Origin of the sequence: Chitinibacter tainanensis DSM 15459 (assembly GCF_000429785.1) — a bacterium.
Classification (GTDB): Bacteria; Pseudomonadota; Gammaproteobacteria; order Burkholderiales; family Chitinibacteraceae; genus Chitinibacter; species Chitinibacter tainanensis.
On sequence record NZ_KE386953.1, the window covers coordinates 239,466 to 297,136 of the forward strand.

47 protein-coding genes and 3 tRNA genes (1 of these 50 only partly in view) are annotated in these 57,671 nt (G+C 56.9%); 16 read left to right on the plus strand and 34 right to left on the minus strand.

The window, feature by feature from the left end; genetic code table 11:
• Positions 1–13 precede the first annotated feature (13 nt).
• From G482_RS0115910 to G482_RS0115935, 5 genes are all read left to right on the plus strand, one after another.
• Positions 14–90 (plus strand) — tRNA-Asp (locus G482_RS0115910).
• Positions 91–285: 195 nt separating this feature from the next.
• Positions 286–1,539: a PAS domain-containing protein gene (locus G482_RS0115915; RefSeq protein WP_028450860.1), complete on the plus strand. Its 1,254-nt coding sequence runs from the start codon at positions 286–288 to the stop codon at positions 1,537–1,539.
• 56 nt (positions 1,540–1,595) lie between these two features.
• Positions 1,596–5,495 carry an ATP-dependent RNA helicase HrpA gene (gene hrpA, locus G482_RS0115920; RefSeq protein WP_051259110.1) on the plus strand — a complete coding sequence of 1,300 codons (3,900 nt, stop codon included), beginning with the start codon at positions 1,596–1,598 and terminating at the stop codon, positions 5,493–5,495.
• A gap of 288 nt (positions 5,496–5,783) precedes the next feature.
• Positions 5,784–6,524, plus strand: a complete 741-nt coding sequence (locus tag G482_RS0115925; RefSeq protein WP_034619885.1) for a PEP-CTERM sorting domain-containing protein — start codon at positions 5,784–5,786, stop codon at positions 6,522–6,524.
• Between the two features lie 872 nt (positions 6,525–7,396).
• On the plus strand, positions 7,397–7,816 hold the full coding sequence (locus G482_RS0115935; protein ID WP_028450863.1) for a VOC family protein: 420 nt from the start codon (positions 7,397–7,399) through the stop codon (positions 7,814–7,816).
• Positions 7,817–7,819: 3 nt separating this feature from the next.
• Here G482_RS0115935 and recD read toward each other — a convergent pair whose 3' ends face one another.
• From recD to recC, 3 genes are read right to left on the minus strand one after another with little or no spacing between them, the layout of a single operon-like run.
• On the minus strand, positions 7,820–9,751 hold the full coding sequence (recD, locus tag G482_RS19155; protein ID WP_051259111.1) for an exodeoxyribonuclease V subunit alpha: 1,932 nt from the start codon (positions 9,749–9,751) through the stop codon (positions 7,820–7,822).
• Complete coding sequence (gene recB, locus G482_RS0115945; RefSeq protein WP_028450864.1) at positions 9,744–13,700, minus strand: exodeoxyribonuclease V subunit beta; 3,957 nt, start codon at positions 13,698–13,700, stop codon at positions 9,744–9,746. The genes recD and recB overlap by 8 nt, the downstream gene beginning before the upstream one ends.
• A complete protein-coding gene (recC, locus tag G482_RS19160; protein WP_051259112.1) occupies positions 13,697–17,104 on the minus strand; it encodes an exodeoxyribonuclease V subunit gamma in 3,408 nt (1,135 codons plus the stop codon). The genes recB and recC overlap by 4 nt, the downstream gene beginning before the upstream one ends.
• A 147-nt stretch (positions 17,105–17,251) precedes the next feature.
• Here recC and G482_RS0115955 point away from each other — a divergent pair, with 147 nt between their 5' ends.
• Together G482_RS0115955 and G482_RS0115960 are read left to right on the plus strand one after the other, a co-directional pair.
• On the plus strand, positions 17,252–18,982 hold the full coding sequence (locus G482_RS0115955; protein ID WP_028450865.1) for a DUF2813 domain-containing protein: 1,731 nt from the start codon (positions 17,252–17,254) through the stop codon (positions 18,980–18,982).
• Positions 18,979–19,365 (plus strand): hypothetical protein, encoded by a 387-nt coding sequence (locus G482_RS0115960; protein WP_028450866.1) that lies wholly within the window; start codon positions 18,979–18,981, stop codon positions 19,363–19,365. Before G482_RS0115955 ends, G482_RS0115960 begins: the two co-directional genes overlap by 4 nt.
• A 42-nt stretch (positions 19,366–19,407) precedes the next feature.
• Here the strand turns inward: G482_RS0115960 and G482_RS0115965 are convergent, their stop codons facing one another.
• The 5 genes from G482_RS0115965 to rnr all read right to left on the minus strand — a co-directional run bounded on the left by G482_RS0115965 (position 19,408) and on the right by rnr (position 25,202).
• The gene (locus G482_RS0115965) at positions 19,408–20,625 is read right to left on the minus strand and encodes a hypothetical protein (RefSeq protein ID WP_156905428.1); all 1,218 of its coding nucleotides are present in this window, start codon (positions 20,623–20,625) and stop codon (positions 19,408–19,410) included.
• Between the two features lie 131 nt (positions 20,626–20,756).
• The gene (locus tag G482_RS0115970; protein ID WP_028450868.1) at positions 20,757–21,221 is read right to left on the minus strand and encodes a hypothetical protein; all 465 of its coding nucleotides are present in this window, start codon (positions 21,219–21,221) and stop codon (positions 20,757–20,759) included.
• Positions 21,222–21,223: 2 nt separating this feature from the next.
• Complete coding sequence (locus tag G482_RS0115975) at positions 21,224–21,946, minus strand: SIMPL domain-containing protein (RefSeq protein WP_028450869.1); 723 nt, start codon at positions 21,944–21,946, stop codon at positions 21,224–21,226.
• Positions 21,947–21,959: 13 nt separating this feature from the next.
• Positions 21,960–22,319, minus strand: coding sequence for a hypothetical protein (locus G482_RS0115980; protein WP_028450870.1), 360 nt, complete (start codon positions 22,317–22,319; stop codon positions 21,960–21,962).
• Between the two features lie 201 nt (positions 22,320–22,520).
• The gene (gene rnr / locus G482_RS19165; RefSeq protein WP_211227664.1) at positions 22,521–25,202 is read right to left on the minus strand and encodes a ribonuclease R; all 2,682 of its coding nucleotides are present in this window, start codon (positions 25,200–25,202) and stop codon (positions 22,521–22,523) included.
• 155 nt (positions 25,203–25,357) lie between these two features.
• On the opposite strand from rnr, the gene G482_RS0115990 reads away from it, so the two are divergent.
• Both G482_RS0115990 and G482_RS0115995 read left to right on the plus strand, forming a co-directional pair.
• Positions 25,358–25,444 (plus strand) — tRNA-Leu (locus G482_RS0115990).
• Between the two features lie 46 nt (positions 25,445–25,490).
• Positions 25,491–25,577: transfer RNA gene (locus G482_RS0115995), tRNA-Leu, on the plus strand.
• A gap of 82 nt (positions 25,578–25,659) precedes the next feature.
• Here G482_RS0115995 and G482_RS0116000 read toward each other — a convergent pair.
• Complete coding sequence (locus G482_RS0116000; RefSeq protein ID WP_156905429.1) at positions 25,660–26,034, minus strand: hypothetical protein; 375 nt, start codon at positions 26,032–26,034, stop codon at positions 25,660–25,662.
• Positions 26,035–26,106: 72 nt separating this feature from the next.
• On the opposite strand from G482_RS0116000, the gene G482_RS19875 reads away from it, so the two are divergent.
• On the plus strand, positions 26,107–27,735 hold the full coding sequence (locus G482_RS19875) for a response regulator (protein ID WP_051259113.1): 1,629 nt from the start codon (positions 26,107–26,109) through the stop codon (positions 27,733–27,735).
• A 79-nt stretch (positions 27,736–27,814) separates the two neighbouring features.
• On the opposite strand, the gene ybaK is transcribed toward G482_RS19875, so the two are convergent.
• Entirely contained in the window at positions 27,815–28,294 is a 480-nt protein-coding gene (gene ybaK / locus G482_RS0116010; RefSeq protein WP_028450872.1) for a Cys-tRNA(Pro) deacylase, read from the minus strand.
• A gap of 75 nt (positions 28,295–28,369) precedes the next feature.
• Between ybaK and G482_RS0116015 the strand changes: the two genes are divergently transcribed.
• A complete protein-coding gene (locus tag G482_RS0116015) occupies positions 28,370–29,824 on the plus strand; it encodes a protein adenylyltransferase SelO (protein WP_028450873.1) in 1,455 nt (484 codons plus the stop codon).
• A gap of 230 nt (positions 29,825–30,054) precedes the next feature.
• Positions 30,055–30,804: a substrate-binding periplasmic protein gene (locus tag G482_RS19880; RefSeq protein WP_051259114.1), complete on the plus strand. Its 750-nt coding sequence runs from the start codon at positions 30,055–30,057 to the stop codon at positions 30,802–30,804.
• On the opposite strand, the gene G482_RS19885 is transcribed toward G482_RS19880, so the two are convergent.
• The 4 genes from G482_RS19885 to G482_RS0116035 form a co-directional block, all read right to left on the minus strand.
• The gene (locus tag G482_RS19885; protein WP_051259115.1) at positions 30,773–31,105 is read right to left on the minus strand and encodes a 3'-5' exonuclease family protein; all 333 of its coding nucleotides are present in this window, start codon (positions 31,103–31,105) and stop codon (positions 30,773–30,775) included. The genes G482_RS19880 and G482_RS19885 overlap by 32 nt on opposite strands.
• Positions 31,106–31,117: 12 nt before the next feature.
• A complete protein-coding gene (locus G482_RS20405; protein ID WP_156905430.1) occupies positions 31,118–31,279 on the minus strand; it encodes a hypothetical protein in 162 nt (53 codons plus the stop codon).
• Between the two features lie 77 nt (positions 31,280–31,356).
• Complete coding sequence (locus G482_RS0116030) at positions 31,357–31,749, minus strand: hypothetical protein (RefSeq protein WP_028450874.1); 393 nt, start codon at positions 31,747–31,749, stop codon at positions 31,357–31,359.
• 29 nt (positions 31,750–31,778) lie between these two features.
• Positions 31,779–34,070, minus strand: coding sequence for a Tex family protein (locus tag G482_RS0116035; protein ID WP_028450875.1), 2,292 nt, complete (start codon positions 34,068–34,070; stop codon positions 31,779–31,781).
• Between the two features lie 136 nt (positions 34,071–34,206).
• On the opposite strand from G482_RS0116035, the gene G482_RS0116040 reads away from it, so the two are divergent.
• Both G482_RS0116040 and G482_RS0116045 read left to right on the plus strand, forming a co-directional pair.
• Positions 34,207–34,977 (plus strand): ParA family protein, encoded by a 771-nt coding sequence (locus G482_RS0116040; RefSeq protein WP_028450876.1) that lies wholly within the window; start codon positions 34,207–34,209, stop codon positions 34,975–34,977.
• 66 nt (positions 34,978–35,043) lie between these two features.
• Positions 35,044–35,958 (plus strand): hypothetical protein, encoded by a 915-nt coding sequence (locus tag G482_RS0116045; RefSeq protein WP_028450877.1) that lies wholly within the window; start codon positions 35,044–35,046, stop codon positions 35,956–35,958.
• A 516-nt stretch (positions 35,959–36,474) separates the two neighbouring features.
• Here the strand turns inward: G482_RS0116045 and G482_RS0116050 are convergent.
• The 3 genes from G482_RS0116050 to G482_RS19890 all read right to left on the minus strand — a co-directional run bounded on the left by G482_RS0116050 (position 36,475) and on the right by G482_RS19890 (position 38,055).
• On the minus strand, positions 36,475–36,849 hold the full coding sequence (locus G482_RS0116050; protein WP_028450878.1) for a hypothetical protein: 375 nt from the start codon (positions 36,847–36,849) through the stop codon (positions 36,475–36,477).
• A 74-nt stretch (positions 36,850–36,923) separates the two neighbouring features.
• Positions 36,924–37,739 carry an Imm49 family immunity protein gene (locus G482_RS0116055; protein WP_028450879.1) on the minus strand — a complete coding sequence of 272 codons (816 nt, stop codon included), beginning with the start codon at positions 37,737–37,739 and terminating at the stop codon, positions 36,924–36,926.
• A 13-nt stretch (positions 37,740–37,752) separates the two neighbouring features.
• Entirely contained in the window at positions 37,753–38,055 is a 303-nt protein-coding gene (locus tag G482_RS19890; RefSeq protein ID WP_028450880.1) for a hypothetical protein, read from the minus strand.
• 256 nt (positions 38,056–38,311) lie between these two features.
• Here G482_RS19890 and G482_RS0116065 point away from each other — a divergent pair, with 256 nt between their 5' ends.
• Positions 38,312–38,608 (plus strand): hypothetical protein, encoded by a 297-nt coding sequence (locus G482_RS0116065; protein WP_028450881.1) that lies wholly within the window; start codon positions 38,312–38,314, stop codon positions 38,606–38,608.
• A 132-nt stretch (positions 38,609–38,740) separates the two neighbouring features.
• Here the strand turns inward: G482_RS0116065 and sucD are convergent, their stop codons facing one another.
• The 12 genes from sucD to G482_RS0116125 all read right to left on the minus strand — a co-directional run bounded on the left by sucD (position 38,741) and on the right by G482_RS0116125 (position 52,393).
• The gene (gene sucD / locus G482_RS0116070; protein WP_028450882.1) at positions 38,741–39,625 is read right to left on the minus strand and encodes a succinate--CoA ligase subunit alpha; all 885 of its coding nucleotides are present in this window, start codon (positions 39,623–39,625) and stop codon (positions 38,741–38,743) included.
• A gap of 22 nt (positions 39,626–39,647) precedes the next feature.
• The gene (gene sucC, locus G482_RS0116075) at positions 39,648–40,817 is read right to left on the minus strand and encodes an ADP-forming succinate--CoA ligase subunit beta (RefSeq protein ID WP_028450883.1); all 1,170 of its coding nucleotides are present in this window, start codon (positions 40,815–40,817) and stop codon (positions 39,648–39,650) included.
• Positions 40,818–40,951: 134 nt separating this feature from the next.
• A complete protein-coding gene (gene lpdA, locus G482_RS0116080) occupies positions 40,952–42,385 on the minus strand; it encodes a dihydrolipoyl dehydrogenase (RefSeq protein ID WP_028450884.1) in 1,434 nt (477 codons plus the stop codon).
• 96 nt (positions 42,386–42,481) lie between these two features.
• Entirely contained in the window at positions 42,482–43,675 is a 1,194-nt protein-coding gene (gene odhB / locus G482_RS0116085; RefSeq protein ID WP_028450885.1) for a 2-oxoglutarate dehydrogenase complex dihydrolipoyllysine-residue succinyltransferase, read from the minus strand.
• Between the two features lie 101 nt (positions 43,676–43,776).
• Complete coding sequence (locus tag G482_RS0116090) at positions 43,777–46,584, minus strand: 2-oxoglutarate dehydrogenase E1 component (protein ID WP_028450886.1); 2,808 nt, start codon at positions 46,582–46,584, stop codon at positions 43,777–43,779.
• A 107-nt stretch (positions 46,585–46,691) separates the two neighbouring features.
• Positions 46,692–47,978, minus strand: a complete 1,287-nt coding sequence (gene gltA / locus G482_RS0116095) for a citrate synthase (RefSeq protein WP_028450887.1) — start codon at positions 47,976–47,978, stop codon at positions 46,692–46,694.
• 41 nt (positions 47,979–48,019) lie between these two features.
• Positions 48,020–48,265, minus strand: a complete 246-nt coding sequence (locus tag G482_RS0116100; protein ID WP_028450888.1) for an FAD assembly factor SdhE — start codon at positions 48,263–48,265, stop codon at positions 48,020–48,022.
• Positions 48,266–48,334: 69 nt separating this feature from the next.
• The gene (locus G482_RS0116105; protein ID WP_028450889.1) at positions 48,335–49,048 is read right to left on the minus strand and encodes a succinate dehydrogenase iron-sulfur subunit; all 714 of its coding nucleotides are present in this window, start codon (positions 49,046–49,048) and stop codon (positions 48,335–48,337) included.
• Between the two features lie 13 nt (positions 49,049–49,061).
• Positions 49,062–50,837 carry a succinate dehydrogenase flavoprotein subunit gene (gene sdhA / locus G482_RS0116110; protein ID WP_211227668.1) on the minus strand — a complete coding sequence of 592 codons (1,776 nt, stop codon included), beginning with the start codon at positions 50,835–50,837 and terminating at the stop codon, positions 49,062–49,064.
• A gap of 2 nt (positions 50,838–50,839) precedes the next feature.
• Positions 50,840–51,187, minus strand: coding sequence for a succinate dehydrogenase, hydrophobic membrane anchor protein (gene sdhD / locus G482_RS0116115; RefSeq protein WP_028450891.1), 348 nt, complete (start codon positions 51,185–51,187; stop codon positions 50,840–50,842).
• On the minus strand, positions 51,181–51,555 hold the full coding sequence (gene sdhC / locus G482_RS0116120; RefSeq protein ID WP_028450892.1) for a succinate dehydrogenase, cytochrome b556 subunit: 375 nt from the start codon (positions 51,553–51,555) through the stop codon (positions 51,181–51,183). Before sdhC ends, sdhD begins: the two co-directional genes overlap by 7 nt.
• 118 nt (positions 51,556–51,673) lie before the next feature.
• Positions 51,674–52,393, minus strand: coding sequence for a GntR family transcriptional regulator (locus G482_RS0116125; protein WP_034619889.1), 720 nt, complete (start codon positions 52,391–52,393; stop codon positions 51,674–51,676).
• 249 nt (positions 52,394–52,642) lie between these two features.
• Here G482_RS0116125 and G482_RS0116130 point away from each other — a divergent pair, with 249 nt between their 5' ends.
• Positions 52,643–53,623 (plus strand): malate dehydrogenase, encoded by a 981-nt coding sequence (locus G482_RS0116130; protein ID WP_028450894.1) that lies wholly within the window; start codon positions 52,643–52,645, stop codon positions 53,621–53,623.
• A gap of 170 nt (positions 53,624–53,793) precedes the next feature.
• On the opposite strand, the gene G482_RS0116135 is transcribed toward G482_RS0116130, so the two are convergent.
• From G482_RS0116135 to G482_RS19190, 5 genes are all read right to left on the minus strand, one after another.
• Positions 53,794–54,507, minus strand: coding sequence for an ABC transporter ATP-binding protein (locus G482_RS0116135; protein WP_028450895.1), 714 nt, complete (start codon positions 54,505–54,507; stop codon positions 53,794–53,796).
• Positions 54,504–55,274: an ABC transporter ATP-binding protein gene (locus G482_RS0116140; protein ID WP_028450896.1), complete on the minus strand. Its 771-nt coding sequence runs from the start codon at positions 55,272–55,274 to the stop codon at positions 54,504–54,506. The genes G482_RS0116135 and G482_RS0116140 overlap by 4 nt, the downstream gene beginning before the upstream one ends.
• Positions 55,267–56,409, minus strand: a complete 1,143-nt coding sequence (locus G482_RS0116145; protein WP_156128965.1) for a branched-chain amino acid ABC transporter permease — start codon at positions 56,407–56,409, stop codon at positions 55,267–55,269. Before G482_RS0116145 ends, G482_RS0116140 begins: the two co-directional genes overlap by 8 nt.
• Before the next feature lie 10 nt (positions 56,410–56,419).
• Positions 56,420–57,349: a branched-chain amino acid ABC transporter permease gene (locus tag G482_RS0116150; protein WP_028450898.1), complete on the minus strand. Its 930-nt coding sequence runs from the start codon at positions 57,347–57,349 to the stop codon at positions 56,420–56,422.
• A gap of 203 nt (positions 57,350–57,552) precedes the next feature.
• Positions 57,553–57,671 carry the end of an SDR family NAD(P)-dependent oxidoreductase gene (locus G482_RS19190; protein ID WP_051259117.1) on the minus strand. It continues 589 nt past the right edge of the window, so the window shows 119 of its 708 coding nt (coding positions 590–708); the start codon falls outside the window, past its right edge; its stop codon occupies positions 57,553–57,555.

The window sequence follows — 57,671 nt, forward strand, 5'->3', positions numbered from 1 at the left end:
CCCATACCACTGCGGAGTGGTAGTTCAGTTGGTTAGAATACCGGCCTGTCACGCCGGGGGTCGCGGGTTCGAGCCCCGTCCACTCCGCCAAATCCTTGCACCTCCCCTTGCTTTCTCTTCGTCAGTACTGTCCACATTACGCCACCATTTGCTGCGTGTATTTCTACCATTCATCGCGCAGGTGTTGTAGCCATAACCCGCGAACCGAGCCGCTATCGCACCGCTCAGGGTTTGCCTGTACACTTAGCAGCCAGATAACACCACCTTGGGCTGGCCGATCCGACTATGGCACAAGACACAGAGCAAAAAATCGCCACCTTCACCTGCCTGGGCTATCAAGTCCCCCTCGCTCATGGCTATGCGATTACCCTGTGCCTATTGATTTTAGGGCTATTTAGCTTTAATGCCGCCCACGGCGAAGGTTGGATCAACACCCTGATTCTATTTATGCTTGGCGCCACGGTTGGCCTCGTGCTGTGGCCGGCAGTGGTATCAAAGCCAAAACAAACTAATACCTATACCGAAACTAACACCACCATCGTGCCGCCCGCCGAGGCCCATGATGTGCTGGCCGGAGTGCCCGATTTACTCTGGACGATCGATTACGCCAGCCGGCGGGTTAGCTCACACAATCAACATGATTTGCCCTTTCACCCCAGCGGCAGCCAGTTTGCCAAGCTCAGCAGCATTTTCCCGGCCCGGGTAGCCCGGCAATTTCTGGAAACTCTGATCGAGCTGCAAAACACCCAGCGTCAAGCCCGCTTTGAATACACCTTGGGCGCCGAACATGAGCAGCACACCTTCGAAGCGCGTCTAACCCCACTGAGCGAGCGCGATTGCGTGGTGATCATCCGTGACGTGTCACATATCAAGGCCACCGAAGCCGCGCTCTTCAAGCAGCAGCTATTCACCCAGCAGATTATCGACGCCAGCCCCAATCTGGTCTTTATTCGCGATCAGCATGGCCGCTTCCTCTTGGTGAACCAAACTACACAAACCCTCCTGGGGCATGACCAGATTGTGCACTCCCACCTTGGGCTGCACGACGATACCCCCATACTGAGCGCGGGTGACGAGCAAGTTTTAGCCAGCGGTGAAGTGATCCGCATCGAAGACAGCTGCGTGTTGGCTAGCGGGCGCCGGCATTGGTTTGATATGACCAAACTCGCCATTGCCCGCGAAGGCGCTACCTATATCCTTACCATCGCCATCGACATCACCGCCCAAAAAGAAAATGAGCTCGCGCAAACCGAAAGCGGCATTCTGATTCGGGCCATGGCCAATACCCTGCCGCACCCGATGCTGTTGGTGCAACAAGAGCAAATCCAATTTGCCAATCACGCCGCCTGCCAGGCGCTGGGCTTTAGCCCGGATGAGCTGATTGGCAAAACCTTGCCTGAGCTCGGCTGCACCACTTGTCTACATGAGACTTTGCCGGCGGATGGCCTCTTGCTCTGCGATGGTTTGGGCCAGAACACCCACTGGCGCATCGGCCAATTGCCGGCGCCACTCGGTCACTTACTCACCCGGCAGGACTAAGCCCCCAGCCGTGCTAAAATTGCCGCTTTGTTTGCTCTTAAAAAACGACTGCGGCAATGAGTTCTTCCCTTCGCGAACTGCGCACCCAACTGCTTGATACCCAAAGTAGCGATCGCTACGCCCTTGGCCGGCTGATTAGCCAGATTGCCGAGCGGGAAAAACGCCAGCAACCCACCGATCAGCTGCACCAGCAACTGCGCCAAGGCCTGGATAAATCGCTGGCCAAATCAGCGCTGCGCCGAGAAAAACTCCCCAGCCCTGACTACGACGATTTCCTACCGGTTAATCAGCGCCGCGACGAGCTCAAAGCTGCCATCGCGCAGCACCAGGTCGTCATCGTGTGTGGTGAAACCGGCTCGGGTAAAACCACTCAGCTGCCGAAAATCTGTCTCGAGCTGGGCCGTGGTGTTCATGGCCTGATCGGCCACACCCAGCCCCGCCGGCTGGCGGCGCGCTCGGTCGCAGCGCGAATTGCGCAAGAATTAAAATCCGAGCTCGGTCAGCATGTTGGCTACAAGGTGCGCTTTACCGATAAAAGCTCAAGCGCCAGCTACATCAAGCTGATGACCGACGGTATTTTGCTGGCCGAATCGCTGTCTGATCGTTTCTTGAGCCAATACGACACCATCATCATCGACGAGGCGCACGAGCGCAGCCTGAATATTGATTTCTTGCTGGGCTACCTCAAGCAAATCCTGCCCAAACGGCCCGATCTGAAAGTAATCGTCACCTCGGCCACGATTGATGCCGACCGCTTTAGCCGCCACTTTAATGGCGCACCGGTGCTGGAAGTCTCAGGCCGCACTTATCCAGTGGAAGTGCGCTATCAGCCGCTTGCCAGCACGGATGAAGACGATCAAGAGCTGGAAATGGAAGAAGCCGTGGTGCACGCGGTGGAAAACCTGTGGCGCCGCGATGGCAGCGGCGATGTACTGGTGTTTCTGCCCGGCGAGCGTGAAATTCGCGAAACCGCCGAAGAGCTGCGCAAAGCCAAACTGATGGGCGCCGAGATTTTGCCGCTGTTTGCCCGGCTTTCAAATGAAGAACAGCAACGCATCTTCCGCCCCGGCCAATCGGGCCGGCGGATTGTGCTGGCCACCAATGTGGCCGAAACCTCGCTCACCGTGCCGGGCATACGTTATGTCATCGACAGCGGTCAGGCGCGCATCAACCGCTACAGCCCGCGGGCGAAAGTCGAGCAACTCTTAATCGAAAAAATCTCGCAAGCCTCGGCCCGCCAGCGCGCCGGGCGTTGCGGCCGGGTGGCCAGCGGGATTTGTGTACGCCTGTATTCGGAAGACGATTTCAACGCCCGCCCGGCGTTTACCGACCCCGAAATCGTGCGCTCTAGCCTTGCCGGCGTGATTTTGCGCATGGCCGCCTTGCGCCTGGGCCGGGTGGATGAGTTTCCGTTTATCGAAGCGCCATCGGGCAAGCTGATTGCCGATGGCTATCAGCAGCTGCGCGAGCTCAATGCCGTGGATGAGCAAGATCGGCTCACCCCGATTGGCCAACAACTGGCGCGCCTACCGGTTGATCCGCGCGTGGGCCGCATGTTACTGGCCGGGCAAGAGGAAGGCTGTCTGCGCGAAATGCTGATCATCGCCTCAGGGCTATCGGTGCAAGACCCGCGCGAGCGCCCGTTCGATGCCCGCCAGGCTGCCGATCAGGCCCATGCCAAATTTGTAGAGGAAAAATCCGATTTCCTCTCCTATCTGCGACTGTGGGATTACTTCGAAAAGCTCTTAGCCGACAAAACCTCCAACCGCCAACTGGTGCAGGATTGCCATCGCAATTTCCTCTCCTACCTGCGCCTGCGCGAATGGCGCGAGCTGCACAAACAGCTGTCCGAGATGGCCAGCGAATTGCGCCTGAACGACAAGCCCGGCACTTTCGAGCAAATCCACAAGGCGCTGATCACCGGTCTCTTGGGCAATCTAGGCTTTAAGCAGCCGGAAAACGACGAATATCTGGGCGCGCGCGGGATTAAATTCACGGTCTTCCCCGGCTCGAATCTGAAAAAAGCCCGCCCGAAATGGATCGTGGCGGCCGAGCTTGTGGAGACCAGCAAGCTGTATGCGCGCTGCGTGGCCGCCATTGAGCCAGAATGGGTAGAAAAGCTCGCCCCGCATCTGGTGAAAAAGCAATATTTCGATCCGCACTGGAGCAAGGAACAAGCGCAGGTCAGCGCCTCCGAGCGGGTTACTTTGTATGGCCTGCCGATTGTGGCACGGCGCAAGGTGCATTACGGCCCGATCAATCCGGTGGAAGCGCGCGAGATTTTTATCCGCGAAGCACTGGTGAATTTCAATTTCCAAACCCGCGCCAAATTCTTCGAGCACAATCTGGCCCTATTGCTGGATGTGGAAGAGCTGGAACACAAAGCCCGCCGTCAGGATGTACTGGTGGATGAGCACGCGCTGTTTGCCTTCTTTGATGCCAAGCTACCGGCCGAGATTATCAATGGCGCCAGCTTTGAAGCCTGGCGCAAAGAAGCCGAAAAAGTCGCCCCGCAGCTCTTATTTCTCACCCGCGATGATCTGATGCAGCACAGCGCGGCCGCGGTCACCGAAGAGCAATATCCGGCCTTTTTCCGCCTGCACGATGCCAAGCTACCGCTGGGGTATCGGTTCGAGCCCGGCCATGCGCTTGATGGTGTGACCATTACCCTCCCCCTGCATCTGCTCAATCGGGTCAATCACGCCACCTTTGATTGGCTAGTGCCCGGCCTGATCCGCGAAAAAATCACCCTGCTGGTGAAATCGCTGCCCAAGCCGATTCGCCGCCTGTGTGTGCCGGTGCCCGAGTTTGCCACCCGCATGCTGGTTGAGCTGGAGCGTGCCGACCGTGAAGCGCCCTTGCTGCCTCAGCTGGCGCAAGCCATCACCCGTGGCTGCGGCCAGCCGGTGAGCGTCGACGACATCAGCAGCAAAGATTTGCCGCTGCATCTGCAAATGAATTTCCGCATTGTGGATGATGCCGGCCAGGAGCTGGCACAAGGCCGCGATCTGATCGCCATTCGTGCCCAGCTGGGCGAAGCCGCCCAGCTCACCTTCCGCGATACGGCCGATGAGAGCACCGGCATCGAAAAAACCGGCCTTAGCAAATGGGATTTTGGCGATCTGCCGGCCAAGCTCAATTTCAAACGCCACGGCAAAGGCATGATCGGCTATCCGGGCCTCATTCCCGATAGTGACGAAGCCGGCAAAGAATGCGTGGCGATTCGGCTGTTTGATACCGAACATGCCGCGCTTGAGGCGCACCGCGCCGGCGTAGTGAAGCTGCTGCAATTCGAGCTCAAAGAGCACGTTAAACAACTGCCCAAAGCCCTGCCTAATTTCAATCAGCTGGCGATTCAGTACCGTGCGCTGGGCAATAGCGATCAGCTCTTGGCCGATGTAGTCGAATGCATCTGCCAGCGCGCCTTTCTGGGCGAAGACGAAGCCCCGCGTAAAAAGAAAGACTTCGACGAGCAAAAGAGCCGCGCCAAAGTGCGCCTGCCCTCGGTGCGCGATGCCGTGCTGCGCACCCTTACCGAGCTTGCGCCCGAATACACCGCCATCAACGGCCTGCTACCCAAAGCCGGCGCCCTGCAAACCGAACTGAAAGCGCAGCTGGCTAGCCTCGTCTACCCCGGCTTTCTCGCCCACACCCCGTGGGAGCAGCTACCGCGCCTGCCGCTGTATCTGAAAGCCATGAAAATCCGCCTCGAAAAACGCGTACAAAACCCGAGCCGCGATGGCCAGCGCGGGGCGGAGATCAACGAGCTAATGCAGCGGTATACGACGGAGATCGAGAAGTGGCAACGCGAAGGGCGAGATACCCTCCCCTTACTGCCATTTCGCTGGATGATCGAAGAGCTGCGGATTAGTCTTTTCGCGCAAGAGCTGCGCACACCGTATCCGGTGTCGGTGAAGCGGCTGGATAAGGTTTGGGCGGAGATGACAAAGCGGTGATGGTTGATATTCTCTAGGATGTATTGCCGCGAGGCGGCAATACACTAAAAGCAGGTTTGCTGATGCGGCGTAGTGCCAATGGCAACTACGCCGCACGGTGTGGAATTTACAGCAGAGAAATCAAATCAACCATCTATTAGCAATTAATTATTTAATAAATAACGCTTATCGGCTTAAATAAATAATTCATGATCTATTCTATTCAATACTGCAAACCGACCATATAATTCATTCGCATAACACTTTGCATATACCAATATTCGGCATATTAACCGCAGGATGAAACATATGAACTCAGCTTTGAAAAGCATCGCTGCCCTACTTCTGGCGGCCGCGCTCTCACCTGCCCAAGCAGCGATTCAAACTTTTACCGGCACCGATGTGATCTATACCATCGATGACACATTTGCATGGTATGAAGGGCTAACAGCCAGCGTGAGCGGCAATACCCTGACGTTTAGCAACCGCGAAGGTGGTGCAATTTCGGCGCAAACCGGCTATGGAAAAAGTAGTCATGCCTCTGCCTATTTCGATGGCCATCATTGGATGAGCGACAATGGTGTTTACGTTCAGGCCAAATCTGGCAAGGCCATTACTGGCTTTGCTACCATGCTCGATGCCACCGTCGACGGTGCAGTCAAAGGTACAAGCTCTAGCATTAGCTCTACTAAGCTATCTGACGTTTGGGGTGTTGATTTGAACACTAACCAGCAAGCATTGGCTAGGCTCGGTACATCTTCTTATGCATCTGGCGAGAAGAATAAGCTCACGCCACTGCCAGTACTGCAAAACAATCCGTATCAAGGCAGCTTCTATCAAGCGACAACAGGCAAAGTTGAGCTTGGTTTTTATAGCTATGCCGGTGTAAGTACCAGCAATGCGCTTGGTAATAGCTTTGCATCAGCCAGCCTCAATAGCTTTGGCGTGACCACGCAGGTTGCGCCAGTGCCAGAGCCAGAAACCTACGCTTTGATGGGCATGGGTCTGATCGGTTTGCTGGCAGCGCGCCGTCGTAAATTGGCAAAATAATCTACTCCGTTTAAAAGCCACCAAATGCTGTGCAGCGTAATCACAGAAAGGATTTCGCTGCACAGATCAAACTCAAGACCGCCATCCATGGCGGTTTTTTTTGCCTGCTGCAATTAATCAATCACGGATTGACGGCTATGCGCCGCGGCACTTACTTCTTTTGCTTCGCCAAGAGAAGTAAGCAAGAGAAGGCGCCCCCGCAGCAGCGCGGGCTGCGCCCGTGCCCTCGCTGCGGACAGTCGAGGCGGTGGCTGCGCGACTTGGCCTACGGCCTTCGAACAGTGCTCGCCGAAACCCCGCCCCGCCTGTTCCTCGCTCGGCGCCGCTGAAGGGGAGAAACCACCCCAACTTCAGCTGCGCGGTAAATACTGGCAGTAGTATTGTGCTAAAGGCATTTTCGGGCTTTGGTTTGGTGAATATACCCCTGCCGTGGTTAGTACGAGTCGCCCGTGGAGCCGCGCCGTTCGGGAGGCGGTTGGCAAGGCATGGCGTAGCTTGGCGGCTTTGCCGCCTTAGCGGAGACTGTGGCCTTGGGCCATTTTAAGATGCGGCTGTTTGAGCGTTGCAACGCTAGCGCAACGCGAGTTCCCGCATCGCCTTGCCAAGCGCTGGACGGACGGGGTTTCGCGGCGATCGGGCACGCGAGGATTGCAAGGGACGGAGCAAGACCGACTGGCCTAAGGCCACGGCCTTCGCTAAGGCGCTAAAGCGCCAAGCTCCGTCACGCCTTGCTCGTTTGGCGGGCGAAACCGCCGGTTTACCGCCTGCGTAGCAGGCCATGCTCAACCTGCTCCTGCAGGGAATACAATCCACCTTGACGCGCCATCGCCCCCGCATCAACAATCGCTCTACTTTCAACCCACGGAACCATCATGCGCCCTCGCCTCAACCTGATTTTGCTCGGTGTAAATGATCTGGCGCGCGCCAGCGCATTTTACGCAGCGCTGGGCTGGCCCCAAGCGCCAACGAGCCATGCGGGCTTTGTAAAAATTGATCTGGGTGGCGTGGTGTTGGGTTTGCTCGATCGGGCAGAGCTGGCAAAAGATTGCCTAGCGCCGGTGCAAAGCCACAGCGGATTTGCCGGCTTTGCCCTCGTTTATATTGCGCATTCGGCCGCCGAAGTCAGCACCGTGCTCGCGGCGGCGGCCGCGTGCGGGGCCGAGATCGTGAAGCCTGCCACCACCACGGCTTGGGGAGTAGCGGGCTATTTTCGCGATCTGGATGGCCATCTCTTTGAGGTGTGCTACGAGGCGGGCTGGGTCTTTGATGCCGATGACCACCTCGTGGTGTAGCCCTTAGCGCAACAAGCGCTGCGCCAGCCCCGACTGGCGCTCCACCTTGCGCGCCACCGCCTGGCGCACGCTGCGCTCGTCGCCCCACAGCGTAACGCGGGTTTTGGCGCGGGTGATGGCGGTGTAGACCAACTCCCGGCTTAAGAGCTGCCCGGCGCCCGCTTCGCCGGCGGGCAGCAGCAAGAGCACATGGGCAAATTCCGAGCCCTGCGATTTGTGTACCGTCATGGCAAAGGCGGTTTCCACATTGGCCAGCCGCGCCGGTGACACGCAGCGGGTGCTGCCATCGGCCTGCAAAAAATGCACCCACAGCTTGCCGCTGGCATCGGGCAGTGTGAGGCCAATATCGCCATTAAATAAGCCCAGCTCGTACAGATTTTGCGGGATCAGCACGGGCCGGCCGGCATACCATTGCTGCTCAGGCAGCTTGTGGCCACGGCGGGCGAGCTGCTGCTCCAGCAAGGCATTCACCTGCTCGACGCTGGCCGCGCCACGGCGCAGCGGGCTTAAAACCCGAAAGGCGTCAAAGGCGGCAAATACCGGCGCCGCGCTGGGCAATTGCGCGCCGGCCAAGGCGGCGGTAGTCTGCACGCTGGCATAGTCGGCCACGGCGGCAAGATAGGGCTGATACGCCGCCCACAGCGGGGCCAGCAATTCGGGCAGGCCGCTGCTGGCCGGATCGGCCGCCAGCCAGGCGAGCTCAGGCGGCGGTGCCGCACTCAGGCTGGCTGGCAGCGCGGCCGGGCTCATGGCGTTGGGCTGTAATAATTCAAACACCGCGCGGATTTGTTCCTGATTAATCGCGCGAGCCAGCTGGCCAATCTGGCCGGAAAAGCGATAACTTTTCACCAAGGTAATCACATGATCGCCAAGCTGGCTGGGCGAAAACTCGGGCTGCACCGGCTGGCCGGTGAGTGCACTGAGCTGCGCGGCAAACGCGGGTGATAGCCCGACATCGCTGCACAAATCGCCCAGCACCGCGCCCGCCTCCACCGAGGCGAGCTGGTCTTTATCCCCCAACAGCACCAGCCGCGCATGGCTGGGCAAGGCGGCCAGGAGTTTACTCATCAGCGCCAGATCGACCATCGAGGCTTCATCCACCACCAGCACATCCAGCGCCAGCGGGTGGCCGGCATGATGCACAAAGCGCACCGAATCAGGCCGGCTACCCAACAGCCGATGCAGCGTGCTGGCCTCGGTGGGCAGCGCGGCCAGCACCTCGGGCGCGAGCTGATCAGTCAGCTGGCTGCGGGCATTGCGAATGGCTTCCTGCATGCGGTTGGCCGCCTTGCCGGTGGGCGCCGCCAGCCGGATATTCAGCGGCGTGCCCGCGGTTTGCAGCGCGCCGGCTTGAAACAGCGCCAGTAGTTTGACCAAGGTGGTGGTTTTGCCGGTACCCGGCCCACCACTGATCACCATCAGCGCCTTGCATTGCGCCGCCGTGGCGGCCACGCGCTGCCAATCCAGCTCTTTGCCAGCTGGGCCAAAGAGCTGGGTGAGTTGTACGGCCAGCCCTGCGGGCGGGGCGAGTTCGCGCGCGCACAGCGCGGTCAGCCGCGCCGCCAGCTCGGCTTCGTAGGCATGATAGCGCGCCAGATACAGCCGGCCCGCTTCGGCAATCAGCGGGCAAAATTCACCCGGCGCTCCCACCGCACCGCTGGCGCGCCAGGCGGCCAGATCACTGCCGGGCGGAATGTTGACGCAGACATCACCGCGCTCGCTGGCGCTGGCGGCCTGCAGCGCCAAGCCCAGTAAATCAGGCGGCGCGCTGGGGCAGGTTTTGCGCAACAGCGCCACCAGCGCCTGACCATAGGCACTGCCGCTGTCAGCATTGCCAGCGCCCACAGATGCGGGGCGGGCTGGCTCGGCCACGGCAAGCTCAGTTGGCGCTAACTCGGCCGGGGCAGTCAATTCGGTTTGCGGTGGCTTAATCATGTTGCGCTCCCAGTACGGCATCCAGCGCCTCAATTAAACCCACCGGGGGTTTATGCTGCCAGATTCCAGATTCTTTAGCTTCTGGGTGCATACCCCGAATAAATAAATACATCACGCCACCAAAATCACGCTGATAGTCATACGCCGCGCCCAAGCGTTGGCGCAAATAGCGATGCCAGGCCACCACATAGAGCAGGTATTGCAGATAGTAATGCGCATCGGCCATCGCCTCGGTCAGCCGTGCGGGCTGATAGTCATCCCAGCTAGCACCCAGATGGTTGGATTTGTAATCGACGATGTAATAGCGCCCCGCATGGACGGCCACCAAGTCGATCACGCCATTTAAATACGCCTCGATCTGCTCGGGCTTTAGCCGCTGGCTGGCGGCAATAAACGCCGCTGGCACGCCATATTGCGGCTCGGCCAGCACGGCGCAAAAGCGCCGCAGATCCAGCGTGGGGCAATGCAGCAAAAATGGCCATTCGTTCAGCCGCTGTCGCCGGCTCAGGCTGGCCAGCGTAAAGCGCGGCTCTTCGCCGACCCCTATTGGGGTGTCTAGTACTTCACCCAGCCAATCTGCGAGATCGGAGAGCATACCCTCCTCGGGTACATCTGCAGGGCTGCTGGCCTCTGCCGATGGTAGCAAGCCAGCCTGCTGCAATTGCTGCGCGATCACTGGCCACCATTGCTGCCGCTCAGGCTGGGTAAAATCCCAGTGTTCAAACATGCCGTGCAGCGCCGTGCCGGCATCAGCGCCACGGGTAAAGCGAAAGCGCAGCGGCCCGAGCCGCTCGCTGCTCAGCGTGGGCAAGACATCACGATCATGATCGGCGGCGTGTTCGGCCTGCTCGCTGCTGCCATGCCGCGCCACCCCGCGCGAGAGCGAAGAGAAACTCACCAGCCGCCACGGCGCGGCCCACGGGCGCGGCGGCAGCTGCGCCACCGCCAGCGTGGGCTGCTGCACCGCCGGCGGCTGATAGCGAGCCTGCAGCGGCAGTTCGCTCAGATCGCTGATACTCACCGGCCCCAAAGCCTGCAGCGCGCCGGCCAGCTCGCTGGCGCTCCACTCGCCGATTTTGCTGTGCAGCGTGGCGCCCTCTACCCGCAGCACCTGCGCCAACGCCGCGTTATTCAGCGCAGGCTTGGAGGCAGTGTGCAGTTTTTCGGTAAAGTTTGGGTAGGCCAGATACAGCCGATGCTTGGCGCGAGTCAGCGCCACATACAAGAGCCGCAACTGCTCGGCATAGCCTTCCAGCCGCGCTTGCTCGGCCGCGGCCTGCCGCGCTTCGGGGCTGCCGTGCAAGAGGGTGCGCGCTTCGCCGCTGCCGGTGTGATATTGCAACAGCTGGCCATCGCGGCTGAGCTCGGCCGGCCCGCGCCACAGCAAAGGGCAAAACACCACCGGGTATTCCAGCCCTTTGGAGGCATGAATGGTCACAATCTTCACCCGCTCGGCATCGCTTTCCAGCCGCATTTGCTGGTTTTCCGCCTGCCCATCCGGCTCGGCAATCTGCCGATCCAGCCAGGCCAGCAACAGGGCCGGGCTGGGGCGCGCGCGGGCTTCATGCTGAATCAGCTCGGCCACGTGCAGCAAATTAGTCAGCCGGCGCTCGCCATCGGCAAAACCAAGCAAGCGCGCCGGCGTGCCGCTGTGCACCAGCCAGCGGCGGAACATCGCCATAAACCCGGCTTTGCGCCATTCATCGCGCAGGGTTTGCAGCTGCTCGATCTGCGCCAGCCAGGCCGCTTCATCCGCTTGCAGCGCAATCAGCTGAGCCACACTCAGGCCCACCACCGGGCTGACCAGCGCGCGGCGTAGCAAGGCCGGATTGGCCGGCTCATTAATCGCCAGCAGCAAGGCCAGCAGCCCCTGCGCCTCGGGCGCGGCAAACACGCTCTCGCGCACCTGCGTCACCGAGGGCACACCGGCGCGCAACAAGGCACGACGCAGCTGCTCGGCATCGCGGTGGCTGCTGACCAAAATCGCAATATCCCCCGGCGCCAGCGGCCGCTCGCCCAGTGTGGCCTGCCCGGCCGCCGCGCGCTGCAAGAGCTGCACGATTTCCTGCGTTACCCCCTGCACAATCAGCTGGCGCGCAGCTTCGGCCTTGGGCGCCGGATACACAAAGGCATGCACCGCCTGCCGGTGATCGGCGATCTGTAATTTGGATGGCCCGCTGTGCTTGGCCTTGATCTCCGGGTGCTGAATTTGCGCTTCGACAAAGGCATCAGCCGGCGCAAAAAGCCGGTTGATAAAGGCGATAATCGCTGCATCCGAGCGAAAATTGGTATCGATCGAATAGCGCCCTGTCGCCGCTTGCCGCGCCTGCAGATAGGCATACACATCGGCGCCACGAAAGGCGTAAATCGCCTGCTTGGGATCGCCCACCATAAAGAATGGCGGCGCGCTACGCGCTGCTTCTACCTCATCTATCCCGGCCTGTTCGCCCGTATCCGCCGCCCGCGGCGCGCCAAACAGCGTATCTAAGATGCAAAACTGGGTCGGATCGGTATCTTGAAATTCATCCACCAGCGCAGCGCGGTATTTCTGCCGCACCTTGGCCACCAGATGCGCGCGGCGGCGCTCGTCCTGCAAGGCGCTGGCCAAGAGATTCAGACTGTCATCAAACGACATTTGCCCCGCTGCGGCTTTGCGCAACGCCAGCTCGCGGCGCACATAGCGGCCAAAGCCCAGCAACCAATGCGCCAGATACAGCGCCAGATCTTGCTCCAGCGTAGTGCGGGTATCAATCAGCGCCTCTACCGCAGCAAAAAACTCATCGTGCGGCACGCTGTCTTGGTGTTTTTTCAGCACCGCATCGTTTAAGGCCGTCTGGGCCAAAGCTTTCAGCTCAGCTGGCAGCGGCCCATTGGGCGCAGCAAAATAGGCCTCGATGCGCGCAGTCCAGCCAGCTTCGGCCAGAAAACCCAGTTTGTTTTTCTTGAGCAGCCCTTGCGTGTGCAAAATGGTTAGCGCCGGCACCAGCTGCTCTGGTGCCCACAGCCCCGCACAAGCCGCGACCGCCTGCTGCCAGCGCGCGGCCACTTGCCCCAGTTCGGGGCAAGCCGGCAATGGATCCAGCCGGGCTTCATCCAGCCCCGCCCAGCGGTGCGCCATGCGCGCCAGCGCATCCACCCCCAGGCCTTTTGTCCGCCCCACCGACACTTGCGCCAGATAATTCACCCAGATGGGATCAGCGGGGTATACCTCGCTACGCCAGAAATCTCGGGCGATCTGGGCCAATACCTCTGATTCATCGCTAATCATCTCGCGATCAAAATCAAAGCCGGCCTCAAACGCTTGCTCGGTCAGCAGGCGCTGACAAAAACTGTGAATGGTTGATATCGCCGCCTGATCAAGCGTAGCCAGCGCCAGCCGCAGCTGATCCAGCAGCGGTTTCACTGCCACGCCCTGCGCCACAATCTGCGCCCACAGCGTGGCGCAAAATGGCTCGGGCTCGCCATTGAGCAACACGGGGCTTTCGTCTTGCAGCGTTTGCGCCAGCTGCGCCAGCCGGGTGCGGATGCGGTCTTTCAGCTCGGCGGTGGCAGCCTTGGTAAAGGTCACCACTAAAATCTGCTCGGGCAGCAAGGCGCGGCTGAGATCAAACTGCGTTGCGGCGCCAGACTCTTCTGCGTCGGTATGCGCCCCCAGCACCAGCCGCGCATACAGGCCGGTGATATTGAAAGTCTTGCCAGTGCCGGCCGAGGCCTCGATCAGATTGCGCCCGCCCAGCGGCACGGTATGCACGGCCAGTGGGGCCAGCTGCAAGGCGGCTGACTGTTGGACTGGCGGCAGCGCAGCTGCCTGGTGGGTGGGCTCTGCTTCAGCAGTAGTAGCGGCAGCGCTCAGCTCAGGCATGGCGGTAGTCTCGGTGGGGTTGGCGTTACTGCATAAATCCGGCCCGAATAAATCTGGCTGCGTGTGGATAGGCTCATTCGGCTTCATAGTGCCTCCGGCGTGGCGGCCTGGCGGGCCAAATCGGCGCGTAAACTACTGCGGCTCAGGTGAGCGAAAAGCGGGACCAATAGTCGCTCGCTCCAGTCGGCAAATTCATCCCGCCATGGGCTCTCCTCGGCCAGCGGATCTTCCGGCCACAGCAATTGAATGGCCGGATCGGCATATTCGCCCTGCTTGTCAAAGCTGTCGTACCAGCTTTTGCTCAGGACATCCCAACGCCGCTCCGGCTCGGCCGTCTGCCACTGCAGCGCAGTTTTGCTAAACCAGGCCTGCGGGCGTTGCCAATGCGCCAGCGCAAAGGCCAGCACGGTATTGAGCTCGCTCAGCGCCGTGGCAGCACTCAGCGGGGCAAAACACCAGACTTCCTCCGGCGCCAGCACCCGCGTTGGCGCCGTGCCGCCCAGCGCGCAATACGCCAAATGCCGCAGCCAGAAGCGCAGTACCTCGCGCGGAAAAACCTTGCTACGCTCAATAAGCTGCCCGGCCGGATACAGCCGATCCAGCGTGACGGCCAGCGGGTAGCTCTGACCCGCGTGGCTGAGCGCCAGCCATTCGCTCAGCACCTGTTCATCCGCCGCGCCGCGATAGCTCGGTAGCGCCTGGCGCAAGGCATCGGCGGCCTCGATTTCGCGCGCCAGCAGCAAGCGCCCGGGCGTGCCCAGCGGCACCTGCCCTTGCGCGGCCAACAGCTCGGCCGCTGCCGGGCCGTATTGCAAGGTGCGCTCGCGCACCAGCCGGTCGGCAAAATCGCGCAGATCAAATGGCTCGTCTTCCGGCAGCGCGCCGGCGGCTTCGTCCAGATTCAGCTGCGCGCGGTAGCGCAGGAAAAAGGTGGCGGGCTTGCTTAGGCATTCGGCCAACAGGCCCAGCGTTAAGGTGGGTAGCGGCGGGATTTCGTCGGCACCGGCCAGCACGGGCGCCACGGCTGCATCACCCGTGCCCGTTGCCAGCTCGCTCGGGCCTTGTAGCAGCCGCCGCGCAGCATCACCCCACAGCGGATTAAACGACTGCACCGGGGTATCTGGCTGAAAGCTTTGTGGGCTAAAGACTTGCAGCGGATACTCCGTATAAATCTGCGCGAGCAAAGCGCTACCATCGTCATCGCTACTAGCGGCAAAGCCTTGGCGGACGACATCCAGCACATCGGCCACCAGCACCGACGGCGGATAAGCCTCGTTATCACGCACCCCGCGCCCCACCCACGATAAATACAAGCCATCGCGCGCCGCGAGCAGGATTTCTAAAAACAGATAGCGGTCATCCAGCCGGCGCGAACGATCGCCCAGCCGCGGGTTTTGCGCGATAAGATCAAAGCCCGCCTGCGGCGGATTGCGCGGAAAATCGCTTTCATTCAACCCCAGCACGGCAATGCGCCGGAACGGCAGCCCGCGCATCGGCACCATGGTACAAAACGTCACCCCGCGCGAAACAAAGCCCGAGCCCCGGCTGCTGGTATCAAAGCGATGGGTCAACCAATCGAGCACCACCAGTCGCGAGACGCTGGTATTGAGCTCAGCCAAAGCGGCCTCTTCCGCCAGCGCCGCCAGCGTGCTGCGGATGGCTTGCAAGAGCAGACGCTCGGCATCCTGATGCGGGTCGAAAAGGAAAAACGCCTCCAGTAGTTGCAGCGCCTCCGTACTCCACTCGGCCAAGGTGCGCGCCGGCTGCAGCCGCTGGCGCCAGCTCGCCAGTGCGCTGATCACCGCTTGCAGTTTGGCCAGCAAGACCACTTGCGAGCCTTCCAGATCATCCCACGGCGCCAGCCCCTGCCACAGCGGCAATGCCTCGCCCGCCTGCGCTTGCGGCAGTGCCGCGCCCAAAATCAGGCTATCGAGCCCCGCTTGCCAGGTATTGGCCGCGCCCAGCTCCGCCAGCCCCGGGGCCGCGGCCAGCACTTCGGCACGGTGGGCTGCATCCAGCCCCCAGCGGATGCCGGCGCTACTAATCCAGTGTTGCAGCGTCGCCAGTTCATCCGCGCTAATGCCAAAACGCGCCGCCAGCTGCGGGTTTTCCAAGAGGCCAAAGACTTCATCGGCGGTGCAGCGGCTGGCCGGCAGATTAAAGAGCTGCAAAAACACGGCGATCGCCGGGCATTCTTGCGCGGTTGTCAGATCAGCAATATTAAATGGCAGCGCCGGCGCACCCGCCGCCGCCGCGCCACCAAACACCGCCTCGATCAGCGGCGCATACGGCCCTAGATCAGGCAGCAGCACGGCAATATCGGCCGCCAGCAGCGTTGGATCGGCCGCGAGCCAGTGGCAAATCTGATCGTGCAGTACTTCCACTTCGCGCATCGGGCTGTGGCAGCTATGAAAACTTAGCGAGCGATCTTGCGCCGGCACCACATAGCGGCTCACAGCGCCCGGCGCATCGCCGCGCTGCCGCAGATTGAGAATATCGGATTGCAATTGCTGCAGCAGACTTGGGCTGGCCAGATCCGCCGCCGGATCAAGAAACAGCGGCCCATCGCCGCCCATGGTCCACGGAAAAGCCTCGGTCACTGCGCGATAAAAATCACGCCCGGCCTTGCCCATACTGGCCAGCAGCGGATGGCCAACATCCAGATAGAGGCTTTCTTGCGGCCGGGCCAATTGCTGCCGCGCCTGCGCTTGCGGGCTCACAATCGCGCCCCAGTCTTCGCGACAAGGGTTAAGCAAAAATAGATTCACATCGATATGCTCGGCCAGCGCGCCCAGCACATCGATATAAGCGGGCGGCATGCTCGCTAGGCCAAACACGGTGAGCCGTTCGGGTAAATGTTGCGGCGCCTCGTGCGCCCAGCGGGCAAAAAGCTGCACAAACATCTCGGCCCGGTGCGGCACTGGCGCACCCAAGCCAGCCTGCGCTAGCGTGCCCTGCTGAATGGCCTGATGCGCCTCGCGCCACAGGGCGGCCTGCCAGGCTTCATCGGGCCCCAAGTTACCCACCAGCCGGCCGGCTTCCCACTCGGCGATCCAGTCGCGGCGAAACACCAGATACTGATCAAACACATCGGCCAGCTTACCGGCGAGCGCCATGCGCCGGCGCTCATCGCCTTCCTGCAAATAGGCCGCCACGATCGGGCTTTGCGTGCGCGCCGCCGAGCGAGGCAAAATCTCGAACAGCCGCCAGGCTAGCGCCGCCGAGCCATAGGGCGAATCTTTCGGTAGCCCCGGCAAGGCTTGCTGCAAGAGTTGCCAGACAAAACCGGCCGGCAAGGCAAAATCCACCCCGGCGCAAATACCGGTGCGCCGCGCCAGCGCAAAGCGCAGCCAGCGTTCCATCCCCTTGCTGGAGACGATGATTTTTTCATTGGCCAGCGGATCAGTCAGCGGCACCTCGATCAGGGCCAGCATCAGTTCAAACAGGTTTTCCAGCCGGTTGGACTGAAATAGATTGAGACGCGCAGTCATGGGGTTTCCTTGCCGTTCAGCCGGCTATTTTAGCCCAGATTCGGGGCTGACTTCATTCTGACAACAGCAGCGCCATCTCGGTGTCGCAAGCTGCGCAAGCACGGGTAGATTTGTTAGACTGAGCCATCTTGTTGGCCTGTGCACATCATGCAACTGACCCGACTGCAAGTGACCAATTTTCGCGGCATTAGCCAGATTGATCTGCATCTGGATGCCGCTGCCACCGCGCTCTTTGGCGAAAACAACTGGGGCAAAACCAGCCTGATTGTGGCGCTGTGCCGCTGTCTGACCGCGCCACAACCGGTGGATACCCTGTTTAGCCACGAAGATTTTCATCGTGTGCACAATACCCGGGCCAGTATTGCCCGGCGACTCAATATCACACTGTACTTTCAGGGCAATACCCCCGGGGATGAATTTGCGCCACTGTGCTGGCATAGCTGGCGCAACCCTGAAGATGGCAGTGAAGATGCGCACGAGCCGATGTTGGCGCTGCGCTTTAGCGCCGAGCGCTTTGGCCATCATGAAATCCGTGCGCGGCGCAGTTTTATTCACCCTGATGGTAGCGAAATCGAGCACCCAGCGACCGACCAGCTGGCCGATACCCTGATCCGCCTGCACCCGGTGTTGCGCTTTCGCGATATGCAGCTCACCGACTGGCTGGAACACCCGCGGCTGGCCAGCCGGCCGCAAGACAGCCAGCTCACCCTCCCAGCGAGCGACGCAGTGCGGCAGGTCTTCGAGCGGATACTGACGCTGCCGCATCAGCTGCATCCGCAGGAATTACGCCAGGGGCTGGCCGCCATGCAGCAGCTGCTGAGCGAAAACACCAATCTGCTCGCGCGCGAGAGCAACCCCAATCAGCGCCTAGCCGAGCAAATTGCCAACGCCCCGCTCAATTTTCGCGATGAAGATAATCTGCTGGAAATCGCCCAGCGCTCGGGCTCGAATCTGCGCCGCATGGCGCTGCTGATGCTGATCGGTGCGCTGCTGCATGCGCGTGGCGAAGATGCCCTTAGCCACGAAGCCCAACCCATTATGGTGATGGAAGACCCGGAAACGCATTTACACCCGATTCAGCTGGGTTTGCTATGGGGGCTGATCGAGCAGCTGCCGCTGCAAAAAATCATCACCACCAATCATGGCGACTTACTGGCCAGCTTTCCGCAGCAAGCACTCAGGCGGCTAGTGCGCAAAGCCCATTCGGTGCATGTGTATCAGCTGGGGGACGCCGCGCTGTCGATGGCCGATGCGCGCAAAGTGGCGTTTCATATTCGCAGCAATCGCAGCAGCAGCATGTTTGCCCGCGTGTGGCTACTGGTGGAGGGCGAAACCGAATTCTGGCTAATCCCCGAATTAGCCCGCATTTGCGGGGTGAATTTCCCGCTGGAAGGCATCCGCTGCGTGGAATTTGCCCAAGCGGGGCTGGCGCCACTAATCAAGTTTGCCGATCAGCTGGGCATACACTGGCACGTACTGTGTGATGGCGATGATGCGGGGCTGAAATACTGGCAGCGGGCGCAAAAGCTCTTGCGCGGCCGCGAAGAAGGCCAGCACATCACCCTCTTGCCCAGCCGTGATATCGAGCATTTTTTCTGGGAACACGGCTTTGCCGACATTTACCGCGCCGCGGGTCAGCCGCTACGTGAACCCTTGTCGCCACAACACGCGGCCGCCCTCGCGCTACAGGCGCAGCAACCCATGAGTGACGAAGACATCATCAGCCGGGCGCTGCGCTATCACAGTAAACCCGGCATGGCGCTGGAAATCGCTGAAGCTGCCGAGCTCAAGGGGCGCGAGAGCATTCCGCCGCAATTACAAACGATGTTTACCACCCTGCAAGCACTGGCCAGCAGCCTACCCGAGAGCGAAGTGTGAAGCGGAGCCAATCCATTAAGCAAGACCACAGCCCAATAGCCCCGCCGCGTTCACACTGGCAACGCCAAGTGGTACTGCCCAGCCACTGGCAATGGCTCTTCACCCTGCTGGGGCTGGGCGTGAGCTATCTGGTGCATTTTTTCTTGCTGTTTGTAATCGGGGTCGGCCATATGAGGCCGGGCCTACCCGGCTGGTTTACATTGGCTTCGCTATTGCTGCAGCTCATCCCACTGGCTGCTGCTGCCTTAGTTAGCTTGGCGCTGTTGTGGAGCTGGCAACGCCGCCACGTGTGGCTGTGGCTCACATTATTTGGCTGGGTCTGCCTTAGCCTGCCAATTTTTGCTGAACTCGCGCGGCAATATGGGCGCACGGTGGGGCAATAAAAAACCGCCGCAGCGGCGGCGGTGTGCTGCGGCTTAGCGCCATTAAAACCAGGCCCCAAAGTTGGCTTTAAAGCCATTCAGATGCTCGCCAGTGATGTAGCTAAATCCCGCGCGCAAATCGGCCTCACGCGCACTGAGGCTGCGCTTGGTGCCAAAGGTAATGCCGATTTCATCCTGATAATTACTAAAGAGCTCGGTGCCGGTGTAGCGAGTATCGATCACGAACGCTTCGATAGTGAGCGGCGTATCCAGCAAGGACCAAGGAGTATCCCACGAGAACAACAGGCCATTGCGAAACACGGTATTGGCCACATCAGGGCTAATGGTGGTGTTGTCGTACTTCACCCGCATCACTTTATAGTAGCCCACCATATTGCCCAGCGAGAGCGACCAGCCCTCGCCTTGCCAGGTGTAATTCGAGCTTAAACCCAGCGAAGTCATCCAGCCGCCACCGGCCAGATCTTTAGAGCCGGTGATCCGCGCCCCGCCAGACACCGCCACCACCCAGTTGGGCTGCACCGGATAGCGGTACACGGCACTCAGGCTAGCATCATAGGCTGTCGAGCCATCCACCGTGGTGTAGCCCAAGGGGATATTCACCAACAGCTCATGATTTGCCTCATCAAATTGCCGCGAGTAAGTCAGCGGCAGGGTAAAACCATCACTACTCATGCTTTTGGCTGCACCCACCGCATCACTAACAAAATGCCCGTACACCACGCCCAGGCCAAAGGTATTGCTGCTGCCACTGCCCCCACTGCGCGCGCCCGAGCCCAGCCACATGGCCTGACTGTCTTGTGTTACCGCCCGGCTCATCAAGCTATTGGGATTGCCGGCAACCGGATCAACTGGCGAGAGCTTGACGCTGGTTTTTAAAAAAGCTTCGAGAAATTGCGGGTTCTTTTTGATGAAGTCGCCCATCATTTTTTCGCTTTCATCCCGCGTCGCGCCGATAAAGCTCTGATTGAGATTAATGCTGGGCACTTCCAGCACCAGCTTGGTGCTATTGGCAGTTGGGTAGGCCATCTTGATCGGCACGCCGCGAAAATTAATCTCGGCCGACACCACTTCCGTACCCTGATAACCGGCAAAAAACGAACGGATCGATGGCGTTTCTAGAATATTGATCGAATCATCGGCCGAATCGAGGCTGATTGAACTCGATTTACCATGAATCGTCGCTGTAATATCAAATACACCTGCAACGGATAAAGTAGAAGCTAGGCCCATTCCGCAGGCCAACATTGTCCATGTCCGCATCGCCCCCTCCTATGGCTGTCATCTTCCTAAACAGCCTAGTCAGTGATGCAGAGCAGCACAAATATGAAATTAAAAATATCTACTTGATCTTAAAAAGAAAAAAACTACTTCTAGCGCAAAAAAAGCCAAATTCAAGTCTTGCTATCTTGATCGAGCGGCAACTGCGGCAAAGCCGCCACAGCATGCTGCCAACGCAAGTAAATCCGCCATTCGTGCAAGGCCGTCGGTGCCGCGCTATCGGGCCAGATGATTAAAGTAGCGGTGCGCTGCCAGCGTTTTTCCGCCTGCCACACCAACAGCAATACCCCGCCAGCGCTCCAATGCTGCTGTAGCGCCCGCACCACTTGCCGCCCGTCGCGATAGCTGATCTCAAATAATCCGTCAGCTAAGGCGCGTACTTCAACGACTGCATCCACCTGCCAAGGGCGGCGCCAATACCAGCGCCAAGCGCCCACTACCGGCAAGCCGAGCAAGGCAAAAGCCCAGTGCTGCGGCACAAGCAAGCCCACCGCCAGCAAGGCCAAGCCAAATTGCAGGCATAAAAAACCCCGCTCCCAGCGGGATACGGGGTTAATCTGCAAAGGCAGCGGCAACATGTTTAGTCGCCGATCTGAATGCTGCCGTTCACCGTCACAAACAGCCGGCTTTCACCTGCATCAACCGGGGCCGGCGCTGGGGCCGCGGCAGCTTCCATCATCGCAGGCGCCATGCGGTACATTGGCCGTGGCGGCGGGCTATTGGTTTGCGTCTGAACATTCAGATTGATCGCTTTCCAGCCACTGCCACTCATCCCGCGCTGAATCAGGCTCGCCCGCTCGCGAAATGCCTTTAAGCCCTCGCCAATCAGCTGGTCTTCCACCTGCTTGCGGCTTTGCTCAGACACTTCGTAGCGGATATCCGCCAGTTGCAGCGCAATACCGGTGCTTTGCGGTTTTTGCAGCGCGGCAATCAGCTGGGATAGCGCGGTAAAGTCTTTGGAATTGATCCGCAGCTCACCGCGGCTGCGCCAGCCTTGCGGCTGGTTTTTGCTGTTATACAGCGGATAGCTGCTATAGCCCGTGCCCGCCGATTGCACGCTTGGATATTGCTTGAGGGTTTTTTGCGCAGCGAGGATGGTCTGGTTGATTTTATCCGCCAGCTTGCTCGGATCATTGTCGCTGAGTTCCACAAACAGCACCGCGTGGGCCAGATCATTGCTCACTTGCTGGCTGGCCGAAGCTTCCAGATTCACCACATTAAAGCGTGACTCATCGGCGGCATTCGCAACCAGGGGTATTGCCAGCAATACTGCGATTGAACTTGCAATCAGCGACATACGCATACAGGGTATCCTTTTAGTGGTAGTTGTGATCGGTCGGCGTATTGTGAATTTCTTCGGCCACCGCATCCATCACGCCCAAGTGGATTTCCACATCGAACCAATCCCAAAACAGCTTCAGATTGCGCTTGGCCGGCCACAGGCTTTCGTCCTGCACCCAGCTGGCCAGCTCTTGCGCAAACAGCTGATCGGCAATGTCATCAATAAAGGCGATGGCGTCTTCCGGCTCTTCCGCTTCCGGCACCAGAATTACCGTACAGTCTGAACGGATTTCTTCCAGTGTGAGCACCACATCATTGCCGGGCAAAGCATTGAGCCAATCTAAAAACGCTTGTTTGGGGCGGATAATGGCCGCCGAACGATCAACGATAAACATGGTATTTCCTAAAAAAGAGCATGACCAACAGGTCGGGGCAAAGCGGTAAATCTCAAACCGCCGGCCCAGGCCAATTGGCTAATGTCTTGAACTATTGCACATTAGTCCGGCTGAACCAACGCTGAATTTTCACGTTGCTTGCCGGCTGAATGGGGCGCCACCGCTCTGCAGTGTGCCCCCCTTTCCTTTGCCTACCGCGGCTTAGCGCCGGCGGCGACGTTTTGGCGCGGCAGGTACACCCTGCGCGGCCTGCTCGGCGGCGGCGCGGCGACGTTGGGTCGCCGTGCCCGGCTTTTTGCGCTTCGTGGCGGGTGCGGCAGGCGCAGCGGCGCTGCTGCGGCCACGCCCACTCCGTGGTGCGTAGGGATTACGCGCTGGCGGCTCATCACTTTGCCAAGCAGCTGCTTCGGCATCATCAAAAAACGGCTTGGCGCTCACGCCGCTCAGACGGCTTTCGGTGACCGAGGCCCGCGTGCGGGCGGCACTGGGGGCTGCCGCTTTTTTTGTGCGACGAGTGGATTCAAGCGGCGCTACTTCGGCGGGGGCTACTTCAACCGAGCTTGCCTCAGCACGGCGACGGCCGCTGGCCTTGGCTCCCGATTTGCTGCTAACAGCGGCAGAGCCTGCAGCCTTGGGCGTGGTGTTGCCCGAGCTAGTGCCGGTTTTAGCCGTTTTGCCGGCTTTATTGCCGCCACTACCGACCAAGCGGCCTTCATCATCGACCAGCGCAAAATCAATTTTGCTGGTTTCCAGATCAACCCGCACCACGCGCACTTTCACCCGATCCGTCATCCGGAACAACTGCCCGCTGCGCTCGCCTTTCAGCTCTTTGCGCTGCTCATCAAAGTGGAAATAATCCACCCCCAGCTCAGACACATGCACCAGCCCTTCTACATACAGCTCATCCAGCAAAACAAACATGCCAAAACTGGTCACTGCCGACACCGAGCCCATAAATTCGGCGCCGATCTTGTCTTGCATGTAATAGCACTTCAGCCAGTTTTGGACATCGCGGCTGGCTTCATCGGCGCGGCGCTCGGTCATCGAGCATTGCGCGCCCAGCTGCTCCCACTTGCTAGCCGGTTTGTATTTCTTTTTCGCCAAAATCGCTTTGATGGCGCGATGCACCAGCAAATCGGGGTAACGGCGAATTGGCGACGTGAAGTGCGTATAGGCTTCGTAGCTCAAGCCAAAATGGCCGGCGTTATCCGGCGAATACACCGCCTGTTGCAAGCTGCGTAACAACATGGTCTGCAACAAAGGCGCGTCTTCGCGCTCTTTAATCGCATTAAGCACTTGCGCATAATCCTGCGCCCCTGGCTCATCACCGCCACCCAGGCTAAGGCCCATCGTGCGCAGATATTCGCGCAGATTGCGCAGTTTTTCCGGCGTTGGGCCTTCGTGCACGCGATACAGGCACGGATGTTCGTTTTTCAGCAAATAATCGGCAGCGCAGACATTGGCCGCCAGCATGCATTCTTCGATCAGTTTGTGCGCATCGTTGCGCACCACCGGCACGATAGCTTTGATTTTGCCCAGCTCATCGAAACGCATTTCGGTTTCCTGGGTTTCAAAATCAATGGCGCCACGCACCTGGCGCGCCGCCTGAAACACTTTAAACAGCGAATACAGCGTTTTCAGATGAGGCAACAGGTGGGTATTGGCCCGCGCGTCTTCCCCTTTGGGGTTTTCCAGCATATCCCATACCCGGGTATAGGTAAGGCGCGCTTTGGACAACATCACGGCCGGATAAAACTCGTATTTTTTAATTTCGCCAGTCGCGTTCACCCGCATATCGCAGACCATACACAGCCGCTCAACATCCGGATTGAGCGAGCAGATGCCGTTGGACAAGGCTTCGGGCAGCATCGGGATCACCCGACGGGGGAAATACACCGAATTACCGCGCTCAATCGCGGTGAGATCCAGCGCATCGCCCGGGCGCACATAATGGCTCACATCGGCGATCGCCACCACCAGCCGCCAGCCTTTGCCTTTTTTCTCGGCAAACACGGCATCATCAAAGTCTTTGGCGGTTTCACCATCGATGGTCACCAGCGGTAGCTCGCGCAAATCCACGCGCTCTACGCCCTGCTCGGGCTTCCAGTCTTTCTTTTTCACTTTTAGCGGTGTTTTGGCCGCTTGCGCTTCGGCTTCGGGCGAGAACACGTGTGGCAAATTGTGTTTGCGCAACGCGATTTCGATTTCCATGCCCGGGTCGTCATAATTGCCCAGCACTTCCACCACTTTGCCCACCGGCTGCGAATAGCGCGATGGCTGGGTTAGCAAATCGACCATCACCACTTGCCCGGCTTGGGCGCCACCGGTGTTTTTGGCTTCCAGCAAAATATCGCGGCTAATACGCTTGTCTTCAGCGGTGACAAAAAACACGCCACGCTCATTATGCAAGCGGCCGACTAACCGCTGATTCACGTGTTCGAGTACTTCGGCAATACTGCCCTCAGGGCGACCACGCCGGTCAACGCCAATCGGGCGGACCAGCACACGATCACCGTGCAGCACTTTGTCCATTTCTTTCGGGCCCAGAAACAGATCATCGCCACCATCATCGCGCAGCAGGAAACCAAAGCCATCCGGATGGCCCTGCACCTTACCGGCAATCAGGTCGAGTTTTTCTGGTAGGCACAAGGCGCCCTTGCGGTTAACCAAGAGTTGCCCCTCGCGGGCCATGGCCTGCAAACGGCGTTCGAATGCGTATTGTTCGTCTTCCAGAATTCCCAGCTGGGCCGCCAATTCATCGGCGTACATCGGCGCTCCGCGCTCGGTTAATAATTGCAGCAGGAATTCACGGGAAGGTAGGGGAAATTCATAGCGCGTTTTTTCTCGCGCCAAAAAAGGATCGCTGGCTCGTAAGCCATTCATTTTTGGATGGGTTTTGCTTTTACTCGGTTTTTTACTATCCATTAGGCGAATTTTTTTCTCAAAAAGTGATTGACAGGTTGTCGTGGGCTTCATATTATACGCCCCTCTCTGCTGCAGCAACGAAAACAAACGTTAACGAAGCTGCTGATTGAAGCGCCCAGGTGGCGGAATTGGTAGACGCACTAGGTTCAGGTCCTAGCGCCCGCAAGGGTGTGGAAGTTCGAGTCTTCTCTTGGGCACCATTCCGATACACGCGACAGAGAAACCCAGCGTAAGCTGGTTGAGTTTGCCCAGGTGGCGGAATTGGTAGACGCACTAGGTTCAGGTCCTAGCGCCCGCAAGGGTGTGGAAGTTCGAGTCTTCTCTTGGGCACCAAATTCTTGAAGAAAGCCTCAATCGCAAGATTGGGGCTTTTTTCTTTTCTGGCTAGTAAAGCGCATTCCCACTTTGTAACTCATTACTGCGAACGGCCCTGCCGGTGCGCCCCTAGCCGCCAGAGCAAGATCACTAACCCCAGTAAGCCGCTGGCCAAGCCCGCCAAGAGCACGGCATAGCCCTGCGCCGGGGAACCGCCCGCAAACAGCCATACCCCAACGGCGGCCGCCTGCGTACACACGACGCCCGGATGCAAACTGCTGCAGCGCCCCACCATCGAATTACTTTGCCAGGCAGACCAAGCATCCCAATAAAAAACCAACGCCGTTGCCGCGAGCAACAGCATGATCAAGGCAGGAAAAGTCGGTTTTTGGCTCATGCTGGCATTTGGCTCAAGGCGCTGATCACACGAATACGCCAGCATACACCCTGCGCGGGGATTGTACGTTTTTACCATCCGGTCGATCCCGCACTTTGAGCTTCGGCTATTTTGGCCGATAGTAATAGAAACCTTACTCTGTACAGGCCTATGTCCGCTGAAGAAATTGCTCAGGCCCATGTCCTCGTTGCTGATGACGCCCCAACGGTGCGGCAATCGGTACGCATGACGCTGGCTCAATCCGGCATCAACCGGGTTGATACGGCCAGCAGCATTGGCGAAACCCGTCGCCGGCTACGCAACGGCCAGTATGACGCGGTGCTGTGCGACTACCACTTTGGCGAAGGCATGAATGGGCAAGAGCTACTGGAGGAATTGCGCCACAGTAGCGAGCTGCCGCTGTATACGATCTGGATCATGATCACCGCCGAGGCCTCATACGAAAAAGTGGTGGCGGTGGCTGAAATTGGCCCTGATGATTATCTGATCAAGCCCTTTACCAGCCGCGATCTCACCCAGCGACTCTCCAAAGCCTGGCAGCGCAAGCGCTTTCTCAAACCCGTGTACGACAAAATCAACATCGGCGACACCATGGGCGCGATTAACGAAGCCAAAGCCTTGGTGCCCAAGGCCGCGGGTTTTAGTAGCGACCTGATGCGTCTGCTGTCCTCATTGCTACTGGAAGCTGGTCGCTTGGATGAAGCGGCGCGCCTGTATGAAGAGATCCTCAACCAGCGCATTGTGCCGTGGGCCAAGCTGGGGCTAGCGCGCACGTTGGCGCGGCAAGGCAAGAAAACCCAATCTGAAAGCATGATCCAGGCGGCGATTGTGGAACACGCGCAGTATGTCGACGCCTACGAGGAACTTGCCTCGATGTATATGGCCGAGGGGCGGCTCAATGAAGCGATGGCGGTGTTTGAAAAATGCCTGGCCATGACGCCAAATAATGTCGGCCGACTGCAAAAAGCCGGCAATCTGGCCAATATGCTCGGCGATGCCGGCCGGGCCAAGCAGTTTTTGGAACGCGCGGTCACTTGCGGCGGCAATTCGGCGGTACTCAATAGCGAAACCGTTTTGCAATTAGCCTTGGCGGCACGGCGCGAAAACAATGGCTCGGACGCCGACAAATACCTGCGCATGGTGCGTGAAATTGCCAAACGCGATGATTCGCTCGGCAATCGGGTGATCGATATTCTGGCCAGCGCCGTGTACGAAGGCCAGCCGCAGCAGCTGGAAAACGCAGCGGCGTATCTGAGCAATAGCGAATTCACGCTTGAAATCGGCATGGCCTTTATCATGACCGCCGACCTGATTTGCCCACCCACGCTGGAAGGCGAGCAGCCCGACCATCATGCGCCGCCGTATAAATGGCTGTACGCGCTGGCGCGGCGCTTTGTGACCACCCGGCATATTTCCGGCATGCTGGAAAGCGCGGCCAATATGCGGCCAGTGTGGCAGCATTTTATCCAGCACAGCGGCAGCGAAGTTACCGAGCTGAACAACGAAGCTGTGCAGCTGATGCTGAAAAATGAATACACGCTGGCGCTAGAGCGGCTCATCCCGCTGGCGCAGAGCACCTGCAATCAGCGGCTGCTACTCTCCTCCACCCACGCCATCATCAAATACCTGCGCTCCGAAGCCACGCCCGAGCCGCGCGAGCGCAGCAATCTCTTGAAACAAGCCAGCCAGTTTGTCGACCGGCTGGAAGGCATGATTGATTCGGGCACGCTGATCAATCTCAAGCAAGATTTAACCGGCCTGAATGGCGGCATTACCTAGCCAGCGGCATACATTGGCAGGTATATCCGGCCAAGCCAATTAATTCAATGCCCAGCTAGCAATACCCCAACCCATCCATTTAAGCCATCACATCCACCAGCTGCACCGGCAGCAAGCTGGCCAGCGCTTGCGGCGCCAAACTCACCAAAAACCCACGCTTGCCGCCATTTAGATAAATCAGCGGCAAATCCAGAATGCTTTGCTGCACATACACCGGCATGGTTTTCTTGGTGCCCAGCGGCGAAGTACCGCCCACCAGATAGCCGCTGTGTTTATTGGCCACCTCGGGCGCACACGGGGCGATGGTTTTGCAGCCAATCAGCCGGGCCAGATTTTTGGTGCTGACCTCTTTATCACCATGCATTAACACCACCAGCGGCTGCTTTTTCTCGTCTTCCATGATCAGAGTTTTGATCACGCAATGCTCATCCACACCCAGCTCGCGAGCCGAAACGGCCGTACCGCCCTTTTCTTCGTAGGCGTATAAATGCTCGCCAAATGGCACTTTCTGCTGGCGCAAACAGCGAATCGCCTGCGTCACCGGCGCTTTTTCGCTCATCTTCTTTCCCCATGACAAACCCGGGTCTGGCCCGTACAATAGGCAATACCCGATTAAATAACTCAACTATTCGCAATGACGCATCCGCTTCACGCCTTGCCCTTGCAGCCGCGCTTTACCACGCTGTCGCCACGTTTTTACACTCCGACGGTGCCCACGCCCATGCCGGGCGCCGAGGTGGTGGCGCTGAATCAGCCGCTGGCGCAAGCGCTGGGGCTGGATTTGGCGGCTACGCCAGATCTGGCCGATTATCTGCTGGGCAACCGCATCCCGCAAGGCAGCCAGCCGGTGGCGAGCGTGTATTCAGGCCATCAGTTTGGCGTGAATGTGCCGCAGCTGGGGGATGGCCGCGCGCTGCTGATCGCCGAATTTGCCGCGCCCGATGGGAAGATTTGGGAATGGCAGCTCAAAGGCGCAGGCCCCACGCCCTATTCGCGCCGCGGTGATGGCCGGGCAGTATTGCGCTCTAGCATCCGCGAATACTTGGCCTCCGAGGCATTACACCACCTGGGTATACCCACAACCCGCGCCTTGGCGCTGGCCGCCTCGCCCCAGCGGGTGTGGCGCGAAACCGCCGAAACCGCGGCCGTGGTCAGCCGGCTGGCGCCCAGCTTTGTGCGTTTCGGGCATTTTGAATACTACTTTTACCAAGGCGAGCCCGAGCGCATTCGCGAGCTGGCCGACTGGGTGATCCGCCATCATTATCCAGCCTGCCAAGCCGCCGAGCAGCCCTATCTGGCGCTACTGCAGGCGGTGATTAGCCGCACCGCCACGCTGATTGCGCACTGGCAGGCGGTGGGTTTTTGCCACGGGGTGATGAATAGCGACAATATGTCGATTCTGGGCCTCACTCTGGATTACGGCCCGTATGGCTTTCTGGATGGCTTTGATGCCGGCCATATCTGCAATCATTCCGATGACAGCGGCCGCTATGCCTACAATCAGCAGCCGCAAATTGGTCTCTGGAATCTGCATTGCCTCGCCCAAGCGCTGCTGCCGCTGATCGAGCGCGAGGATTTACTAGCAGCCTTGAGCGACTATCAGCCGCAATTTGAAGCGGCGTTTGCCGCGCTGCTGCAGCGCAAACTGGGCTTTAGCCAATGGCAGGATGAAGATTGGACGCTGGTGACCGATCTATTCGAGCTGATGCAGGCCACGCACACCGACTGGACGATTTTCTGGCGCACGCTCTCGCATTGGCCCGTGCAGCAAAATAGCGCCGAGCTGCGCGATTTATTCCTCGCCCGCACGCAATTTGACGACTGGCTGGCGCGCTACGCGGCTCGACTGCAAGATGGCGTGGATGCCGCCAGCCGCAGCGCGCAAATGCTAGCCACCAATCCGAAATACATTTTGCGCAATCATCTGGCCGAGCTGGCGATTCAGGCCGCGCAGCGCGGGGATTACCGCGAAGTGCAGCAGCTGGAGCTATGCCTGCGTCAGCCCTTCGCCGAGCAGCCCGAATTTGCCGCCTATGCCGCTTTGCCGCCCAGCTGGGCCAGCGAGCTCTCTGTCAGCTGCTCGTCATGATTAGGTATAGGGCTGTAGGCCACACCTAAAAAGGCCTTCAGCTTCATACCCCCCCACCATACCGACCGCCGCAGCACCAGCCGTCCAGCGGTGGCACCGTGCAGCCGCTGGGTGCTTGCTTGCTTACAGCCGCTGGCCTATAGCTGCACTATCGAGCGAGGCAGCGGCCAGGGGCGCGCATTATCATGGGCCGAATATTGAACTATTGGCGGGGCTGGCGGAGCCTGCTCATGCTACTACTGGCCAGCCTCAGCGCCGCACCGGTCGCGGCCAGTGATTGCCAGAGCGGGCTCAAAGTGGGCTGGGAAACTTGGGAGCCGTTTCATTACCAAGATGAGCAAGGCCAGATGCGCGGCTATGCGGTAGAAGTCCTGAACGAAATGGCGCGGCGCAGCCAATGCAAACTGGTGTATCTGCAGCGTCCGTGGGTGCGCACCCTGACCGAGCTCGCCAGTGGCGAGCTCGATATCGCCATGGAAGCGCTCAAAACCCCGGAGCGCGAGCAGTATGCGTATTTTTCCGGCCCGTATAGCCCCACGATTATTCAGCTGATGTACAACATGCAACGGCAAAAACGCTGGCAGGTGAGTGCGCTGAAAGACCTCACCCAATATCCCGGGCTGCGCATCGGGGTGGCGCGGGGCGATAGTTTTGGCAAAGAAATCGACGCTTGGCTCGCCAAAAAGCCGCCCGGCATTTTGGTGGATGTGGCGCCCACCATGCAGGCCAATTTGCAAAAACTGGCGCTTAATCGGGTCGACCTGGTATTTACTTCTTCGCTTTCAGCCGAGGCAGTTTTGCGCGATTTCAAGCTCAAGCACATTGCGCCGCTGCCAGTAAGCTGGGCGGTGGAAGACGCGCATTTTGCCTATAGCAAACAAGGCATGGATGAGGCCACCGTTGCCCAGCTTAATGCCGCACTGGAGGCCATGCGCAAAGATGGCACGCTTAAGCAGCTGATGCAGCTGTATCGCCACTAGCCGGCCCCGCACCGCCCTGCGCTGCGCGATAATGAATCGGCGCGCTAGCCAGTGGCAGCTGTAAAGCCTGCCAGACTTGCAGCGCGGCATAGGCATCGTTGGCGGCATACAAGAGCTGATTATCCTGCAAGCGCGGGTTGGCCCAGTTCGAGGTCGTTACCCGCTTGGATTTGGTCAGCCGCTGGCCCAACACCACCGCCACCGCGCCTTTGACGCCCAGCGTGCTGGTGTAACCTTGGCGGCGAAAAATCGTATTTAAATCCAGCACGGCATCGAGCTCCAGCCCGAAATTGCGCCGCAAATCGGCTTTATCCTATGAGAGCCCAAAGCCCACTTTGACCACCTCGCGGCTGGCCAATACCGCCTGCAGCAATGGCCGACATTCGGCGCGGCGATTTTGTTGTATGTACCCGCCAAAATCGCTGAGCTGCAAGACCACCAGATGTTTCACCAACTCAGCCTGATCAGCGGCCACACCTTAAAGCATTTACTCGCCAGTGCTGCAGCGGCGATTTTGGTTTGGCAAGTGCGCTGGCATAGCACTCGGACAAATTAGGATTTATAGAGATGCAGACCGATCAATAAGAAAAACAAACCAAAGACACCAACAAACACCGCGCCGACGCAACGACGCGCGAAAGTCCATTCGGTAAATGCCTGTTCACCCAAGATGATTGAATTGACTTGAAAGCGTACAAATAATGAGCCAAAAGCGTTGAGTACAAAGACCAGTAGCCAGCTAAACCCAAAATAAACCAGCGCGGCAATACTGATCGCTAAATAAAAGCCACCCAACAACAGAAAAACAGCCCCAGAGATTGCTTGTGCCTGCGTGAAACGAAAAGCTGCAATCAAGCCAAAGCCCACGCTAGGATTGAGCACGATAGACAATGTCGGCGCAAGACGCAGTAAAAGGCTATTTTTCTCTAAGACAGTTTTTTCCATCTGAAATCCTTTGCTTGCTCGACAGCCTGTTAGCGTTTTAGCTTGGCCAGCGCATCGGCCATCGCCGAATTACTAGGTGCTGCGGGCTTGGCGCTAGTTTGGCGTTCTGCAGTGCGTGGTGGCTTGGTTGCTGAGCGATCTGCGGGTTTCGCCTCATCATTGAGACGCATTGTCAGCGCAATGCGCTTGCGCGGCACGTCGACCTCAAGCACTTTCACTTTCACCACCTGCCCCGCTTTCACCACTGCGTGCGGGTCTTTAACGAAAGTGTTCGCCAGCATCGAGATATGCACGAGGCCATCCTGATGCACGCCAATATCGACAAAGGCGCCAAAGTTGGTGACATTGCTGACCACGCCTTCGAGCACCATGCCCACTTGCAGATCACTGATTTTCTCAATGCCTGCCGCAAAGGTGGCGGTTTTGAATTCGGGGCGCGGGTCGCGGCCGGGTTTTTCCAGTTCAGCCAGAATGTCTTTCACCGTTGGCAGGCCAAACTGCGCATCGGTTAGGCTTTCGGGCGCCACCGCTTGCAGCGCGGCCAGATTGCCCATCGTACTGCGCAGGTCTTGCCCCAATTTTTGCAGCAGCTTTTCTACCAGCGGATAGGCTTCGGGGTGCACGGCCGAGGCATCCAGCGGATTTTCGCCCTGCATAATGCGCAAAAAGCCGGCCGCCTGCTCAAACGCTTTGGGCCCCAAGCGCGGCACTTTCAGCAGTGCTTTGCGGTTTTTGAAGGCACCATACTCATCACGGTATGCGACTACATTGCTGGCCAATACTGGGCTCAAGCCAGATACCCTAGCCAACAGTGCCGCCGAGGCGGTATTGACATCCACCCCCACCGCATTCACGCAGTCTTCCACCACGGCATCGAGCATGCGCGCCAGCTCCGCCTGATTCACATCATGTTGGTACTGCCCCACGCCAATGGCCTTGGGCTCGATTTTCACCAATTCGGCCAGCGGGTCTTGCAGGCGGCGGGCAATCGACACCGCGCCACGCAGTGAGACATCGAGCTGCGGAAACTCTTTGGCGGCCAATTCAGAAGCCGAATACACCGAAGCGCCCGCTTCGGACACCACGACCTTCACTGGTTTTTTGCCGTCGATCTGGGCGATTAAGTCGGTGGCAAGTTGTTCGGTTTCGCGGCTGGCCGTGCCATTGCCGATTGCAATCAATTCCACACCGTGCTTGTCACACAGCGTTTTGAGCGTATGCAGCGATTTATCCCAATCGCGGCGCGGCTCGTGCGGGTAAATAGTATCGGTGGCCAGTAATTTGCCAGTGGCATCGACCACCGCCACTTTCACCCCGGTGCGCAGGCCCGGGTCCAGCCCCAGCGTGCAGCGTGGGCCCGCGGGCGCGGCCAGCAGCAGGTCTTTCAGATTGCGCGAAAAGACTTTAATCGCTTCCAACTCGGCGCGCTCACGCGCGGCGGTGAGCAGCTCGTTTTCCAGCGAGACGCCCAGCTTGGTGCGCCACGCCGCGCGCACCACCTCGCCCAGCCACAGCTCGGCGCACTGGGCGCTAATGCCCACATGCCGCGCGATGCGCTGCTCTGCGCTGCTCCAGATTTTGCTGCGCGCGCCGTTTTCGATTTCTTCCGGCAATTGAATGCCGATACTGAGGATTTTTTCATTCGCGCCGCGCAAGACCGCCAACACGCGGTGCGAGGGCATCACCGCCCATTTCTCGGCAAAATCAAAATAATCGGCAAATTTCGCGCCCGCCTGCTCCTGCCCTTTCACCACTTTGCTGGTGACTAAACCGCTACTTTGTAAATGGCTGCGCAGCTGGCCAATCAGCGTGGCGTCTTCGCCCCAACTCTCCAGCAAGATGGCTTTGGCGCCTTCGAGCACCGCTTTGGTATCGGCAAAACCCTCGCACACAAAGCCCGCTGCCAGTTTTTCCGGATCTTGCTGCGGGCTTTTTAGCAATTGCTCGGCCAGTGTGGCCAGCCCGGCCTCGCGGGCGATTTGCGCTTTGGTGCGGCGCTTTTGCTTATACGGCAGATACAGGTCTTCCAGCGTTTGCTTATTATCCGCGGCATCAAGCTGGGCGCGCAGCGCGGCGCTCATTTGCCCTTGCTCGGTGATCGTGGCGATGATGCTGGCGCGACGCTCGTCCAGCTCGCGCAGATAGCGTAAGCGCTCAGCGAGTAAGCGCAGTTGGCCATCATCCAGACCGCCGGTCACCTCTTTGCGATAGCGGGCGATAAACGGCACCGTGGCGCCCTCATCCAGCAAAGCCACGGCGGCGCTGATTTGAGTGGGTTTGCAGTTCAATTCCTGGGCCAGACGGTGCGCAAGGCTGCTCATGCTTGATGACTCACAAATGAAATAGTGGCGCATTGTAACCATGTCGGATGGCGGCCGTCATGGCATAATCATCGGCCGCAGGATGACTATTGGCAGACTGTAGCTGGCCCGGCGAGCTACAGCAGATGGTGAGGCAATGACGGTAATCGCAGTGTTCAATCAGAAAGGCGGCGTGGGCAAAACCACCCTTTCAGCCAATCTGGCCGCCACGCTGGCGCAAAATGGCATCGCGCCGCTGGTGATTGATCTGGACCCCCAAGCCCACCTCACCGCCACCTGGGGCCTGAATCCGCGCGCCAGCCAAAGCATCTACCGCTTTTATCAGGGCACCTCGCCACTCACCGACCTGATTCAAACCTCAGGCCCCGGTATTCATTTCATCCCATCGCATCTGGAATTAGCGCGGGTGGATTCGCAATTGGTGCGCCATCGCGACCATATCTGGCGCCTAAAACTGGCGCTAGAAGCCGAAATGCTGGCTGGCAGCGGCACGCCCATCATCATCGATTGCAGCCCGATGCTGGGCATTTTGTCGTTTTCGGCGCTTCTGGCCGCTGATTTGATTCTGATTCCGGTTGCGGCCGAGTTTCTGGCGCTCAATGGCGCCTGCATGCTCGAACGCACGCTGTTTGGGCTGGAAAAATTCGATCGCCGCCGCGAGCGCCGCTATATCGTGAATCGCTATCAAGACGGCAACCCCACCCACGAAAAAGTGCGCGCCCAGCTGGAAAAGCATTTCCCGCGTGAGCTTTTGCGCACCATCATTCACGAAAGCAACGACATCATGGCGGCCGTGGGCGACAATCTGGATGTCTTCCGCTACGCCCCCGATAGCTCGGCCAGCACCGATTTCAGCTTTTTGCTGGATGAATTAATCGAAAAAAACCTGATCGGCATCGAAGAATAAGCCCACCGGCGGGCTGGTACGTTTTCTGCTTTAATCAAGCACAGCGTTCGATTGCCGAGGTGAACCATGGCCCGTATTCCCAATGAGCTTAGCGCGCTGGCGCAGCAGATCAGCCAGTTCAAAACCCAAACCCTCAGTGACTTGAATGGCAGCCGCGCCAGCGGCGCTAGCGCCTTCGACCTAAACCAACTAGCAGCAGGGTATCTGGCTGGCAGCCTTACTAATACTCAATCAGCAGGCAATACCTCTGCCAGCACTGCAATCAGCAGCATCGCCGGCCTCTCGCCCACCGGGCGCAATCTGGCCCTACCCGACCCGGAAAGCGCGTACCGGATGATGAGCCACATCAATCAGCTGGCGGTGCAATATCCGGCCCAATCCAGCCGCCTGAGCACCATGCAAGAAGGCGTGAGCCAGCTGACCAAGCCAGCCGATCGCCTCGCTAGCCTCAGCCCAGCGGCAGATCTTGCCACGGTGCAGCAATCTTTGCAGGCGCTGGTAGATCAATACAATCAATGGCGTTTTGATTTTAATGCCGATCTGCAAGACCCTGAGCTGCTGGCAGGCACCCAAGCCGCGCAAGTGGCCCGCTATGAGCTGGCCCAAAGTATGGCCAGCCCATTTCATGGCGCCGAGCAAGGCATCCAAGGCATGGCCGTATTGGGCTTGAGTATCGACCCGGTGAGCCAGACCGCCAAGCTCGACCCCGCCCAGCTCGCGGCGCAATGGCAACGTCAGCCAGAAGCGGCCATGGCCGCCATCAATCAGTTTGGCGCGCATTTTAGTCGCAGCGCCAGTTTGCTGACCGAGCGTGATAATTTCTTTGCCAAACAGCAGGCCAATCTCGGCCGCGTGATTGAATACATGCAGCAAAATCTGCATCAATTGCAGCAGGAATTTGGTCTTGGCGACCCCGCACAACCCTCGCCCAGCGTGGCCCGCGCTTATGCCGATTACCAGCGCCGCCACGCTGCTGTTTAATGATGACGCACGATGTAGGGGCAGATTTCGCGAGCTAGCCCATATTCCGCTTAAAACTAACACCTGCGGTTTCTGAACACTTATGACGATCCAGTCTGTCATTCGTGGCTACTTCGCTAATGAGCTATAACCTTCATGCTACTGTCAACGACAGCTGATCGGCCAAAGCGGAACTCCACGCTCGAGGGCGTCCTAAATTTTGTGTAGACGGTCTCTTTGGCAGGAAACTTCCGTATTATCCAAAGACACCAGGATGCCCCCGTTTGAGGTACGACTTCCTCAGCAATCAACGAAGCCGATTTACACAAAATTCTGCACACCCTCCATTAAGGAGACTCTATTGCTTCTGGAGAAAACCAGAAATCAATCGAGTTTGCCCCCATTGATTTACTTGGCTTTTTATATACCGCAGCTTGCGGTGCAATTCGCTACGCTGATCGGCACCCTACGGCAGAAGTGTGTTCGAGAGACTATCGCGATTGAACCGTACGGCCGTACAAAACACGGTCGACTTGATTACACCTTGCCGCGATTTGTGGCTTTTTGCGAACCATCAGCCTCGACTTCCAGTGGCAAGGCATGCAAACTTTCGTCGCTTAGGCGTAAATACAATATGACCCCACCTAATTTTTCACCATGCCAAGCATCATTGATTTGCTGTGCAGAGGCCATCGTATTAGTACTTTGCTGTAATGAGAAAATTAACACCCGCATCCATGCATTAGAAAATTGTAGGTGTGCACCAAGAGATTGAGTATCCAATTGCAAATCTGAATCAACATCTACTTGAGTTTTTAGCCCCAGCAAAATCAAAAGGCGGTCTGCACCTTGATAAATGGCCAGTTGATCGTTGTTGTCCCCCCCAACGACCCGGCAAAATCGTTGCGCCATTGCGTTCGCAATAATTATTGAATAACTCACTGCGTAGCTTAGCTTGCTCGCTTTGATTGTCCATCTTTAGCTCATCAGGGTAATTGAATGTCGTTCATAAAATCATATGGATCTGCATAGCTCAAGTTCGGAGTCATCGGTAACCACTCTCGCGGAACATAATCCGACTGAGGATCGATTTCTATGCCGTGCAACCACGCCAACTTGGACAATACCAAAGCATCGACACTCAATAAATCCTCCAAGATAGCGAGATCATTTCTCGCCTTACGAACTCGTGGCATTAATAACTCAGCAAGACATTCTTCCATTGTTTTTATGTCTTTATGGACTAATGCCTGCAAATACCGATAATCACACAATTCATATTTTTTTGTGCTTTTAGGTGGATCTGTGAGTGCTTTTTCACATTCAATCAGCAACTGATTCCAATCCCCTCGCAAGGCCAATTGATAAACCCAGCGTTGATGTTGGCGGTGACGAGGTTTTATCTGATCCTGATATAAAATGCTAAAGTCTAAATCCGTACCCTCAGGATAACGTTCAGGATACCAAGCAACATGTTCAATTAAGCTCCGATTATTACTCATTAACGGCAGCCAGTAGCGATAAAACCAATAGCCCTCACTCCGATGCGGAAGGATATGCAAATCAATTTTTGCAGCAACGTACATCCACTGACGAAATGCTACTAAATCACGCTCAGCATAAAAAGAGTAAAGTGCTTTATTTTCTGCAATAGAGGAAACGCCCTGCATGCAAGCCACAACATTACCTTGACAACCACCAATAATCTTTAACTTTCTTAACAAGCTCTCGTCACTACATAATGATTCGAACGAAAATTCCAAATCAAGTATCGCTGCCGATTTTTTCTCTTCAAAACTCATGCTGTAATTTCCTTTATTTACCCACCTTTACTGGCACTGCAATCAATTCTTTACTGCTTTTATCTACAGCAATAATAGCAGCACTAAAGTTCCCCGAATCACGTGCCGCCTCTACAGTATTTAATATCTTCATCAACTCAGCCTTTAGTAGTGGGTCAGTTACTTGACGAGCAGCATTGTTAAGATTTTTCAGTACTTGAACGACCCACCCATCGGACATCTGTGGAAACCCACCTGCGGCATTCATCTCGACCTTGGTTGCCATATTTTTCATCTGCTTAGAGTCAAGAATTAGCACAGATCCATCATCAGCCATTTTTATTAGCACATGATCAAAACCATTATTACTACCATATTTCCCCGAAACCTTGTGCGACCGATATCCCAGCGCAATTTGATCTCCATCCTCAGCTTAAAACTGACACTGCATTCGGATAAAACGAATAGACACGTAAGCCATGCGAATTTATGCTCGAATCATGTATGGCGCGCTTTAGTTGTAATTTAGCTTGTGCCACGCAAGCACAGTGCGCCCGCAGCCCCAAGTACAAGTTCAAAAACAGGATCAAGCCATGGCTAAATATCAGTTTTTCCAACGCGGCAGCGGCCACAGCAAAGAAGTGCGGTATTTATCGACTGAGCGTAGCGATTTTCTAGCTGCCAAGGAAGCGTTGTTGGCGGCTGGTTTTGAGGTGCATGGCGATATGATTTATGCCGCTGACGACGCGAGCGCGATTGCTCATTTCAATAGCGGCATGATTTATCCGCTAGAGGAATACAACAAAGCCCACAGCATGGGTGGTTTGTATTATTTTCTTACCGGCATTGCGAGCAGCATTCGCCAATATTGGGCGCGCCGGGCCAGCTGATTGAGTACCATGCCGTAAATACCTACCCATGGTATTAACCCAAACACCAATATTTGCTTGGCTATCAAGCAAATACCCACAAAAAAGCCACCCGAGGGTGGCTTTTTTATTTAGATCAATTCAACGCTTGAATTAGATCATGCCTTTTGATTTCAGCAATTCAAACATGGTTTTGCCGATTTCAGCTGGGCTGCGGGTGTAGGCGATACCAGCGCGCTCGAAGGCTTTGAATTTCTCTTCAGCAGTACCTTTACCGCCAGAGATGATCGCGCCAGCGTGGCCCATACGTTTGCCTTTCGGCGCAGTAACACCGGCGATGTAACCAACAACTGGCTTGGTTACGTAAGATTTAGCGAATTCTGCCGCTTCTTCTTCCGCAGTACCGCCGATCTCACCGATCATCACGATCGCGTCGGTATCAGGATCGTCTTGGAACAGTTTCAGCGCGTCGATATGGCTAGTACCTGGGATTGGGTCGCCGCCGATACCGATACACGTTGATTGGCCCAGACCCAGAGCGGTGGTTTGTGCTACCGCTTCGTAAGTCAGTGTGCCAGAGCGTGACACGATACCAATGCGGCCTGGGTTGTGGATGTGCCACGGCATAATACCGATCTTGCACTCGCCCGGGGTGATGATACCTGGGCAGTTCGGGCCGATCAGGCGCACGCCAGCTTCATCCACGGCTTTTTTCACGTACAGCATGTCGATAGTTGGCACGCCTTCGGTAATACATACGATCAGTTGCACGCCAGCATCAACGGCTTCCAGAATCGAGTCTTTAGCGAAAGCTGCAGGTACGTAGATAACAGAGGCGTCAGCCTGAGTCTGCGCTACGGCGTCGCGCATGGTGTTGAATACTGGCAGGCCGAGGTGCTCTGAGCCGCCCTTACCTGGAGTAACACCACCCACTACTTTGGTGCCTACTTTCAGCGCTTGCTCAGCGTGGAAAGTACCATTCTTGCCGGTGAAACCTTGCACCAGCACTTTGGTGTCTTTATTTACTAAAACGCTCATTTTTTTTCCCTTTGTGCTGAGATTACAAAGCCGCAACTGCAGCGACGATTTTCTCGGCTGCGTCGTTCAGACCTTGGGCAGAAGTCAGTTTCAGACCTGATTCGTCGAGGATTTTCGCGCCCAACTCGGCGTTATTACCTTCCAGACGAACCACTACAGGTACAGTGACGTTCACTTCTTTCACGGCCGCGATAATCGCCTCAGCAATCATGTCGCAACGCACGATACCACCGAAGATGTTGATCAGTACGCCTTGTACTGAGGTATCGGCCAGGATCAGTTTGAAGGCTTCGATGACGCGCTCTTTGGTTGCGCCGCCACCAACGTCCAGGAAGTTGGCGGGTTGGCCGCCTTTCAGTTTGATGATGTCCATGGTGGCCATCGCCAGACCGGCGCCATTCACCATACAACCGATATTGCCTTCCAGTGCCACGTAGTTCAGATCGAACTCAGAGGCTTTCACTTCGCGCTCGTTTTCTTGCGATTTGTCGCGTTGCGCCAGCAGCGCTGGGTGACGGTACAGGGCGTTTGAGTCGAGGTTGATTTTGCCATCCACACAAGCCAGCTCGCCGTTTTCACGCAGGGCCAGTGGGTTTACTTCGAACAGGGCGAAGTCATTGGCAACGAAAGCATCGTAAGCGCCCAGCATCAGCTTGGTGAACGCGCCGATTTGCGCGCCTTCCAGGCCCAGCGCAAAAGCGGTTTCACGCGCTTGATATGGCTGCATGCCAACCAGCGGATCTACTTCAACCTTGATGATTTTTTCTGGGGTTTCTTCAGCCACTTTCTCGATCTCAACACCACCTTCGGTTGAGGCCATGAATACGATGCGCTGAGTACCACGATCGACTACCGCGCCCAGATACAGCTCGCGTTGTACTGGGTACATGTCTTCACACACCAGTACGCTGTTGACCGGCTGGCCGTTGGCATCAGTCTGGTAAGTAACCAAGTTGGTGCCGATCAGGCGGGTAGCTTCAGCCGCTGCTTCTTCACGGCTTTTTACTACTTTTACGCCACCAGCTTTACCACGGCCACCCGCGTGCACTTGCGCTTTCACCACGGCGAATTTACCGCCCAGCGTATCGTAGGCAGCCGCGGCTTCTTCAGCAGTGTGCGCCAGAATCCCTTTCTGGACTGGCAGACCATATTTCGCCAGCAGTTCCTTGGCTTGATACTCGTGCAGATTCATCTCAATTTATCCTTTGTGAGGAGTGTGTTTGGGGCAGCTCACGCTGCCGTTTCGTACTACGTAGGCCAGACAGTGTCCGCCTGGCCCATTACAATCGGGTTAACTCAGGGTTAAACCCTTTGGATTCGCTTGGCTTAAGAGTGCAGACCGCGCTTGTCGCAACCGAGCGCCGCTTCGTGCATGGCTTCGGCCAGTGACGGGTGCGCGTGCACGATGCGGGCGATGTCTTCGGCCGAGGCGTTAAATTCCATTGCCACCACGGCTTCGGTAATCAGCTCAGACGCAAATGGGCCGATGATATGCACGCCCAAAATGCGGTCGGTTTTGGCGCACGCCAGCATTTTCACAAAACCGGCAGTCTCACCCAAGCCCAGCGCACGGCCGTTCGGGCTGAATGGGAATTGGCCTTTTTTGTATTCAACGCCTTCGGCTTTCAGCGCTTGCTCGGTTTTACCTACCCAGGCCATTTCTGGGCTGGTGTAGATCACCCACGGCACGGTGTTGAAATCAATATGTGGGTGCTGACCAGCAATACGCTCCGCCACGGCCACGCCCTCTTCCGAGGCTTTGTGCGCCAGCATCGGGCCACGGACTACGTCACCAATCGCCCACAGATTAGGCAGGCTGGTGCGGCATTCGCCATCCACCACCACGAAACCACGCTCGTCCAGCGGCAGACCAACGCTGTCTGCAGCCAGATTCCAGGTGTTCGGTACGCGGCCGATTGAAACAATCAGCTTGTCGAAGGTTTCGGTAAACGCATTGCCATCTGCATCGCTGTATTCCACGGTCACGTCGTTCGCGCCCTTGGTCACATTGCCGATTTTCAGGCTGGTTTTAATCACCAGACCGAGGTCTTTGGTGAAGATTTTGTGTGCTTCTTTGGCGATGGCTTCGTCAGCGGCCAACAAGAAACCAGGCGCGCCTTCCAGAATGGTGACTTCCGAGCCCAGACGTTTCCACACCGAGCCCATTTCCAGACCAATCACACCCGCGCCAATCACGCCCAGACGTTTTGGTACGGCTGGAATCGACAGCGCGCCTTCGTTATCCAGCACCAGTACGTTATCGACTGGGGCTTGTGGCAGCTGGCGTGGGGTTGAGCCGGTAGCCAGAATCACGTGCGTGGCTTCTACCACTTGCACTTGTTCGCCATCCGCCACTTCCAGTTGCCATTTGTCGCCGTTGCGGCCCACGATCTTGCCGTGGCCATGCAGGCTGGTCACTTTGTTCTTTTTGAACAAATAACCAATCCCTTGGGTCAGCTTGCTCACGATGCCGTTTTTGCGCTCGAGCATGGTGCCCACATCAAATTTCATGCCTTCCACGGTAATGCCGTGTGCGGCGAATTTGTGCTCAACACGCTCAACGTTTTCTGAAGATTCGAGCAGGGCTTTGGATGGAATACAACCCACGTTCAGGCAAGTGCCACCGAGTGACGCTTTGCCTTCCTTGTTTTTGAATTCGTCGATACACGCGGTAGTAAAACCCAGCTGTGCCGCACGAATCGCCGCCACATAGCCGCCAGGGCCTGCGCCGATTACGATGACGTCAAATGATTGTGACATGTTTTTTCCTGTGTGCCCGGCTGACCAGCCAGCCGGGGTATCTCATTACAAGCAAACAGGTATATAGCCTACAGAGCTATACCCCTAGCAATAGGCTTACAGGTCCAGCAACAGGCGCGCTGGATCTTCGATCGCATCTTTGATCGCCACCAAGCTCAGTACGGCTTCGCGACCGTCGATGATACGGTGATCGTAAGATTGCGCCAGATACATGATCGGACGAGCCACAACTTGACCGTTTTCTACCACGGCGCGCTCTTTGGTCGCGTGCATGCCCAGAATGGCTGATTGTGGTGGGTTGATGATCGGCGTAGACATCATCGAGCCAAAGGTACCGCCATTCGAGATGGTGTAAGTACCGCCAGTCAGCTCTTCGACGCCCAGCTTGCCTTCTTGCGCGCGTTTGCCAAAGTCAGCAATGGTTTTCTCGATGTCAGCCAGGCTCAGCTGGTCGGCGTTACGGATAATCGGTACTACCAGACCACGTGGGCTACCTACCGCTACACCGATATCGAAGTAACCGTGGTAAACGATGTCGTTGCCATCGACCGAGGCATTCACGATCGGGTATTTTTTCAGCGCAGCAACGGCGGCTTTCACAAAGAAGCCCATAAAGCCCAGTTTCACACCGTGCTCTTTTTCGAACTTGTCTTTGTATTTATTGCGCAGATCCATCAGCGGCTTCATGTTGACTTCGTTGAAGGTCGTCAGGATGGCGTTGGTTTGTTGTGATTGCAGCAGACGCTCGGCCACGCGGGCACGCAGACGGCTCATTGGCACGCGCTGCTCTGGGCGCTCACCGGCTGGCACGGCCACTGCAGGCGCAGCGGGCTTAGCCAGATGGTTTTGTACGTCTTCTTTCAATACGCGACCACCGCGGCCAGTACCAGCCACGTCGTTTACGTTCACGCCCGCATCAGCGGCGAGTTTTTTCGCAGCAGGCATAGCGCTGCTGCCGGCTACTGCGGCAGCAGGCGCTGCAGCTGTAGCAGCCGCGGCAACAGGGGCTGCGGCCGGTGCGGCAGCCGCTGGCGCCGCTGCGGCGACAGCGGCGGTATCAATCTTGGCAATTACTTGCAGGCTGCCAACGGTAGCGCCATCTTGCGCCACGATTTCGGTCAGCACGCCGGCTTGCGGCGCAGGGATTTCGAGCACGACTTTGTCGGTTTCGATGTCGATCAGGTTTTCATCACGGGCAACCGCTTCACCGACTTTCTTTTTCCAAGAAATCAGGGTGGCTTCGGATACGGATTCTGGCAGCTGAGGTACAACGACTTCGATTACGCTCATTGGATTTACTCCGGTCAATTTTTTAATACTGCTGGTTTGCCCCCACGCTGGAGCGGCAAACGCCAAAAACGCGGCCACCCTTGCGGGTGCCGCGTGCTGGATTACAAGGTCATGGCCTCTTCGACGAAGGCTTTGAGCTGAGCATTGTGCTTACTCATATAGCCAACCGCCGGTGAAGCTGAAGAAGGTCGGCCGGCGAAGCTCAGCGCTTGCTTAGGTGCCAGCACTGCTTCGAGGCGGTGGCGAATCTGGTACCAGGCGCCCTGATTTTTCGGCTCTTCCTGTACCCACATGATTTCCTTGGCATTCGAGTATTTGGCCAATTCGGCTTGCAACTCTTCGGCTGGGAATGGGTACAGCTGCTCGATCCGCACAATCGCGATGTCTTTGATATCGCGCTCGGTGCGGCCGGCCAGCAGGTCGTAATACACCTGACCGGAACAGCAAATCACGCGTTTCACTTTCTTCGCATCGATGTCTTGCGCCTCGCCAATCACGGGGCGGAATTCGCCGCTGGTGAAGTGCTCGATCGGGCTAGAAGCGTTTTTCGCTTTCAGCAGACGCTTGCTCATGATGATGATCAGCGGCTTGCGATATGGGCGCAGCATTTGGCGGCGCAGTGCGTGGAACATCTGCGCTGATTCAGACAGCATCACCACTTGCACATTGTGCTCGGCACACAGCTGCAGATAACGCTCAACGCGCGCAGACGAGTGCTCTGGGCCTTGGCCATCGTAGCCGTGCGGCAACATCATGGTCAGGCCACACAGACGGCCCCATTTGGTTTCGCCCGAGGTAATGAACTGATCAATCACCACCTGCGCGCCGTTGGCGAAGTCACCAAACTGCGCTTCCCAGATGGTCAGCTCATCGGGCGCTGAACACGCGTAGCCGTATTCAAAAGCCAATACCGCTTCTTCATTCAGGATCGAATCGATCGCCAGGAAGTGGCCTTGGTTATCCGACAGGTGTTGCAATGGCACGAAAGTACCTTGATCCCACTTCTCGCGGTTTTGATCGTGCAACACGGCGTGACGGTGGTTAAACGTACCGCGGCCAGAGTCTTCACCAGAAATACGTACACCGATGCCTTCGGTCAGCAGGGTGGAATACGCCAGATGCTCGGCCATACCCCAATCCACCGGCAGCTCGCCTTTAGCCATCTGCACGCGCTCTTTGATGATTTTCTCAACGTTGGCACGCAGCTTAAAGCCATTTGGAATGCTGGTGAATTTCTCGGTCAAGCGCACCAGATCCGCTTGTGGTACCGAAGTATTCACCGGATGACGCCAGTGGGTACCTAGATATTTGGTCCAGTCTTGCGCGTATGAGCGTTTGTAGTCGGTGAGCGTGGTTTGTTCAACGTGCTCGCCACGGTCCAGCGCATCACGGTAAGCCTGAATCATGCCTTCGGCTTCAGCCTGAGTAACCACGCCCTGAGCGATCAGCTGATCGGCGTACACTTTGCGCGGGCCAGGGTGGGCCGCCACTTTTTTGTACATCATCGGCTGAGTGACAAACGGATCATCCGCTTCGTTGTGGCCGTGTTTGCGGTAGCAAACCAGGTCGATAACCACGTCTTTGTGGAATTTCTGGCGATATTGCAGCGCCGCTTCCATGCACAGACACACTGATTCAGGATCATCACCGTTCACGTGCAGAATCGGTGCTTCTACCATCTTGGCGATGTCGGTGCTGTACAAACTAGAGCGGTTATCGCGGATATCCGAGGTAGTGAAGCCCACCTGGTTGTTGATCACCAGATGCACCGTACCGCCGGTACCGTAACCACGGGTTTGTGACAGATTGAACGTGCCTTGGTTAGTACCCAGACCGATAAAGGCTGAATCACCGTGGATCAACAGTGGCAATACTTGATCGCCAGTCAGGTCTTTACGGCGATGCTGACGCGCGCGCACAGAGCCTTCGACTACTGGATTCACGATTTCCAGATGCGATGGGTTGAAAGCCAAAGTTAGGTGCAGTGGGCCACCTGGGGTAGGAATATCCGAGCTGAAACCCATATGGTATTTCACGTCGCCGGAAGCCAGCTGGGTGTTGTAGCGGCCTTCAAACTCGCCGAACAAATCGCGTGGCTGTTTGCCCAGGATATTTACCAGCATGTTCAGACGACCACGGTGAGCCATCCCGATCACGATTTCCTGCACGCCGGCGGCGCCAGCAGCTTGAGCAAGGTAATCGACCGCAGGAATCATGCTATCACCGCCTTCCAGCGAGAAGCGTTTTTGACCTACGTATTTTTTGTGCAGGTACTGTTCCAGCGTTTCGGCCGCAGTCACTTGCTTCAGAATGCGCTTTTTCTGCTCAACATTAAAACTTGGCTGCGAGCGACGCGATTCGAAAAATTCTTGCACCCATTTGCGCTCATCACCATTGGTGATGTGCATATATTCCAGACCCACGGTGCCGCAGTAGGTTTGCTGCAGAAAGCCCAGCACTTCAGTCGGCGTAGCACGCTCGAGACCATTGATATTGGTACCCAGCTTGATCGCCATATCGCTGTCGGTCAGGCCGTGGGTTTTCGGGTCGAGCTCGGGGGCTGCGACTTTATCCATCCGCTGCAGCGGATCGAGTTTCGCCTGACGGCTACCCATAATGCGGTAGGCTGAAATCAGGCGCAGCAGGTTCACTTGGCGCTCGGTGGCGGCTTCATCAGCCACACCGACCGCGCGCAGAGGTTGACGCGCCAGTTGGCGGAACGACTCTTCGATCGGGGCCCGCACAACGTCGCGCGCTACCGCGCCCGGAGTTTGCTGCAGCTGGTCAAAATAGCCGCGCCATTGCGCATCGACCGACGAGGGGTCGATCAGATATTGTTCGTACAGTTCTTCGACGAACGGCGCATTCCCACCAAACAGCTGGGAGTTGGTTGAAAGTTCTTTCATCATTGCCGTGTATTTCCGTTGTGTGCTGCTGGCGCAGGTTGTCTTCCCTGCTTCGCCATTAGCCGGTCATTGCCGCGGCGCCGCCATCCTGTCGGCGCCGCAACGCGCAATTAGCCGCGTTTATCCAAAGGTACGTAGTCGCGTTTCTCGGCGCCGGTGTATTGCTGGCGCGGACGACCAATCTTCATGCCTGGATCGGAAATCATTTCGTTCCAGTGGCTGATCCAGCCCACGGTACGTGCCAGCGCGAAGATCACGGTGAACATCGGCACTGGGATACCCAGCGCTGATTGCACGATCCCTGAGTAGAAGTCGACGTTTGGATACAGCTTGCGCTCGATGAAGTACGGATCTTCCAGCGCGATTTTTTCCAGCTCCATCGCCAGTTTGAACTTCGGATCGTCTTGCAGACCGAGTTCGTTCAATACTTCGTGACAGATGCGGCGCATTACATTGGCGCGTGGGTCCATGTTTTTGTAAACACGGTGACCAAAGCCCATCAGTTTGTGGGTTTTCGCTTTCACGCCTTCCATAAAGGCCGGTACGTTTTCAACCGCACCGATTTCGTCCAGCATCAGCAGTACAGCTTCGTTAGCGCCGCCGTGCGATGGGCCCCACAGACAAGCGATACCGGCAGCGATACACGCAAATGGGTTGGCGCCAGAAGAGCCAGCCAGACGTACAGTTGAGGTTGACGCGTTTTGCTCGTGGTCAGCGTGCAGTGTGAAGATCACGTCCAGTGCGCGCACCAGAACTGGGTTTGGTTCGTATTTTTCGCACGGAGTTGAGAACATCATGTGCATGAAGTTCGCGGTGTAGCTCAGATCGTTACGTGGGTAAACGAATGGCAGACCTTGGTTGTAGCGATAGCACATGGCGGCAATCGTTGGGATCTTAGAGATCAGACGGAACATCGCCACTTTGCGGTGTTCTGGGTTGCTGATATCCAGGCTGTCTTGGTAGAACGCTGACAGCGCACCCACCACACCCACCATCATGGCCATTGGGTGCGAATCACGACGGAAGCCTTTGAAGAAGGCCGTCAGTTGCTCGTGCACCATGGTGTGGCTCATCACGGTTTTTTCAAACTCGGCTTTTTGCGCTTGGTTTGGCAGCTCACCGTTGATCAGCAGATAACATACTTCCAGGTAATCAGCTTCTTCAGCCAATTGCTCGATTGGATAACCGCGATAGTACAACTGACCTTTGTCACCATCGATGAAAGTGATTTTCGATTCGCAGCTGGCGGTCGCCAAGAAACCGGGGTCAAACGTGAACATACCGGTTTTGGAGAAGCTGCGGATGTCGACTACATCCGGGCCCAGCGTTGAATTGAGAACCGGGAACTCCAGTGTGTCCTGGCCATCGTTGTAAGTCAGTGTGACTTTCTTATCCATCGTGTTGCTCCTGTAAAACGGCTCGGCGATGCCGAGGTCCATTATTGTTGTGCCGCACTAATGCGCGCGATCATCGTAGCAAGCTCCGGGTCCGGGCAGACCGACTTGCCATTCACATACTCTAGAAAATCCCAGTCTGGCAGCATCAGAACTTGTTCGTAAACGGCCAGCTCGGCGGTGGTCAAGGTTGGCAGAACCTGTTCAACAAATCGTTCGAGCTGCAGATCCAGCTCGAGCAAACCGCGGCGGGAGCGCCACAGAATGCGCTTGAGGTCTACTTCATCCATTTCTCACCCCAGGCGGGTATATCCCTGCAAGCTCAACTGACCTTGGCCTGCAGGGCTATACCCCTTACATCAACTAATGCGTTTGACCATCAGGTCTTTGATCTTGCCGATCGCTTTGGTTGGATTGAGCTCTTTCGGGCACACATCCACACAGTTCATGATGCTGTGGCAACGGAACAGGCGATACGGGTCTTCCAGATCATCCAGACGCTCGCTGGTTGCTTCATCGCGGGTATCAGCAATAAAGCGATACGCCGCCAGCAAACCGGCTGGGCCGACGAATTTATCCGGATTCCACCAGAATGACGGGCAAGATGTCGAACAGCAAGCGCACAGAATACACTCATACAAGCCATCAAGCTCTTTGCGATCTTCCTGGCTTTGCAGGCGTTCGCGATCGGGCGCCGGGCTGTTGTTGATCACATACGGCTTGATCGAGTGGTATTGCTTGAAGAACTGCGTCATGTCGACGATCAGATCGCGTACCACCGGCAGGCCTGGCAATGGGCGCACTTCAATCGGCTGTTTCAGGCTGGCCAGATCGGTAATACAGGCCAGGCCATTTTTGCCGTTGATGTTCATCGCATCCGAGCCACACACGCCCTCGCGGCATGAACGGCGGAATGACAGTGATTCGTCCACCACTTTGAGTTTCACCAGCGCGTCGAGCAGTTTGCGCTCGGTGCTTGGATCGACTTCTACACTGATGTCTTGCATGTACGGCTTAGCGTCTTTATCCGGATCGTAGCGGTAAATGCGGAATTTAACGGTTTGGGTAGTCATCTTCAGCAACCTCTTAGTACGAACGGGTCTTCAGCGCGATCGTCTCGACGCTCAGCGGTTTCAGATTTACGGGCTTGTAGGTCAGACGATTGCCTTCGCGATGCCACAGAGTGTGTTTCAACCAGTTCTGGTCATCACGGCCGTTCGGGTTTTCTGCGGTATCTGCCGCATCATCACGCACGTGGGCACCACGTGATTCTTTGCGCGCCTCGGCAGAGATCATGGTGGCTTTGGCCACTTCGATCAGATTTTCGAGTTCCAGTGCTTCCAGACGGGCCGTGTTGAAGGTTTTCGATTTGTCGGCGATCACGGTGTTTTTCACCATCACTTCCACTTCGAGGATTTTCTTCACGCCTTCTTGCAGCATGTCATTGAAGCGGAATACGCCACAGTGCGCTTGCATCGTGCGCTGCATCGCAGTGCGGGCTTCATTGACATTGGCGCCCTGAGTTTGGTTATCCAGACGAGCTACGCGCGCTACTGAGCGCTCAACGTCGTTCATCACCAGCTCAGGCAGATCTTTTGGCTGACCTTTGATGAAGTCGATCATGCTGTTGCCGGATGATTTACCAAACACCAGCAAGTCGAGCAGCGAGTTGGTACCGAGGCGATTCGCGCCGTGAACTGATGCACATGCACATTCGCCGGCGGCATAGAAGCCTTTCACCACCTGATCTTCCACCACGACTTCGCCGCGGTAGTTGGTCGGAATCCCGCCCATCTGATAGTGACAGGTTGGCACTACTGGGATTGGCGCTTTGATTGGATCAACACCGGCAAACTTGATCGAAATCTCGCGGATACCTGGCAGTTTTGACATGATCACTTCTGGATCGAGGTGAGTGATGTCGAGCAGTACGTGATCTTTGTTCGGACCACAGCCACGGCCTTCGTTAATCTCGGTTACCATCGCACGCGAAACCACGTCGCGTGAAGCTAGGTCTTTGGCGTTTGGCGCATAGCGCTCCATAAAGCGCTCGCCGTTGGCATTGCGCAAGATACCGCCTTCGCCGCGAACACCTTCGGTAATCAACACGCCAGCACCGGCTACGCCGGTGGGGTGGAATTGCCAGAATTCCATGTCTTCCAGCGGAATACCGGCCCGCGCTGCCATACCCAAGCCATCACCGGTATTGATAAAGGCATTGGTCGATGAAGCGAAGATCCGGCCCGCACCACCAGTCGCAAACAGCGTGGCTTTGGCTTGGAAAATCACGATTTCCGAGGTTTCCATTTCCATGGCTACCACGCCCTGCACATTGCCTTCGCTATCGCGAATCAGGTCCAGCGCCATCCACTCCACAAAGAATTGCGTGTTAGCGCGTACATTACGTTGGTACAAAGCGTGCAACATGGCGTGACCAGTCCGGTCTGCGGCTGCACAGGCGCGACGCACTGGTTTTTCACCGAAGTTGCTCATGTGGCCGCCAAACGGACGCTGGTAGATCGTACCGTCCGAGTTGCGATCGAATGGCATACCGAAATGCTCAAGCTCGATCACCACATTGGGCGCTTCGCGGCACATAAATTCGATCGCGTCTTGGTCACCCAGCCAGTCCGACCCTTTGACGGTGTCGTACATATGCCAGTGCCAGTGATCTGGCTCAGAATTACCCAGCGATGCCGAAACACCACCCTGCGCCGCAACAGTATGCGAACGGGTTGGGAATACTTTCGACAGTACGGCGGTTTTCATACCCGCCTCAGAGAGCTGCAATGCGGCGCGCAGACCAGCACCGCCCGCGCCAACAATAATGGCGTCAAACTTGCGAACAGGAATGCTGCTCATCTTCATACACCCCACACTACTTTAACCATGTAAACGAGACTACCGGCCAGCCACAGCAACGTCAGTACGTGCATGGTCAGGCGCAAGCCCACCGGCTTGATGTAATCCATCCAGATATCGCGCACACCAACCCAGGCATGCCACAGCAAGGCAAACAGGGTAACGGTGGTCACCACTTTCACCCAGGTACAGGCGAACAGGGTTTGCCAGGCTTCGAAAGACGCGCCATTAGCCAACAAAATAAAAGCCAGCACACCGATGGTGTAAGCCAGCATAATCACGGCGGTAACACGTTGCACCAGCCAATCGCGCAAACCGTAGTGCGCGCCAACTACATGACGATTTACCATGTCAGCACCCCAATAATCACGGTCAGTGTCAGGCTCACCGCCAATACCAGCTTCGCACTCAGGCGAGCGGTTGGCAGATCGGTGCCTTTATGAATATCCAGCAGCAGAAAACGGAAACCCGCACAGGCGTGGTGCAGATAAGCCCAGAGCACCGCCAAGAGGAACAACTTAACCAGCGGATGGGCAATACAGGCCTTGAATGCCTCAAAGCGCTCAGCTGATGACAGTGAACCTTCCAGTGCATAAAGCATGAAAGGGATGGCTGCGAACATCAGCGCGCCGCTGACGCGGTGCAGAATGGACACAATCCCCGGCAATGGCAAACGGATCTGCCACAGCGCGAGGTGCTTGGGGCGTGCTTTTTGCATACGCTCTATTCCTCTGTATTGACCAAACAAAAAGAAACTACTGCACTACTGATTTCCTGACGCACATCAATGCCCCAGCAAAAACAATCCTTCACACTACATACTGCACAGCCTGCGCCTACTCATCCCCGGCCGGCGAAAAAGCCAGCTCTTCGGTCTTAAGCCAAGCCACACTCCAGACTTGCGGCTTACCGGCATAATCTGTGGCTAGCCGCACCAGCTGCAGCAGCGGCTCATTCACATCCACTTGCAACAAGCGCGCTTCGGCTGAGCCCGCACTCACCGCCCGATAGCGGGTTTGGCCATCCAAGAGCCGCACACCGAAATCCCGCCAGCACAACTCGCGCAAATTGCCTTTCAGCTCGCGAATCCGGCGCATTTCTAACTGCGGAAAATTGGCCTCTGGCAGCAGCAATTCTTCCAAACCAATCACTTGCCCGGCCACACGCAACAAACGACGCACTTGCCACAGCGCCGCCCCGCGGCGCAGGCCTAGAATCTCGGCCAATTGCTCGCCGGCATGAATGCGCACACAACCCAGCAATTCAATCTTTGGTGATTCACCACGCGGGTCGCTCAACAAGGCAAAGCGGCCACGCATTAAAAAATCACTCATTCCAGCAACGAAAGTGCCAACACCTTGGCGGCGGTACAATACGCCCTCAACCACCAACTGATCGAGCGCCTTGCGCACGGTGCCTTGGCTTACGCCGAAACGCTGCCCCAGCTCCACTTCGCTGGGCAGACTTTCGTCTTCCTGCCATTCGCCAGCCTCGACCGCGCTCATTACTTCGCGGATGACTTGCTTATACAAAGGCTGTGCTGCCAACTTTTTCATCGCACTCACTTTTTATCATGTTGTCAGCACGGAGTCTACTACAGTCTTATATAAGACAAAAGATACAATACATTTTCACCAGTAAAACCGCCGAACTTTTCCCAAAAAAGCAACAGCGTGCTACACTTTGGCTTGCTATACATCAAAGCTATTCAGCTTGAGTTGTGTAACTGAACACGCACAAAAAACATGTCTTGTTGTTGTTGGCGAGCACCTCGCCACTACTCGGAGTCGCACTAAATGTCTCAATTGAAAAAACCTGTACGCGTAGCCGTCACTGGTGCTGCTGGTCAGATTGGTTACAGCCTGTTGTTCCGCATTGCCTCAGGCGCAATGTTGGGTCCGGATCAGCCAGTGATCCTGCAACTGCTGGACATCACCCCTTCACTGCCGGCCCTGAACGGCGTAGTGATGGAACTGGATGACTGCGCATTCCCATTGCTGCAAGGCATCATCCAGAGCGACGATCCAGAAGTGGCGTTCAAAGATGCGGACATCGCCCTCTTGGTAGGCGCACGCCCACGCGGCCCAGGTATGGAGCGTAAAGACCTGCTCGAAGCCAACGGCGCGATCTTCACGACCCAAGGTAAAGCACTGAACAAAGTGGCTAGCCGTGACGTTAAAGTATTGGTAGTTGGCAACCCAGCCAACACCAACGCCTACATCGCGATGAAAAATGCACCGGATCTGAATCCAGCCAACTTCACCGCCATGATGCGTCTGGACCACAACCGCGCACTGACGCAAATCGCACAGAAAACCGGCTCTGCCGTGACTGATGTGAAGAAAATGATCATCTGGGGTAACCACTCAGCAACGCAGTACCCAGATCTGTTCCACGCGGAAGTGAAAGGCCAGAAAGCAGCCAACCTGATCAACGATCAGAAATGGCTGGAATCTGAGTTCATCCCAACCGTACAACAACGTGGCGCAGCGATCATCAAGGCACGCGGTTTGTCATCGGCTGCTTCAGCTGCCAATGCGGCCATCGACCACATCCGCAACTGGGTGCTGGGCACACCAGAAGGCGATTGGGTCACCATGGGCGTACCGGCCAACGGCGAATACGGCTACGAAGACCTGATCTACGGCTACCCAGTGACTTGTAAAGATGGCCAATACACCATCATCCAAGGTCTGGAAATCAGCGAATTCAGCCGCGCGCGCATGGATGCCACCGCGAAAGAATTGTCTGAAGAGCGCGATGCAGTGAAACACCTGCTCGGCTAAGCTGCCATAGTCCGTGCAAAAAGCCCATCTCAGGATGGGTTTTTTTTACGTCCGCACAACTTTATACCCCGGCAGGTATAGGCTTGAAATCTATCACCCAAAATACTTTCAAAGCAATACCCAATAAAAAAGCCACCAAACGGTGGCTTTTTATCGCAAGTAATCTGAGCTTATTCGCCCAGATACGCCTGCTGCACTTTTTCATTCGCCAGCAAAGCAGCAGCATCATCGCTATAGGTAATACGGCCCGATTCCATCACATAACCGCGGTTGGCGGTTTGCAAAGCGAGCTTGGCATTTTGCTCCACCAGCAGCATGGTCACCCCTTCGGCGGCGATCATTTTGATGATCTCGAAAATCTTCTGCACGATAATCGGCGCCAAACCCATTGATGGCTCATCCAGCAGCAGCAATTTAGGCCGGCTCAGCATCGCCCGGCCAATCGCCACCATCTGCTGCTCGCCACCGGACAAGGTACCGGCCAGCTGTTTCTGCCGCTCTTTCAAGCGCGGGAATAGATAGTAAACCCGCTCTAGGTCATGGGCGATTTCAGCTTTATCATTGCGGCTGTAGGCACCCATTTGCAGATTTTCTTCCACCGTCAGGCGGCTAAAAATCCCCCGCCCTTCCGGCACCATCACCAGACCATTGCTCACATATTCGTGCGGCGCCAGCTTGCTGGTGGATTGACCATCAAACAGGATATCGCCGCCGGCAGGCTTGACCATGCCCATCAGGGTTTTCAGCGTGGTGGTTTTACCCGCGCCATTGGCCCCGATCAGCGCCACCAATTCGCCCTGCTTCACTTCCAGATTGATGCCTTTTACGGCATGAATACCGCCATAGGCTACTTTCAGATCATTGACTTGCAGTAAGGTACTCATTCGGGCGCCACTCCCAGGTAGGCTTCGATCACACGCGGATTGCTTTTCACTTCTTCAGGTACGCCTTCGGCAATTTTCTTGCCGTAATCGAGCACCGCAATCCGGTCACACAGGCCCATCATCAGTTTCACATCATGTTCGATCAGCAAGATGGTCACGCCGTCGGCGCGGATTTTTTCCATCAGCTTTTTCAGATCGTCGGTTTCTTTCGGGTTCATCCCGGCCGCCGGCTCATCCAGCGCCAGCAAGGTGGGATTGGTCGCCAGCGCGCGGGCGATTTCCAAACGGCGCTGATCACCATACGACAGATTCCGCGCCAGCTCTTGCGCACGATCAGCAATCCCCACATAGGCTAGCAGCGCTTCGGCCTTGGCCGTGATGGCGGCTTCTTCCGCCCTGGCTTTGGGGGTGCGCAAAATCGCGCCAAACACACCCGTCACCGAGCGCACATGCTGGCCAACCATCACGTTTTCCAGTGCGCTCATATTGGCGAACAGGCGGATATTCTGGAAGGTACGAGCAATGCCCGCCTCCACCACCACATTGGGCTTTTTGCGAAATAGATCTTTGCCATTGAAGGTGAATTCCCCCTCATCCGGCTGATACAGACCCGTGAGCACATTAAACAGTGTGGTTTTGCCGGCGCCATTCGGTCCGATCAGGCCGTAAATTTCGCCCTGCTTGATCGTCAGACCTACATCGCTCAGCGCATGCAGACCACCAAAGCGTTTATTGATGCCGCTAATTTTCAGTAATACATCAGTCATGGTTGCGCTCCGCGTCTTGCAGGCTGTCTTTTTCTTGCAAAGCAATCTCTTTGGTTTTCGGGTGCAGCTCGGCACGGCGACGCTTCGATGGCCATAAGCCTTCTGGGCGTACCAGCATGATGATGATCATGGCCAGACCAAATACCAGCATCCGCAGATTTTCCGGATCAACCACGCGCTTACCTGCGATCGCCATCTGCAGCGGGTTGATGATGTCGCGCAACAGCTCCGGCGTAATCGACACAATAATCGCGCCCAAAATCACCCCCGGGATATTGCCCATACCGCCCAGCACCACCATACACAGCACCATCACGGATTCCATCAGCACAAAGGATTCAGGCGACACAAAGCCCTGGAAGCTGGCAAACAGCGCACCAGATACCCCACCAAAGCTCGCCCCCATGGCAAAGGCCAGCAGTTTCACATTGCGCGTGTTAATCCCCATCGCATTGGCGGCAATTTCATCTTCGCGAATCGCCACCCAGGCGCGACCAATCCGCGAATTCTGCAGTCGCATCGACACAAAAATAATCAGCGCGCAAAAAGCCAAGATCAGATAGTAGTAGAGATGGATTTTCTCGAATGTCAGCCCCAGAAACTCAATCGGGCGGCCAAAATCATAGCCGGCGATCTGCACCGCATCGATATGGTTAATCCCCTGCGGGCCATTGGTGATGTTCACCGGGCGATCCAGATTATTCATAAAGATCCGGATAATTTCGCCAAAGCCCAGCGTCACAATCGCCAGATAGTCACCACGCAGTTTCAGCGTTGGCGAACCCAGCAAGACCCCAAACACCCCGGCCACAATCGCCGCCAGCACCATCATCACCAAAAATGGCGGATGGCTAAGCCAAGCGGGCAAAACTTCGGCCAGATGCGGCGAATTGAGCAAGGCATACAGATAAGCGCCCACCGCGTAAAACGCGATATAGCCCAGATCAAGCAAGCCGGCGTAACCCACCACGATATTCAGGCCCAAGGCCAGTAGGATATAGAGCAAGGCAAAGTCGACCGCGCGCAGCCAGGAATTGCCATTTTCAAAGAAGCCGCCCAAGACCCAAGGCAGCACCATCACAAAGGTGGCGAAGATCGCCAGCAACAGCGGATTTTTTTTCATGGTTTCGTGCATGACAGTCTCCTTAGGCGCGCTCAGCCACACGCTCGCCCATCAAACCAGATGGACGGAACACCAGCACAATAATCAGCACCACAAAGGCAAAGATGTCTTTGTAATGGCTCCCCAATACCCCGCCAGTCAGGTCACCGAGATAACCCGAGCCCAAGCTTTCGATAATGCCCAGCAAGATCCCGCCCAAAACGGCGCCGCCGATATTGCCAATGCCGCCCAAGACCGCAGCAGTAAAGGCTTTCAGACCGATCATAAAGCCCATATAAGCATGTGCCTGATCGTAGTTGGCCGCTACCATCACGCCCGCTACGGCGCCCAGCGCCGAGCCGATGATAAAGGTCATGGAAATGATGTGATTGACATTCACGCCCATCAGTTTGGCGACTTCTGGGTTTTGCGAAGTGGCACGCATGGCGCGGCCCAGCTTGGTTTTTTCAATCAGGTAGAACAGCCCGCCCATCAAGAGCAGCGCCAGTACGATGATGGCGATTTGCAGATCGGTAATCGCCGCGCCACCAATAATATGCACTTCGGTCGGCAAGATGGATGGGAAAGGCCGGTAGTTACGGCCCCAGATCAGCATCGCCACTTGCTGCAGAACGATCGATACCCCAATCGCGGTAATCAGCGGCGCCAAGCGCGGCGCTTTGCGCAGCGGCTGATAGGCCACTTTCTCGATGGCAAAGCCTAAGAACATCGACACCGGTATCGCCATTAACAGGCCCACCAGCAGCAACACCGGGCCAGGCATTTGCACGCCCATGCCCAAAAGCAGATTGATACAGGTAATGGTGACCATCGCACCGATCATCACAATTTCGCCGTGAGCGAAATTGATCAGCTGCATGATGCCGTACACCATCGTGTAGCCTAGCGCGATCAGCGCATAAATGCTGCCGACCACCAGGCCATTGATAAGTTGTTGCAAAAAGATGTCCACGCTCGCCACCCTTATTCAGGTTTCTAGGTACGATTCGGTGCCTGCGGCCCGACCGTTTTATACCCAATCCAAACAGATTGGGGTAAATATTACCGTTACAGTTCGGTATCGCGACAAAATACCTGTTTGCTGTTGCGTGGAATACTGCGTTTTTCCCTGATTAGGATTAGCCCTAATGGTAAAAAACATTAGCCACGTTCATCTCACGCCTCATCCTGCATCACCAGGCGCTCGCCGCCCTGCACGCGGGCCAGCTGATCGAAGATAAACGCAGCCACCTGACGAGGCGCCCGTAGCTCGCCCGCGGCATAGCGGGCCTGAA

Excerpts from the sequence above, each read along its gene's own strand:
- G482_RS0115915 (WP_028450860.1), top strand. The coding sequence starts at position 286 with ATGGCACAAGACACAGAGCAAAAAATCGCCACCTTCACCTGCCTGGGC.
- hrpA (WP_051259110.1), top strand. The coding sequence starts at position 1,596 with ATGAGTTCTTCCCTTCGCGAACTGCGCACCCAACTGCTTGATACCCAA.
- G482_RS0115925 (WP_034619885.1), top strand. The coding sequence starts at position 5,784 with ATGAACTCAGCTTTGAAAAGCATCGCTGCCCTACTTCTGGCGGCCGCG.
- G482_RS0115935 (WP_028450863.1), top strand. The coding sequence starts at position 7,397 with ATGCGCCCTCGCCTCAACCTGATTTTGCTCGGTGTAAATGATCTGGCG.
- recD (WP_051259111.1), bottom strand. The coding sequence starts at position 9,751 with ATGATTAAGCCACCGCAAACCGAATTGACTGCCCCGGCCGAGTTAGCG.
- recB (WP_028450864.1), bottom strand. The coding sequence starts at position 13,700 with ATGAAGCCGAATGAGCCTATCCACACGCAGCCAGATTTATTCGGGCCG.
- recC (WP_051259112.1), bottom strand. The coding sequence starts at position 17,104 with ATGACTGCGCGTCTCAATCTATTTCAGTCCAACCGGCTGGAAAACCTG.
- G482_RS0115955 (WP_028450865.1), top strand. The coding sequence starts at position 17,252 with ATGCAACTGACCCGACTGCAAGTGACCAATTTTCGCGGCATTAGCCAG.
- G482_RS0115965 (WP_156905428.1), bottom strand. The coding sequence starts at position 20,625 with ATGCGGACATGGACAATGTTGGCCTGCGGAATGGGCCTAGCTTCTACT.
- G482_RS0115970 (WP_028450868.1), bottom strand. The coding sequence starts at position 21,221 with ATGTTGCCGCTGCCTTTGCAGATTAACCCCGTATCCCGCTGGGAGCGG.
- G482_RS0115975 (WP_028450869.1), bottom strand. The coding sequence starts at position 21,946 with ATGCGTATGTCGCTGATTGCAAGTTCAATCGCAGTATTGCTGGCAATA.
- G482_RS0115980 (WP_028450870.1), bottom strand. The coding sequence starts at position 22,319 with ATGTTTATCGTTGATCGTTCGGCGGCCATTATCCGCCCCAAACAAGCG.
- rnr (WP_211227664.1), bottom strand. The coding sequence starts at position 25,202 with ATGAATGGCTTACGAGCCAGCGATCCTTTTTTGGCGCGAGAAAAAACG.
- G482_RS0116000 (WP_156905429.1), bottom strand. The coding sequence starts at position 26,034 with ATGGTAAAAACGTACAATCCCCGCGCAGGGTGTATGCTGGCGTATTCG.
- G482_RS19875 (WP_051259113.1), top strand. The coding sequence starts at position 26,107 with ATGTCCGCTGAAGAAATTGCTCAGGCCCATGTCCTCGTTGCTGATGAC.
- ybaK (WP_028450872.1), bottom strand. The coding sequence starts at position 28,294 with ATGAGCGAAAAAGCGCCGGTGACGCAGGCGATTCGCTGTTTGCGCCAG.
- G482_RS0116015 (WP_028450873.1), top strand. The coding sequence starts at position 28,370 with ATGACGCATCCGCTTCACGCCTTGCCCTTGCAGCCGCGCTTTACCACG.
- G482_RS19880 (WP_051259114.1), top strand. The coding sequence starts at position 30,055 with ATGCTACTACTGGCCAGCCTCAGCGCCGCACCGGTCGCGGCCAGTGAT.
- G482_RS0116030 (WP_028450874.1), bottom strand. The coding sequence starts at position 31,749 with ATGGAAAAAACTGTCTTAGAGAAAAATAGCCTTTTACTGCGTCTTGCG.
- G482_RS0116035 (WP_028450875.1), bottom strand. The coding sequence starts at position 34,070 with ATGAGCAGCCTTGCGCACCGTCTGGCCCAGGAATTGAACTGCAAACCC.
- G482_RS0116040 (WP_028450876.1), top strand. The coding sequence starts at position 34,207 with ATGACGGTAATCGCAGTGTTCAATCAGAAAGGCGGCGTGGGCAAAACC.
- G482_RS0116045 (WP_028450877.1), top strand. The coding sequence starts at position 35,044 with ATGGCCCGTATTCCCAATGAGCTTAGCGCGCTGGCGCAGCAGATCAGC.
- G482_RS0116050 (WP_028450878.1), bottom strand. The coding sequence starts at position 36,849 with ATGGCGCAACGATTTTGCCGGGTCGTTGGGGGGGACAACAACGATCAA.
- G482_RS0116055 (WP_028450879.1), bottom strand. The coding sequence starts at position 37,739 with ATGAGTTTTGAAGAGAAAAAATCGGCAGCGATACTTGATTTGGAATTT.
- G482_RS19890 (WP_028450880.1), bottom strand. The coding sequence starts at position 38,055 with ATGGCTGATGATGGATCTGTGCTAATTCTTGACTCTAAGCAGATGAAA.
- G482_RS0116065 (WP_028450881.1), top strand. The coding sequence starts at position 38,312 with ATGGCTAAATATCAGTTTTTCCAACGCGGCAGCGGCCACAGCAAAGAA.
- sucD (WP_028450882.1), bottom strand. The coding sequence starts at position 39,625 with ATGAGCGTTTTAGTAAATAAAGACACCAAAGTGCTGGTGCAAGGTTTC.
- sucC (WP_028450883.1), bottom strand. The coding sequence starts at position 40,817 with ATGAATCTGCACGAGTATCAAGCCAAGGAACTGCTGGCGAAATATGGT.
- lpdA (WP_028450884.1), bottom strand. The coding sequence starts at position 42,385 with ATGTCACAATCATTTGACGTCATCGTAATCGGCGCAGGCCCTGGCGGC.
- odhB (WP_028450885.1), bottom strand. The coding sequence starts at position 43,675 with ATGAGCGTAATCGAAGTCGTTGTACCTCAGCTGCCAGAATCCGTATCC.
- G482_RS0116090 (WP_028450886.1), bottom strand. The coding sequence starts at position 46,584 with ATGATGAAAGAACTTTCAACCAACTCCCAGCTGTTTGGTGGGAATGCG.
- gltA (WP_028450887.1), bottom strand. The coding sequence starts at position 47,978 with ATGGATAAGAAAGTCACACTGACTTACAACGATGGCCAGGACACACTG.
- G482_RS0116100 (WP_028450888.1), bottom strand. The coding sequence starts at position 48,265 with ATGGATGAAGTAGACCTCAAGCGCATTCTGTGGCGCTCCCGCCGCGGT.
- G482_RS0116105 (WP_028450889.1), bottom strand. The coding sequence starts at position 49,048 with ATGACTACCCAAACCGTTAAATTCCGCATTTACCGCTACGATCCGGAT.
- sdhA (WP_211227668.1), bottom strand. The coding sequence starts at position 50,837 with ATGAGCAGCATTCCTGTTCGCAAGTTTGACGCCATTATTGTTGGCGCG.
- sdhD (WP_028450891.1), bottom strand. The coding sequence starts at position 51,187 with ATGGTAAATCGTCATGTAGTTGGCGCGCACTACGGTTTGCGCGATTGG.
- sdhC (WP_028450892.1), bottom strand. The coding sequence starts at position 51,555 with ATGCAAAAAGCACGCCCCAAGCACCTCGCGCTGTGGCAGATCCGTTTG.
- G482_RS0116125 (WP_034619889.1), bottom strand. The coding sequence starts at position 52,393 with ATGAAAAAGTTGGCAGCACAGCCTTTGTATAAGCAAGTCATCCGCGAA.
- G482_RS0116135 (WP_028450895.1), bottom strand. The coding sequence starts at position 54,507 with ATGAGTACCTTACTGCAAGTCAATGATCTGAAAGTAGCCTATGGCGGT.
- G482_RS0116140 (WP_028450896.1), bottom strand. The coding sequence starts at position 55,274 with ATGACTGATGTATTACTGAAAATTAGCGGCATCAATAAACGCTTTGGT.
- G482_RS0116145 (WP_156128965.1), bottom strand. The coding sequence starts at position 56,409 with ATGCACGAAACCATGAAAAAAAATCCGCTGTTGCTGGCGATCTTCGCC.